At 37.3% G+C, this 46,819-nt stretch carries 45 protein-coding genes and 12 tRNA genes (1 of these 57 running past the window's edge); 52 read left to right on the top strand and 5 right to left on the bottom strand.

Annotation, left to right across the window (positions count from 1 at the left end; all coding sequences use genetic code 11):
- The first annotated feature begins 53 nt into the window (after nucleotides 1–53).
- The 12 genes from FC73_RS02080 (at nucleotide 54) to FC73_RS02025 (ending at nucleotide 1,144) form a co-directional block, all read left to right on the top strand.
- Nucleotides 54–127: transfer RNA gene (locus FC73_RS02080), tRNA-Met, on the top strand.
- A gap of 9 nt (nucleotides 128–136) precedes the next feature.
- Nucleotides 137–210, top strand: a tRNA-Ile gene (locus FC73_RS02075).
- A 65-nt stretch (nucleotides 211–275) separates the two neighbouring features.
- A tRNA-Ser gene (locus FC73_RS02070) sits at nucleotides 276–365 on the top strand.
- 9 nt (nucleotides 366–374) lie between these two features.
- A tRNA-Met gene (locus FC73_RS02065) sits at nucleotides 375–448 on the top strand.
- A 4-nt stretch (nucleotides 449–452) separates the two neighbouring features.
- A tRNA-Asp gene (locus FC73_RS02060) sits at nucleotides 453–527 on the top strand.
- A gap of 7 nt (nucleotides 528–534) precedes the next feature.
- A tRNA-Phe gene (locus FC73_RS02055) sits at nucleotides 535–607 on the top strand.
- A 20-nt stretch (nucleotides 608–627) separates the two neighbouring features.
- Nucleotides 628–698, top strand: a tRNA-Gly gene (locus FC73_RS02050).
- A 17-nt stretch (nucleotides 699–715) separates the two neighbouring features.
- Nucleotides 716–790, top strand: a tRNA-Ile gene (locus FC73_RS02045).
- Nucleotides 791–793: 3 nt separating this feature from the next.
- Nucleotides 794–881 (top strand) — tRNA-Ser (locus tag FC73_RS02040).
- Nucleotides 882–888: 7 nt separating this feature from the next.
- Nucleotides 889–961 (top strand) — tRNA-Glu (locus FC73_RS02035).
- Between the two features lie 30 nt (nucleotides 962–991).
- Nucleotides 992–1,065, top strand: a tRNA-Met gene (locus FC73_RS02030).
- 4 nt (nucleotides 1,066–1,069) lie between these two features.
- A tRNA-Asp gene (locus FC73_RS02025) sits at nucleotides 1,070–1,144 on the top strand.
- Nucleotides 1,145–1,194: 50 nt separating this feature from the next.
- Here the strand turns inward: FC73_RS02025 and FC73_RS02020 are convergent.
- Nucleotides 1,195–1,695 carry a hypothetical protein gene (locus tag FC73_RS02020; RefSeq protein WP_010021166.1) on the bottom strand — a complete coding sequence of 167 codons (501 nt, stop codon included), beginning with the start codon at nucleotides 1,693–1,695 and terminating at the stop codon, nucleotides 1,195–1,197.
- A 103-nt stretch (nucleotides 1,696–1,798) separates the two neighbouring features.
- Here FC73_RS02020 and FC73_RS02015 point away from each other — a divergent pair, with 103 nt between their 5' ends.
- The 5 genes from FC73_RS02015 to FC73_RS01995 all read left to right on the top strand — a co-directional run bounded on the left by FC73_RS02015 (nucleotide 1,799) and on the right by FC73_RS01995 (nucleotide 7,089).
- Complete coding sequence (locus tag FC73_RS02015; RefSeq protein WP_010021168.1) at nucleotides 1,799–2,539, top strand: MBL fold metallo-hydrolase; 741 nt, start codon at nucleotides 1,799–1,801, stop codon at nucleotides 2,537–2,539.
- A 22-nt stretch (nucleotides 2,540–2,561) separates the two neighbouring features.
- Nucleotides 2,562–3,266 carry an adaptor protein MecA gene (locus FC73_RS02010; RefSeq protein WP_010021170.1) on the top strand — a complete coding sequence of 235 codons (705 nt, stop codon included), beginning with the start codon at nucleotides 2,562–2,564 and terminating at the stop codon, nucleotides 3,264–3,266.
- Nucleotides 3,267–3,322: 56 nt separating this feature from the next.
- Entirely contained in the window at nucleotides 3,323–4,384 is a 1,062-nt protein-coding gene (locus tag FC73_RS02005) for a competence protein CoiA (RefSeq protein WP_158529758.1), read from the top strand.
- Nucleotides 4,385–4,399: 15 nt separating this feature from the next.
- Nucleotides 4,400–6,202 carry an oligoendopeptidase F gene (gene pepF, locus FC73_RS02000; protein WP_010021172.1) on the top strand — a complete coding sequence of 601 codons (1,803 nt, stop codon included), beginning with the start codon at nucleotides 4,400–4,402 and terminating at the stop codon, nucleotides 6,200–6,202.
- Nucleotides 6,203–6,279: 77 nt separating this feature from the next.
- On the top strand, nucleotides 6,280–7,089 hold the full coding sequence (locus tag FC73_RS01995) for an aldo/keto reductase (RefSeq protein ID WP_010021175.1): 810 nt from the start codon (nucleotides 6,280–6,282) through the stop codon (nucleotides 7,087–7,089).
- 49 nt (nucleotides 7,090–7,138) lie between these two features.
- On the opposite strand, the gene FC73_RS01990 is transcribed toward FC73_RS01995, so the two are convergent.
- Entirely contained in the window at nucleotides 7,139–7,723 is a 585-nt protein-coding gene (locus FC73_RS01990; RefSeq protein WP_010021178.1) for a DsbA family protein, read from the bottom strand.
- 176 nt (nucleotides 7,724–7,899) lie between these two features.
- Between FC73_RS01990 and FC73_RS01985 the strand changes: the two genes are divergently transcribed.
- From FC73_RS01985 to FC73_RS01965, 5 genes are all read left to right on the top strand, one after another.
- A complete protein-coding gene (locus FC73_RS01985) occupies nucleotides 7,900–8,520 on the top strand; it encodes a GTP pyrophosphokinase (protein ID WP_010021179.1) in 621 nt (206 codons plus the stop codon).
- A gap of 11 nt (nucleotides 8,521–8,531) precedes the next feature.
- Nucleotides 8,532–9,344 carry an NAD kinase gene (locus FC73_RS01980; RefSeq protein ID WP_010021180.1) on the top strand — a complete coding sequence of 271 codons (813 nt, stop codon included), beginning with the start codon at nucleotides 8,532–8,534 and terminating at the stop codon, nucleotides 9,342–9,344.
- Complete coding sequence (locus tag FC73_RS01975; RefSeq protein ID WP_010021181.1) at nucleotides 9,337–10,218, top strand: RluA family pseudouridine synthase; 882 nt, start codon at nucleotides 9,337–9,339, stop codon at nucleotides 10,216–10,218. The genes FC73_RS01980 and FC73_RS01975 overlap by 8 nt, the downstream gene beginning before the upstream one ends.
- A gap of 385 nt (nucleotides 10,219–10,603) precedes the next feature.
- Nucleotides 10,604–13,240, top strand: coding sequence for an SH3 domain-containing protein (locus FC73_RS01970; protein WP_010021182.1), 2,637 nt, complete (start codon nucleotides 10,604–10,606; stop codon nucleotides 13,238–13,240).
- Nucleotides 13,241–13,309: 69 nt separating this feature from the next.
- Nucleotides 13,310–14,146, top strand: a complete 837-nt coding sequence (locus FC73_RS01965) for a MucBP domain-containing protein (protein ID WP_010021184.1) — start codon at nucleotides 13,310–13,312, stop codon at nucleotides 14,144–14,146.
- 95 nt (nucleotides 14,147–14,241) lie between these two features.
- Here FC73_RS01965 and FC73_RS01960 read toward each other — a convergent pair whose 3' ends face one another.
- Complete coding sequence (locus FC73_RS01960; RefSeq protein ID WP_010021185.1) at nucleotides 14,242–14,823, bottom strand: copper homeostasis protein CutC; 582 nt, start codon at nucleotides 14,821–14,823, stop codon at nucleotides 14,242–14,244.
- A 129-nt stretch (nucleotides 14,824–14,952) separates the two neighbouring features.
- Here FC73_RS01960 and FC73_RS01955 point away from each other — a divergent pair, with 129 nt between their 5' ends.
- Both FC73_RS01955 and FC73_RS01950 read left to right on the top strand, forming a co-directional pair.
- Entirely contained in the window at nucleotides 14,953–15,465 is a 513-nt protein-coding gene (locus FC73_RS01955) for a tRNA (cytidine(34)-2'-O)-methyltransferase (protein WP_010021187.1), read from the top strand.
- A gap of 18 nt (nucleotides 15,466–15,483) precedes the next feature.
- Nucleotides 15,484–17,874: an FtsK/SpoIIIE family DNA translocase gene (locus FC73_RS01950; RefSeq protein WP_010021188.1), complete on the top strand. Its 2,391-nt coding sequence runs from the start codon at nucleotides 15,484–15,486 to the stop codon at nucleotides 17,872–17,874.
- Between the two features lie 49 nt (nucleotides 17,875–17,923).
- Here the strand turns inward: FC73_RS01950 and FC73_RS06890 are convergent, their stop codons facing one another.
- Nucleotides 17,924–18,058: a DUF4044 domain-containing protein gene (locus FC73_RS06890; protein WP_375708522.1), complete on the bottom strand. Its 135-nt coding sequence runs from the start codon at nucleotides 18,056–18,058 to the stop codon at nucleotides 17,924–17,926.
- A gap of 91 nt (nucleotides 18,059–18,149) precedes the next feature.
- On the opposite strand from FC73_RS06890, the gene FC73_RS07155 reads away from it, so the two are divergent.
- From FC73_RS07155 to FC73_RS01810, 28 genes are all read left to right on the top strand, one after another.
- Nucleotides 18,150–18,545, top strand: a complete 396-nt coding sequence (locus FC73_RS07155; protein WP_029327082.1) for a DUF3397 family protein — start codon at nucleotides 18,150–18,152, stop codon at nucleotides 18,543–18,545.
- Nucleotides 18,546–18,677: 132 nt separating this feature from the next.
- On the top strand, nucleotides 18,678–19,103 hold the full coding sequence (gene mraZ, locus FC73_RS01940; RefSeq protein WP_029327083.1) for a division/cell wall cluster transcriptional repressor MraZ: 426 nt from the start codon (nucleotides 18,678–18,680) through the stop codon (nucleotides 19,101–19,103).
- Between the two features lie 17 nt (nucleotides 19,104–19,120).
- On the top strand, nucleotides 19,121–20,065 hold the full coding sequence (gene rsmH / locus FC73_RS01935) for a 16S rRNA (cytosine(1402)-N(4))-methyltransferase RsmH (RefSeq protein ID WP_010021194.1): 945 nt from the start codon (nucleotides 19,121–19,123) through the stop codon (nucleotides 20,063–20,065).
- Between the two features lie 12 nt (nucleotides 20,066–20,077).
- Complete coding sequence (gene ftsL / locus FC73_RS01930) at nucleotides 20,078–20,461, top strand: cell division protein FtsL (RefSeq protein ID WP_010021196.1); 384 nt, start codon at nucleotides 20,078–20,080, stop codon at nucleotides 20,459–20,461.
- On the top strand, nucleotides 20,458–22,599 hold the full coding sequence (locus FC73_RS01925; protein WP_010021198.1) for a penicillin-binding transpeptidase domain-containing protein: 2,142 nt from the start codon (nucleotides 20,458–20,460) through the stop codon (nucleotides 22,597–22,599). The genes ftsL and FC73_RS01925 overlap by 4 nt, the downstream gene beginning before the upstream one ends.
- 20 nt (nucleotides 22,600–22,619) lie before the next feature.
- Nucleotides 22,620–23,576: a phospho-N-acetylmuramoyl-pentapeptide-transferase gene (gene mraY, locus FC73_RS01920; RefSeq protein WP_010021199.1), complete on the top strand. Its 957-nt coding sequence runs from the start codon at nucleotides 22,620–22,622 to the stop codon at nucleotides 23,574–23,576.
- A 19-nt stretch (nucleotides 23,577–23,595) separates the two neighbouring features.
- Nucleotides 23,596–24,972, top strand: a complete 1,377-nt coding sequence (gene murD, locus FC73_RS01915; RefSeq protein WP_010021200.1) for a UDP-N-acetylmuramoyl-L-alanine--D-glutamate ligase — start codon at nucleotides 23,596–23,598, stop codon at nucleotides 24,970–24,972.
- Nucleotides 24,972–26,084 carry an undecaprenyldiphospho-muramoylpentapeptide beta-N-acetylglucosaminyltransferase gene (gene murG / locus FC73_RS01910; protein ID WP_010021201.1) on the top strand — a complete coding sequence of 371 codons (1,113 nt, stop codon included), beginning with the start codon at nucleotides 24,972–24,974 and terminating at the stop codon, nucleotides 26,082–26,084. The genes murD and murG overlap by 1 nt, the downstream gene beginning before the upstream one ends.
- 12 nt (nucleotides 26,085–26,096) lie before the next feature.
- The gene (locus FC73_RS01905) at nucleotides 26,097–26,912 is read left to right on the top strand and encodes a cell division protein FtsQ/DivIB (protein ID WP_010021203.1); all 816 of its coding nucleotides are present in this window, start codon (nucleotides 26,097–26,099) and stop codon (nucleotides 26,910–26,912) included.
- A 99-nt stretch (nucleotides 26,913–27,011) separates the two neighbouring features.
- A complete protein-coding gene (gene ftsA / locus FC73_RS01900; RefSeq protein ID WP_010021205.1) occupies nucleotides 27,012–28,367 on the top strand; it encodes a cell division protein FtsA in 1,356 nt (451 codons plus the stop codon).
- A gap of 20 nt (nucleotides 28,368–28,387) precedes the next feature.
- Complete coding sequence (ftsZ, locus tag FC73_RS01895) at nucleotides 28,388–29,674, top strand: cell division protein FtsZ (RefSeq protein WP_010021206.1); 1,287 nt, start codon at nucleotides 28,388–28,390, stop codon at nucleotides 29,672–29,674.
- Between the two features lie 20 nt (nucleotides 29,675–29,694).
- A complete protein-coding gene (locus FC73_RS01890) occupies nucleotides 29,695–30,102 on the top strand; it encodes a cell division protein SepF (RefSeq protein WP_010021207.1) in 408 nt (135 codons plus the stop codon).
- An 11-nt stretch (nucleotides 30,103–30,113) separates the two neighbouring features.
- Nucleotides 30,114–30,389 carry a YggT family protein gene (locus FC73_RS01885; protein WP_010021208.1) on the top strand — a complete coding sequence of 92 codons (276 nt, stop codon included), beginning with the start codon at nucleotides 30,114–30,116 and terminating at the stop codon, nucleotides 30,387–30,389.
- Between the two features lies 1 nt (nucleotide 30,390).
- Nucleotides 30,391–31,182, top strand: coding sequence for a YlmH family RNA-binding protein (locus FC73_RS01880; RefSeq protein ID WP_010021209.1), 792 nt, complete (start codon nucleotides 30,391–30,393; stop codon nucleotides 31,180–31,182).
- A gap of 11 nt (nucleotides 31,183–31,193) precedes the next feature.
- Nucleotides 31,194–31,883, top strand: coding sequence for a DivIVA domain-containing protein (locus FC73_RS01875; protein WP_010021211.1), 690 nt, complete (start codon nucleotides 31,194–31,196; stop codon nucleotides 31,881–31,883).
- 207 nt (nucleotides 31,884–32,090) lie between these two features.
- On the top strand, nucleotides 32,091–34,892 hold the full coding sequence (gene ileS / locus FC73_RS01870) for an isoleucine--tRNA ligase (protein WP_010021213.1): 2,802 nt from the start codon (nucleotides 32,091–32,093) through the stop codon (nucleotides 34,890–34,892).
- 51 nt (nucleotides 34,893–34,943) lie between these two features.
- Complete coding sequence (locus FC73_RS01865) at nucleotides 34,944–35,147, top strand: cold-shock protein (RefSeq protein ID WP_010021215.1); 204 nt, start codon at nucleotides 34,944–34,946, stop codon at nucleotides 35,145–35,147.
- Between the two features lie 54 nt (nucleotides 35,148–35,201).
- Nucleotides 35,202–35,747 (top strand): NUDIX hydrolase, encoded by a 546-nt coding sequence (locus FC73_RS01860; protein ID WP_010021216.1) that lies wholly within the window; start codon nucleotides 35,202–35,204, stop codon nucleotides 35,745–35,747.
- Between the two features lie 9 nt (nucleotides 35,748–35,756).
- Complete coding sequence (locus FC73_RS01855) at nucleotides 35,757–36,122, top strand: hypothetical protein (protein ID WP_010021217.1); 366 nt, start codon at nucleotides 35,757–35,759, stop codon at nucleotides 36,120–36,122.
- Nucleotides 36,123–36,142: 20 nt separating this feature from the next.
- Nucleotides 36,143–36,844: a 5'-methylthioadenosine/adenosylhomocysteine nucleosidase gene (locus tag FC73_RS01850; protein ID WP_010021219.1), complete on the top strand. Its 702-nt coding sequence runs from the start codon at nucleotides 36,143–36,145 to the stop codon at nucleotides 36,842–36,844.
- A gap of 13 nt (nucleotides 36,845–36,857) precedes the next feature.
- A complete protein-coding gene (locus FC73_RS01845) occupies nucleotides 36,858–38,018 on the top strand; it encodes a cysteine desulfurase family protein (RefSeq protein ID WP_010021221.1) in 1,161 nt (386 codons plus the stop codon).
- On the top strand, nucleotides 38,018–38,362 hold the full coding sequence (locus tag FC73_RS01840) for a hypothetical protein (RefSeq protein ID WP_010021222.1): 345 nt from the start codon (nucleotides 38,018–38,020) through the stop codon (nucleotides 38,360–38,362). The genes FC73_RS01845 and FC73_RS01840 overlap by 1 nt, the downstream gene beginning before the upstream one ends.
- A 109-nt stretch (nucleotides 38,363–38,471) precedes the next feature.
- Nucleotides 38,472–39,593 carry a tRNA 2-thiouridine(34) synthase MnmA gene (mnmA, locus tag FC73_RS01835; protein WP_010021223.1) on the top strand — a complete coding sequence of 374 codons (1,122 nt, stop codon included), beginning with the start codon at nucleotides 38,472–38,474 and terminating at the stop codon, nucleotides 39,591–39,593.
- Nucleotides 39,594–39,689: 96 nt separating this feature from the next.
- Nucleotides 39,690–40,349 carry a histidine phosphatase family protein gene (locus tag FC73_RS01830; protein WP_029327086.1) on the top strand — a complete coding sequence of 220 codons (660 nt, stop codon included), beginning with the start codon at nucleotides 39,690–39,692 and terminating at the stop codon, nucleotides 40,347–40,349.
- A 13-nt stretch (nucleotides 40,350–40,362) separates the two neighbouring features.
- Nucleotides 40,363–41,091 carry a tetratricopeptide repeat protein gene (locus FC73_RS01825; protein ID WP_010021225.1) on the top strand — a complete coding sequence of 243 codons (729 nt, stop codon included), beginning with the start codon at nucleotides 40,363–40,365 and terminating at the stop codon, nucleotides 41,089–41,091.
- Nucleotides 41,092–41,113: 22 nt separating this feature from the next.
- Nucleotides 41,114–43,555 carry an SF1B family DNA helicase RecD2 gene (gene recD2, locus FC73_RS01820; protein ID WP_040472253.1) on the top strand — a complete coding sequence of 814 codons (2,442 nt, stop codon included), beginning with the start codon at nucleotides 41,114–41,116 and terminating at the stop codon, nucleotides 43,553–43,555.
- Nucleotides 43,556–43,610: 55 nt separating this feature from the next.
- A complete protein-coding gene (locus FC73_RS01815; RefSeq protein ID WP_010021228.1) occupies nucleotides 43,611–44,570 on the top strand; it encodes a ribose-phosphate diphosphokinase in 960 nt (319 codons plus the stop codon).
- Nucleotides 44,571–44,591: 21 nt separating this feature from the next.
- Nucleotides 44,592–45,587: an aldo/keto reductase gene (locus tag FC73_RS01810; RefSeq protein WP_010021230.1), complete on the top strand. Its 996-nt coding sequence runs from the start codon at nucleotides 44,592–44,594 to the stop codon at nucleotides 45,585–45,587.
- Between the two features lie 93 nt (nucleotides 45,588–45,680).
- Here FC73_RS01810 and rnjA read toward each other — a convergent pair whose 3' ends face one another.
- Nucleotides 45,681–46,819: the 3' portion of a ribonuclease J1 gene (gene rnjA / locus FC73_RS01805; protein WP_010021231.1), read on the bottom strand. The gene runs 541 nt beyond the window's last position; only the last 1,139 of its 1,680 coding nucleotides appear in the window; the start codon falls outside the window, past its right edge — the gene reads right to left on this strand; its stop codon occupies nucleotides 45,681–45,683.

Raw genomic sequence — 46,819 nt, 5'->3', positions numbered from 1 at the left:
GGTCGCAGGTTCGAATCCTGTCTTCCCGATTAGATACTTTACGTATCTTAAATCGCGGTGTAGCTCAGCTGGCTAGAGCGTCCGGTTCATACCCGGGAGGTCGGGGGTTCGATCCCCTCTGCCGCGATTAGGTCTTGGACCTTTAGCTCAGTTGGTTAGAGCAGACGGCTCATAACCGTCCGGTCGTAGGTTCGAGTCCTACAAGGTCCATCCAAATGCTATTTGGTGGGCGTTGAGCTTTATAAACCTATGTGTTATAATTATCATATCGTTTTGGAGGATTACCCAAGTCTGGCTGAAGGGAACGGTCTTGAAAACCGTCAGGCGAGTCAAATCGCGCGAGAGTTCGAATCTCTCATCCTCCTTTATATTATCGCGGGATAGAGCAGTCTGGTAGCTCGTCGGGCTCATAACCCGGAGGTCGTTGGTTCAAATCCAGCTCCCGCAATTTTGGTTCGTTGGTCTAGTTGGTTCAGGACGCCTGCCTGTCACGCAGGAGATCACGAGTTCGAGTCTCGTACGAACCGCTTAAACGGCTCGGTAGCTCAGTTGGTAGAGCAACGGATTGAAGCTCCGTGTGTCGGCAGTTCGATTCTGTCCCGCGCCACTTAATTGAATATTATTTCTGCGGGTGTAGTTTAGTGGTAAAACCGTAGCCTTCCAAGCTACTGTCGCGAGTCCGATTCTCGTCACCCGCTTTTATTATGTTTCATTTGGGTCTATAGCTCAGTCGGTTTAGAGCGCACGCCTGATAAGCGTGAGGTCGATGGTTCGAGTCCACCTAGACCCATTTGGAGAAGTACTCAAGTGGCTGAAGAGGCGCCCCTGCTAAGGGTGTAGGTCGCGTAAGCGGCGCGAGAGTTCGAATCTCTCCTTCTCCGTTTTTATGACCCGTTGGTCAAGTGGTTTAAGACACTGCCCTTTCACGGCAGTAACATGGGTTCGAATCCCGTACGGGTCATCTTCATTATTCAATATATTATATAATTATCGCGGGATAGAGCAGTCTGGTAGCTCGTCGGGCTCATAACCCGGAGGTCGTTGGTTCAAATCCAGCTCCCGCAATTTTGGTTCGTTGGTCTAGTTGGTTCAGGACGCCTGCCTGTCACGCAGGAGATCACGAGTTCGAGTCTCGTACGAACCGTATCATATAAAAAAAGAGATGAATTAATTCATCTCTTTTTTTATATTTATTTAGTTATTGGTTGGGGCAACTCGTTGATAGCTTGCAGTTCGGTAGTTAATGTTTGGATCATTTTTGAACTTAGAAACTACGCTATCAGGATGATTAGCCCAATCGTTATAAGCATAAGCTCCTCTCCACAGAGTAAGAATGATTCGTTTAGTGTGATCCTTCGAATCAGACATGTAGTATGCTGAGAACATCCCTGTTGGTAAGTCTGGACTGCTCATGAACGTGTTCATATTTGCATCGAGTACTTTACGTTGGTCGTCTGAAGGTGAAAGTTCAACATAATTAATGAAGTAACTCCAATCATCTTCTCCAACGTGTGAAAGGACGTCATATGTGATGGGGCTCTTAAAAATAGATTCTTTTCCACTATAATCTAGTAGTTGAAGACCTGAATCGTTGTTATTGGTAGAGAATAGTGCCAAGTCCCTTTCTGGGTACTTTTTCATGATGTTAACTAACACATTCTTCGTGCCAAATGTTACAGAAATTTGTCTTATCATATTATTAACTTCCTTTTGATGTAAATTACTTCATAATTAGTTTAGAATAAATCCTAACGAGTTAAAAGGAAAATGTCTTAATTTTTGAAAAAGGGTGATTAAAATGAAACTTACGGTTTTAGGCGATTATGGTGGATATCCATACAATAACATTGGTACGAGTGGTTATCTTTTAACAAGTGATGATTTTAACTTATTAATTGATTGTGGTAGTGGAGTTATGCTGTCACTAGAGCAAGTTATTGATCCCTTGAAATTAAATGCAGTGATTCTGTCCCATTATCATGCTGATCATATTGCTGATGTAGGGGTCTTACAATATTATTGGCAACTTCATGATCAACGGTATAATACTGACGTTTTGCCAATTTATGGAAATACAGCTGATCAAATTCATTATAATCAATTAGATTGGCCTAATTCTACCGAGAAGGAACCATTTAGTGCTGATAGTGAAATTGAAGTGGGACCATTTACAATGACGTTTTTAAAAACCATTCATCCGGTTCCTGCTTTTGCAATAAGGATCAAGGAACGTTCTACTGGAAAGATTTTAAGTTATACGGCTGATACCCGTTATTTTGATGGTCTGATTGATTTCGTTAAAGACTCTGATATGTTAATATCAGATACGAATTTCTTTGAGGATGTTGACGGAGAACTATGGCACATGACGTCTAAACAATCTGGGAGATTAGCTCGCTTATCTAATAGTAAGAATTTATTAATAAGTCATCTTCCACAACATGGCAGCCATTTGGAACTTCTAAAGCAATCCCAAAAAGCAGCAGGGAAAGACATTCATGTCGAATTACCTGAGATTAGAAGGACAATTAGTATTTAGATAGAGGAGGTAGATTTGTTTTATGAAATTTCATCGTATTAACAAAGATACAATCCGTGTATTAATTAATAAAGAAGATTTGAAGAAACATGGGATCGGAATGCTTGATTTGCTCGGCAATCGAGAGAAATGTGAACAATTTTTCTACAGTATCCTAGACGAAGCGGACGTTGAAAAAGATTTCACTGATACTGATACGGTGCTCTTTCAGATTCTACCCAGTCAAGATGGTTTGGAATTATTTATTAGCCAAGACAAAAATATTTCAAATCGTGTTGGTGATAACGGTGGTATGATGCCACCGTTAAATGAAATTGAACAGGATCCCCAACCAGTTACCGTTAATGATGTCCGTGATAAATATGATATTTTTGATAAAAAGCTTGGTAAGCGGACCATCCCAATTAAATTTAATTCATTTGATGACCTGATTGGTCTGGCCAATAAATGGAAGGAAGTAACGCCACGTCATGCAGTGGAGCTTAAGACTGATTTGTATCAGTATCAAAACTCATATCTCGTTCTGTTCCGCTATCATTTAAACGGTCAATATGATAGTGAAGGGAATACTAACTTCAAAGATCTTAATCATATGATTAACGATGAGATGGGAATTGTTTATGAGTATGGCCAAATCGCATCAGTTACGGAAAATGAATTGAAAAAGCATGGGAAGCAAATTACAACTGGAAATGCACTTGAAACCATTGCATATTATTTTAATTAAAAAGATTCGCCAATGGCGGATCTTTTTTCGTATATTGCTAAGGGTTCATTATGTTAATGGCATACGAAAATGGAAGGTTAGTTAAAGCAAGTGATGCATTAAAAACCCATCACTATCGTTGTTGTGAGTGCGGTGAATTACTGGTACTTAGAAAGGGCATCAATAAGATCCCACATTTTGCACATCAATCAAATTCAAAGTGTAATTCAAATGAAGGTGAATCATACGTTCATAATTTGGGGAAATTTCGTATTCTTCATTCACTACCAAATGGTACTAGGGTAGAAGTTTATTTACCTATGATTAAGCAACGTGCAGATGTCCTTTATCATCACTTAGCAGTTGAGTACCAATGTAGCCCAATTACGCTGAAACGACTGACTGAGCGTGTTTCTGGATACCTTTCAATTGGTATTACTTCATTCTGGATCTTAGGAATGAAATATTATCGAAAACGACTTGCTAGTCCAAATGTCCTTAAATTTCTCAGATATCATAAAAATACTGGTTTTTATCTTATTTATCTTGATCCACTGACATCACGGTATTTGCTTCGTTATTGTATATGTCAGAGCGATGGAAAATATCAGTATCAGGATCGAACGTTTACGAAATGGGCTACAATGATAGCTTTTTTTAAAAGTAATCGTCAAAAAGAGCAATTACATCCTAATTTAATTAAGGTTTGTCAGAGAATCGAGTACCAGGTCCGACATCTGGATCCCAATATGATGAAGTTACAAGAATATTGTTATTATCATCATAGTTCAATCACTGGTTGTCCTCTTATTTGTCATCACTATCGTGATCTACCACCAGTCTTTGGTAAGCAATGGTTAAAGTGGGTCGTGATGATTATATGCGAATTAAAAAAGTGGGTTGGTAAGAGGATTCGTCAATTTGTGAGCGAAGTTTATCAAAAACTTGATTTTACGGATCATTTTGTTTTTCTCGTAAACGTTAAAGAATTGCGTGTGTCCTATATTAACGGCTTTTTAAATGATTTAATTGATCGAAAATTATTGGTAATTGAACATGGAATTATTAAACAAGTAAGCGATTTTACGTGGTATCGGGATGTCTATGCTAAGATTAATGTAATTAGGGAATGTTCATGAAATGGAGATTATAAAATGTCAGAGATACAAAATTTACCCAAGCGAAACGAAGTCCCACGGGAATTAACTTGGGATTTAACCACGATTTATAAAAATCATTCAGAGTTCGAAAAGTCTTATGATGAAGTCAAAAAACAGGTCCATGATGTTAGTCGCCTAAAGGGTCGATTAGGACAGAATGCTGAACAACTATTGAGTGTAATTACGAAGGTTCTAAATTTAAATCGAAAATATGAAAAATTATACGTTTATGCTCAATCGGCAAGTGATGTTGACACAACTAATAATGATTTACAAAGTGACATGGATCGAGTGGAGAAGTTAGGAAGTGACGTTGGTCAGGCTCAGTCGTGGTTGGAGCCAGAGATCATTGCACTTGGGTCTGATAAAATTCGGCAGTTTACCCAAGATAATCCAGCACTAAAAGAATATGGGCGCTTTTTTGATGAAATTTTGGTAAATAAAGATCACGTCTTACCTGAAGATCAAGAAAAGTTGCTTGCAGGAGCAGCGACCATTTTTGAATCTCCTGAAAAGACCTTTGGGATTTTAGACAGTTCCGATCTTAAATTTCCAGAAGTTGATGATGGGTCTGGCAAAAAAGTGCGTCTTTCAAATGGTATTTATAGTTTACTTTTAGAATCACAAAATCCTACAGTGCGAAAAAATACTTTTAAAGCCTTTTACTCAACTTTTGATCAATTTCAAAACACACTCGCTTCAACACTATCTTCGGAGGTTGCCGTTCATAATTTTGAAGCCCAAACTCGGAAGTACAATTCTGCTAGAGAAATGGCAATGAGTGAGAATGAAATCCCTGAAGTGGTTTATCGGACTTTAATTCAAAGTGTTCACGAACATTTACCGTTGTTGCATCGTTATGTAGCTCTTCGTAAGAAGATTCTAAATGTTCCTGAACTTCATATGTATGATATGTATGTTCCGTTGAGTGGGAAACCAAGTCTTAAGTACACTTTTGATCAAGCCAAAGAAGAAGCGCTAAAAGCTTTAAGTGTTTACGGTCCCGATTATCTTCAGCACGTTAAAGAAGAATTTAATAATCGTTGGATCGATGTAGTGGAAAACAAGGGCAAACGGACTGGGGCCTATTCTTCAGGGATGTATGATACTAATCCCTTTGTTTTACTTAACTGGCAGGATAATCTTGATAATCTCTATACGTTAGTTCATGAGACTGGTCATAGTATGCATAGCTATTATTCTTCCCATAATCAACCATATCAATACGGAGATTATTCAATTTTTGTGGCCGAAATTGCTTCCACAACCAATGAAAATATTTTGACAGATTATTTACTTAAGAATAATTCTGATCCAGAAGTTATCAAGTATATTCTTAATTCCTATCTGGATGGGGTGAAGGGAACCATTTTCCGTCAAACCCAATTTGCTGAGTTTGAAGAGTTCATTCACGCTTCTGAACAATCTGGGAAATCGCTAACGGCTGATTTTATGAATAAATATTATCTAAAACTGAATCAAAAATATTATGGTGATGACGTGGTTTCTGATCCTGAAATTCGACTCGAATGGTCTCGAATTCCTCATTTTTACTATGATTTCTACGTTTACCAGTATGCAACAGGATTTGCCGCTGCTTCGGCTTTGGCGGATCGTATTACCAGCGGTGATCCTGAAAAAGTTGCAGCATATCTGAATTATTTGAAATCGGGAAGTAGTAAAGATCCCATTTCAATAATGAAAGCAGCTGGGGTTGATATGACAAAACCAGATTATTTAAATCAAGCCTTCGATAAGTTTGAGCGACGATTAAATGAATTAGAAAAAATGTTATAGATTTATAGGCATCATGTTTGAAATATTATGTGAGAAGAATATGCTGGACTTGTAATTAATTGAGGAGGGGTGTTTACATGACAGCTAGAGACGAAACATTTACATTAAATAATGGAATTAAGATTCCACAAATTTTCTTCGGAACTTATGAAATTCCAGCTCGTGATACAGAAAAAAGTGTTGATCAAGCATTAAAGGATGGTTATCCTGGGATCGATACTGCACGTGATTATGGGAATGAACGTGAAGTAGGAAACGCAATCAAGAATAGTGATATTGATCGTGATGACATATTCCTTACAACTAAGATTGAAAGCCCAGAATCATATGACGAAGCAACGAAAATGATTGATGAAGCCCTAGAGAAATTACAAACTGACTACATTGATTTAATGTTGTATCATTGGCCTTCAGGTGATTTAACTGAAACCTACCGTGCTATGGAAGATGCCGTTAAAGCAGGTAAATTAAAGAGCATTGGTTTATCTAATTTCTATGGTGATGATTTGGATAAAATCTTGAAGAACGCAACAATTGCTCCAGTTGTTGATCAAGTGGAGACAAATGTCTTCCGTCAACAAAAAGATTTCTTGCCGGTCGCTAAAAAAGACAATTTACGTCTAGAAGCATGGTCACCATTTGCAAGAGGTCGTAATGGTTTTTTCACTAATGAAACTTTAAAGAAGATCGCCCAAGACCATAATAAGACCGTGGGACAAGTTGGTTTACGTTTCTTAATTCAAAACGGAATTATTGTATTGCCACGTTCAACTAAGCCCGATCGAATTAAGAGTAATTTGGATATCTTTAATTTTGAATTATCTCCTGATGAAATGGCAGAAATTGGCAAGCTCGATACTGAGAAGAGTCAATTCGGCTGGTTATAAAGTATAAAAAAATTCTCACACTTTTTGAAGTGTGAGAATTTTTTTTATTCTAAAGAACTCTTAGATTACTTGTTTGCTTGATTTTATCATCAAGTTCTTGTGATTCTTTTTGAATAATATGACTACAAATTTCAAATAATTCATGATAATCAACCTTGTCAATTAACAGGCCGTTGTCTGCAGAATCACAATCAAATATCACTAAATTACCATGATTAGAAATATTCATTTCTGAAATCATTTTTTGATCAGATTTGAAGGTGCTCTCAGTCAACTTTGATCTGCGATCTTCCTTAAACATATCCATGTCTAACTTAACCTGTTTAGCAATGCTATATACTAAACTATCACAATAGGTCATGTTTTTCTCTAGAATATCCCGTTGTAACGCAAACAAAAACTTTCGGCCTTTCTTTGCTCCTTGAAATAAGGCTGCTTTGTAATCAAGAATCAATTTGTATGGAAGAAGTTGTGAGTGAGCTTCCTTATTGCCAGATATAACGCTGAGATTCATGATTGGGATGATTCGGTATGATGTCTTACAGGGTAATTGTTTTGATAAACGAGCAATGGTTCGTTCAGACTCAGCACAGTCACTACAAGTTGGGTCTACAAATAAATATAGTTCAATCATAACTTTTTCCTTTCCTAGTTTGTTATTCTTCTCTTCTATAACGACGCACTTACTAGAGTATCATTTTTTCATAAAAATTCAATAAATTTGTTTTAATATTCTTATTATACTGGGATAATAATTATGTGTGTTATTATATTTCTGGAACAATTCTAGAGACTGGAGATTGTTGTTTTATGGTAGAAAACTGGGACGATTTTTTGTTTCCATATCAAGAAGCGTCAAACGAATTAAAATTAAAGTTGCGTGGCATACGATCACAGTACTTAGAACGCGGTGAGCGATCACCAATTGAATTTGTTACTAGTCGAATTAAGCCAGTTGACAGTATCAAAGAAAAAATGCAACGTCGCCATATTGACGAATTACGGTTATCAGAAGACATGGAAGATATTTGTGGGCTACGAATTATGTGTGAATTTCTTGATGATATCTATACCGTAGTTGATATTCTCCGGAAAAGAAATGATATTAACATTCTTGAAGAACGTGATTATGTTCATAACGAAAAGGCAAGTGGATATCGTTCGTATCACATTGTTTTTAGTTATCCGTTGCAATTAGTTGATGGTCAAAGAGAGATTCTTGCTGAGATCCAAATTAGAACGTTAGCAATGAATTTCTGGGCCACCATTGAACATTCTTTGAACTATAAGCATCCTGATGTCTTCCCACCGGAAGTTCATGAAAGATTGCAAAGTGCGTCAGAAACGGCTTACAAGCTAGATGAAGAAATGTCAGAAATTAAGCAAGAATTAGATCGGGATCTTAAAAAGCAAAAGGATAAACATGAATAGGGGAACAAGCAATGAAGATTGCAATTTATAGTAATGATGGTGAGACCTCGAGTCGAATTGCATCAGAATTATCAAAAGAAATTGAGAAAGCAAAGGATTTAGAAATTGATGAGCTGAATCCTGAGATTGTCATTTCAGTTGGTGGAGATGGAACACTGTTATCTGCTTTTCATCATTATGACGATTTGACGGATAAAATTAGATTTGTTGGAATTCATACTGGTCATTTAGGTTTTTACACTGATTGGCGGGATACTGAGGTTACGCAATTGGTAGAAAGCCTGAAACGGGATAATGGACAAAGTGTTAGTTATCCGTTGCTAGACATTGAAGTTGATTATGCAGATGGCGGGTTGCCAGATTACATGATTGCCTTAAATGAGGCCACGTTTAAGAAACTTTTTGGAACGATGGTTGCTAAAGTATACATTAAAGGTGAACTTTTTGAGAATTTCCGCGGGGATGGTTTATGTATTTCAACTCCTACTGGCTCAACCGCGTATAACAAATCGGTCGGGGGATCCATTATTTCGCCAAAATTTAATTCAATTCAGGTGGCAGAGATGGCATCGATTAATAATCGGGTCTTTCGGACAATTGGTTCTCCGATTATTATTCCGCCAACTGAATCCATCACAATTGTTCCTGAGGTTTCACTTCATAACGTTTTGACTTACGATCAACTGTTAATTAAGGATCGGCCCATCAAATCAATTAAGTTCAAAATTTCCAAACGTCGAATTTACTTTGCCAAATATCGTCACACTCATTTTTGGCAACGAGTCAGCAATTCATTTATCGGGGATACCTTAAACGATGATTAGTTTTGCGTGGATTTATGATGAAACTCACCCAATGAAAGTTAGAACCTTTGTGATGAAGAACGGAGTTACACGTTCCTTACTTAAGGACATTCGTTATCATGGTGGTCACTTAATGGTAAATGGTCACGATGTGTATACGAGTTTTGAATTATCACATGGAGATCGTGTTCGAATTATTTTGCCACCTGAAAGGCAAAATGATTTTTTACAAGTTTCGAATTTACCCATTAAAATTTTGTTTGAAAATGATAACTTTTTAATTGTCGATAAACCTGCGGGATTGGCGTCAGTTCCATCGCACATTTATCCCAAGGATACAATCTTAAATCGGGTTCTTGGGTACTATCTTCGAAATGATTATCCAAGTAAGAAGGTTCATGTTGTCAATCGTCTAGATCGGGATACTAGTGGTCCTGTTATGTTTGCCAAAAATCATCTTGCACATTCAGTTCTTGATAAACAACTTCAGGATCGAAAGATTGAAAAAAACTACGTTGCGGTCATTTCGGGCGAACTCAACATTAAGCATGGTGAAATTGTTCTTCCGATTGTGAGGAAGCCGGGTTCATTTATTGAGCGTGAGGTCCGTGATGATGGTAAATATTGCCGAACAGAATTCTGGACGTTAAAGGTTAATAACGGGATGTCATTGGTTAAGATTCGACTGCATACGGGTCGAACTCATCAAATACGGGTTCATTTTGCTAAGATTGGATATCCGTTAGTTGGTGATTGGCTTTATAATCCTAATGCTCATAGTGGTGAATATCAAAAGTTACATTGCTACCAAACAATTTTTTTTGATCCATTTGAAAAGAAAAAAATTAAAGTGAGATCTAAAATTCCAATAGAATTTAAGAATTTGTTGAATTGAAAACAGTCTACTTATTAGTAGGTTGTTTTTTTTATTATTTGATAATATACGATTTTAGGAGCTAGTTTTTTAGTTAGCTTATTACTATAATTTATTGTAATGTGAAGCTGTAACCAAAATGCAATAAAACGTTTTTGATGGTAAACATGTTAGTTAATAAATTAAGGTAAATGCTGATCTCTAGGGGAATTTCAACCTTAAAATTCCATGTTATAATGAATTTAAGCTTGGTAAAAAATAATAATTTAAGTAAAAATAATTGGACATTTATGCGATTTCACATTAGAATAATTATTAATAATATTATTTATTTTTTTATTAATTTTTGATCATTAGATGTTATACTTAAATATGATGTTGTGATTTTGAAAGGGAGAGACAATTAATGAATAAGTACGTTAAGAAGCATAACCAGATGGCAATTAGTACTGGCGAAACTAAGCGTCGCAACAAATTGGTTAAGACTAAAAAAGGTTGGATGAAGGTAGCAATGGGTTCAATTTTTGCTAGTGCTGCCTTGTTAACTTTTAACTTGAATAGTCCTGTAAATGCTGATAAAGCAAATACAGCGACAATTTCACAAAGTGTTCAAGCTTCTCAAGCACAATCAGGAAATGGGGTTTCAACTACTCAAACTTCAGGTTCTAATCAGGTTCAGAACCAACCAGAAGCTTCTAAGTCATCAGAAAACACTAGTAAAACAGTGGAACAATCCCAAGTTGAACCAGCAAGTGGTGAAACAAATCAAGAAGTAAACAAGACTTCAGAAAATGTACATACACCAACAGTACAAAAGAATGATTCTGATCAATCAAATACTGGAAGTGAAACTACTTCTGATTCAGTCAAGAACAATGACACAAAGGATACTACTGATAAAGCATCGTCTAATAACAGTCAGACAGTTGCTCAAGCTAGTCAACAACCAGTTAATGCGGATCAGGCAACACAAACCAAGTCAACCGATACTAATTCTACTGAAGCTAAGGCTACTGATTCACAACAAGTGGCAACTAAGGGTTCACAAGATCAAAAAGAAGCCAATGCAAAGCAGCAAGCGGAGCAAGATTCAAAGAATAATGCTGATCAACCACAAGTGAGTCAAGCTACTAAAGCTGATAGCACTAAAGATTCTCAATCAGCTGCTGACAATCAACAGGCAACCAAGGATTCGAAGTTAACTGATAATACTAACAACAAGAATCAAGTTGCTGATAAGAACGATAATCAACAACAAAATGCTGATCAAAATCAAAACGTTAACTTGAAGGCTGACGTTGCCACTCCTGATAATAAGATTGGTCCCGGGTATTATGATTCAAGCGTGGATAACAATGTAAATAAGAATGTTCAGCGTCCATCACAATACACTAACTTCAATGTTTCAAATAACACCAATCTAGTTAGTTATACTCAAGACTTTATTAATAAAGTTACTCCTGGTGCAATCGCTGGATGGAAGAAGTATGGTGTTCTACCATCAGTTTCAATTGCACAAGCAATTATTGAAAGTGGATGGGGTAGATCAGGATTAGCCGTTAAAGGAAATAACTTGTTTGGGATTAAGGGTTCCTATGATGGTCAATCAATCTACTTTCCAACTCAGGAATACATTAATGGCCAATGGGTTACGGTTCAAGCTGCCTTTAGATTATATCCAAGTTGGTCTGCAAGTATTGAAGATCATGGAGCCTTTTTAAGAGACAATCCAAGATACAACAATTTGCTTGGCGTAAGAGATTATGAAAGTGTCGCTTACGACTTACAATATGATGGATACGCTACGGATCCTAGCTATGCTCAAACTTTGATTAATTGTGTTCGTAATTATGGCTTAGACAGTATTGATAAAGTGGCCTTTCAAGATGAAGGAAATCCACTACCAGCACCAGATGTTAAGTCCACGTCAGGAACTTACACTTTCAATCAAACTACTAATATTCGAACTTCACCAAGTTTGAGTGCTCCAGTTGTAGGACAATATAAAGCTGGTGAAAGTGTTATTTACAATGGGACTGTTGATGCTGATGGTTACACTTGGTTAAGATACAAGTCATATTCTGGTGACGATTTGTATGTAGCTAAAGTAAGTGATGCGCCAGCTTCAAATCCAGAGTCAAACGTTAAATCAGAAAATGGTACTTATACTTTTGGTCAAACTACTAACATTAGAACTGCTCCAAGTACCAGTTCACAAGTTGTTGGTCAATATGATGCTGGTGAAAAAGTCGTTTATGATGGAACTATCAAAGCAGATGGCTACACTTGGTTAAGATACCGAGCAAGCTCAGGAGCTTATCGCTATGTTGCTAAGATTGGTAATACTTCCGCTCCAAAGGAAGATACAAATGTTAATTCAGCATCTGGTCGGTATACCTTTGGTCAAACTACTAACATCAGAACTGCTCCAAGTACCAGTTCACAGGTTGTAGGCCAATACGATGCTGGTGAGAGTGTCACTTATGATGGGACTGTTGATGCTGACGGTTACACTTGGTTAAGATACCGAGCAAGCTCAGGTTCATATCGTTACGTTGCTAAGATTGGTAATGATAGTTCTTCTACTTCTACACCAAATAGTCAACCAAATGTTACTGAAGCTTCTGGAACATACACCTTTGGTCAAACTACTAACGTGCGAACTTCACCAAATACCAATTCGCAAGTTGTAGGTCAATATGACGCTGGCGAACGTGTGGTTTATGATGGCAAAGTAATCGCTAATGGTTATACATGGTTAAGATACCGTGGTGGCTCAGGTGCATATCGCTACGTTGCTGAATTAGGTAATGGATCTGGTGCTTCTACCAGTCACTCAGACGTTACTTCTGCTTCCGGAAGATATACATTTAGAAATACTACTAACATCCGAACTTCACCAAATACCAATTCGCAAGTTGTAGGTCAATACGATGCTGGTGAAAGTGTAGTTTATGATGGCAAGGTAATCGCTAATGGTTACACATGGTTAAGATATCGAGCAGCTTCAGGTGCATATCGCTACGTTGCTGCAACTAATTAACGGATTCCATTTATCGCAATTTGTGGATCTTTTTAAACATTTTCAAATAAATGAAATGGAGTATGGATTATGAGTATAAAGAAAGTAGCCTCAATCATTTTAGTTAGTTTTGCAGTATTAACGGTAGGCTTTTTCGTACCGAATGTGGTATATGTCAACGCACAGACTACTCAATTTGCGCAAGGTAATAGTGGAAGGGGAGAAATAGTTGTTCATTATGTTGATAAAAATGGACAAGTTATTCGTCCCGCTACCACAGCCATGGGTGATACTGGAAGTACGTATATTGCTTCTATTCCTAATATTCCTGGTTATAAGTATGCTAGTATCCAAAATGGACAAAATAACAGTAACGGTCCTCAAATGACCTTTGGTGGAAGTGACAGCTCGACCGATATAATGGAAATGACCATTATTTATTCATCAACTGGTAATCAAGCTGCTGGTAACAGTCAAGCTAATCATGCTAACTCAAGCAGCAGTACCAGCAATAACGGTAATGGTGGAACGGCCACTAGTCCAAGTAAAAATAATAATGGCAGTGCTAGTAGTAGTTCCAATGCTAGTAAAATGAATTCTGATGCAGGTAAGCAAGGTACAACGAAAGATCAAAATGGAAAAGCTAAAGATCAATCTGACACCTCCAACAATGCTAAAGAATCCAAAAAAACCAAAGCAGATCAGAAAGCTCAAAAAGAAAAAAATGCCAAAGATCAAAAATACAAGTCTGATAAAAAAAATCATAAAGATCAGAATGGTAAAAAAGATCAAAATAAGCATGATAAAAAGAAAAGCAAGAGTGGAATCACGCCTTGGGTAATTGGCGGAATTATTGTAGTAGTGATTGCCGGAGTTGGTGGATTCGTTTGGCGTCGGTTAAGAGGCCCTCGTCACTTCGAACATTAATATTAAGTAATCCATAGTTGTTTAGAACAGCAAAGTAAAAATCCCTTCAAATTAGATTTACAATTCCAATTTGAGGGGATTTTTTGACACTAAAATTATTTTTTATTAATTATAATTGTTGGCTTGATGGAACTTTGAAGCTTCTCAAGTTCATCTTTTGTTTCAGTAAATGGGATTAACTGGAGATTTTGATAGTTTTTCATTTTTTCGTTGAGGTGATCTAGTCTTGTGGATGCTACCACTCCAGCAAAATTATTATTATCGATCCAGTTAAGTGCATCAGTCCAGTCTTTTTCAATGATGTGATCAAACGCAGGGGAGAAGTATAATTGCATGCCTCCAGCAGCTGCCATAAGGGTTTCCATTGCTTCTAAATCAATCTTATGTTTGTCATCTAATGCCCCAATAATAACTCCATCGACACCTAGTTCTTGACACTGAAAAAGGTCGTCTTCCATGATTTTAATTTCAGAATCATTAAAAGTATTGGTGTCATTATTTGAAGAAATTAAGACATCCAGGCTTCGTTTCTTTTCATGAGCATATTTACAAGCCTCGGCAATGAAACCCCGACTAGGTGTCATCATTTCTTGTTCAATTGCAATTTTCACCTTGGCATTTTCAAGTTCAACTGGAACCTCACGAAACTTTGAGACCATTGGTTCAATAATTGTCATATAAACTACCTCCTCAAATAATTATAACTATTATGGGTAGGAATTGACATCAATTTTGACCTTAAATGAAATTGGGCGCGTGATATAATTAAGAAATGGAATTATTGAACGAATTTATGGAGGATATTAATGACTAATCATATTGCGTTATTTGAACCATTAATGCCCGCAAATACGGGTAATATTGCTAGAACATGTGCTGGTACTGATACGGTTTTAGATTTAATTAAACCGCTTGGATTTTCGGTAGATGATAAACATTTAAAACGAGCTGGATTGGATTATTGGGATAAAGTTAAAATTAATTATCATGAGAATCTTCCGGAGTTTCTAAAAACCATTCCTGATAAGCAAAAGTTATTTTTGGTGTCAAAGTTTGGGGAAAAGGTATATACCGAACGTGATTATCGTGATCCCAATGACGACTATTATTTCTTATTTGGTAAAGAAACAACCGGTCTACCAGAGAATTTTGAACGTCAATACGCCGAACAGGCAATCAGAATTCCACAGGATGATTCACATATTCGGGCGTTGAATTTATCGAACACTTGTGCGATCGTAATATATGAGGCCTTAAGACAACAAGGTTTTGCTGGTCTTGAAATGACCCATACTTATGAACATGATAAATTAAAATAATGTGAAGGGGTGCCTTAATTGGCTCAACGAAAAACAAAGCGTAAAACTACAAAACGGAAAACAACGCGAAAGCGTCGTTCAAGGAAAGGCAAAAATTCTTTTTGGATCAAATTCAAGGGTTTTTGTGGTAAAAGGAAGCTAAACATTATTGGTTTAATTTTCCTACTAATTGCCGGACTTGGATTTTTCAGTTTGGGGATGGCCGGGACATTATTTGCTAACGTATTTCGATTAGTCGTTGGAAATGCTTATCAAGTTTTAGCAATTTTTCTTGGTCTTTTTGGTGGATTACTGTTTCTTGGAATTAAAATTCCTAAAATTGATTTTCACTACATTGTCGGATTCTTAGTTGCCTTTGTGGGGTTGACTTTGAACCTATCAATCTTGTTTTTTAATTCATTAAATACCCACGTAGGATTTGTCCAAACAACGTTTAACACATTGTTTTCTGATATTACGAGTAATGTTTCTACTAGTAATGTTGGTGGTGGAATGGTGGGAGCGTCGTTACTTTCACTTTTTAGTACCCTCATTTCATTACTAGGAACTTCAATCTTAGCTTACGCGCTAATGGTAATTGGAGTTGTTATCTTTTTTAAATTGCCAGTTATTCAATGGGCTAAGGATGGGTTGAGTTGGACAGGAAAATGGATCACTTCGATGGTGGCATCGGTGCGTCGTGCTCATATAAATAATAATGAAAGACGAAAACAGAAAAAGAGTCAGGAACAACCATCACACGTTGTTAAAAAAGCTTCCGTTAATTCTTCAGTTCCAAAAAGACCAGAATCTAGTAGAACCCAAGAACAACCGCAAGCACTTCATGATTCATTGTATAATTCAATTAAAAGCCAAGATACAAATAAAAGTGATGAAAAAGCACCGCATATCACGGTTGCCAGTCGAAAACCAAAACCAATTCAGTCGGATAGTAGACCGGAAGCAGATTCCCCTAAATTTGACAGTAACTCAACAAATGATCGTTATCAGCTTCCCTCGACCAAATTATTAACGAAGGTTCCAGAACAGGATCAGACCGAAGAATATAATGCCATTGATAAGAATACTCAAATTTTGCAGAAAACTTTGAAGAGCTTTGGTGTTGACGCTGAGGTAAAGAACGTAAGTCTAGGTCCTTCAGTAACTGAGTATGAACTTCATCCTGCTATTGGGGTAAAAGTATCTAAAATTGTCAATTTAAGTGATGATATTGCGCTTGCGTTGGCTGCTAAGGATATTAGAATTGAAGCTCCAATTCCAGGGAAATCACTAATTGGTATTGAAGTTCCTAACAAATCAATTTCAACGGTTTCATTTAGAGATGTCTTTGAAAACCAAACTGGTGATACAAAGAGTATTTTGAATGTGCCATTAGGAAAGAATGTTAATGGGGACGTAGTTTCTTGTGATATTACTAAAATGCCTCATTTACTGATTGCCGGATCAACTGGAAGTGGAAAATCAGTTGCGATTAATTCAATCCTTACGAGTATTTTGTTAAAAGCGACTCCAGACCAAGTGAAATTTATGTTGATTGACCCTAAGAAAGTTGAATTAGGGGTTTATAATGGTATTCCACATTTGTTGAGTCCAGTTGTTTCTGATCCTAAGAAGGCTGCTCGTGCGCTTCATAAGGTGGTTGACGAGATGGAGCATCGTTATGAGATGTTTGCTCAAACTGGTCAGCGAAAGATTAGTGGCTATAATAAGTACATTCGTGAAAAGAACGCCAGTGAAGGAACTTCACTTCCGACACTTCCGTACATCGTGGTTGTGGTTGATGAATTAGCTGATTTAATGATGACCGTTTCAAATGAAGTTGAAAGTGCCATTATTAGATTAGCTCAGATGGGCCGTGCTGCTGGTGTACATATGATTCTAGCTACTCAACGGCCATCGGTAGATGTTATTACTGGATTAATTAAGGCTAACGTACCATCAAGAATTGCCTTTGCTGTTTCGAGTGGAGTTGATTCACGAACAATTTTGGATACCAATGGTGCTGAAAAATTGCTTGGTCGAGGTGATATGCTCTATCTTCCGATCGATCAAAACATTCCTGCACGTGTTCAGGGGTCCTTCATTTCTGATAGTGATGTTGAAAACGTGGTTGATTTTGTAAAGAAGCAGGCCCGACCGGAATACGATGATTCGATGATGGTAACCGATGCGGAGATTAAAGAAGAGGAAAAGAATGATGACGAGGATGATTTGTTTGATGATGCGCTTGCTTTTGTTATTAAAGAACAAAAAGCTAGTACTTCAATGATTCAGCGTCAGTTTCGGATTGGATATAATCGTGCCGCACGAATTATTGATGACATGGAGCAGCGTGGTTATATTGGTCCCCAGCATGGAAGTAAGCCACGGGATGTTTACAAAAAATCATCTGATGATGCAGAGCAATAAAAAAGACACTCTGATTTAACTCAGAATGTCTTAAAGCAAGGTTATTAAATTATGCGCCACCAAAGAAAGCAGCTGCTGATCCAGCAACCACTGATAAAATGGTTGCAATTATCATTAACCAAACAAAAATCATAAGGATTTTTTGAAACGTTGATTTATCTTTCCATTTATTCAAGGCATCCACCACTTTCAGTATTTATACTGTGATAATTCTAACTTTGAACTAAAAATATTGCAAATTACTTATTATGTCTAAACTTAAGGGTTGAGGGAAAATGAAAATGGTTAATTATATTTCAAACATGCATTCATTAATGCAAGCTTTGATTAAACCAGCATTATTTTTTATAATAATCGGTCTAATTATTATTATTTCGAAACGTGTGACTAAGAATCGAATTTTTCAACGCTTAAACTTTTTAGATTCCTTTCCAATTATTGGGATCTGGATTGTACATGTCATTACAATGACTAACCACGGTTTTTCTTTTTTGCCCGTCTTTGTTTTAATTTGGATGATAATGGGAATTATTTTTCTTATTTATCGAGTTGTGAGTGAGGGACAATTAAGACCAAAGTTATTTTTAATTAACTTTTGGCGAGCAAGTGATATTTATTGGATAATTATTTTTATATTATCTTTGATTATAAAAATTATCACAATACATTGATTTAAACGCATTTCAAGAATTGTTTTCTTGAAATGCGTTTATTTTTTTGTGGATTTTTGTGGAGGCGAAGTGGTAGGAAGTGGGTTATTGTGGTAAACTAAAATTATATTTAGGAAGAGAGGAATGAGAGCCATGTTCATGGGTGAATATCGACATCATATCGATACCAAGGGACGGCTTATTATTCCTGCTAAATTCCGAGATTTATTAGGTGATAAGTTTGTTATTACTCGGGGACTCGATGGCTGTCTTTTCGGATACACCGAAGAAGAATGGCAGAAAGTTCAAGAAAAAATCAATAAACTTCCATTTAACAAAAAAGATGCTAGAATGTTTGCCCGTTTTTTCTTTTCTGCTGCTACCGAATGTGACATTGACAAGCAAGGACGAGTTAACATTCCAACGTCACTTCGTAAGTATGCAGGTCTTACTAAGAACTGTGTCTTAGCGGGGGTATCAACTAGATTTGAAATTTGGGATGCTTCTAAGTGGGATCAATACACGGACGAGGCTTCTAGTGAGTTCAGCGATATTGCTGAGAACTTACTTAATGATTAGGCTGGGGTGAATTAATGATGGCTAAATTTGAACATCAAACTGTTTTATTAAACGAAGCTGTTCGTGGTCTAAACGTTAAACCCAATGGGATTTATGTTGATTGTACTCTAGGAGGTGGAGGACATAGTGCAAAGATCCTTTCTGAGTTAAGGAATGGTCATTTGTATGCCTTTGATCAAGATCAAGTTGCTATCGACTATAATCAGCACCATTTAGCAAAGTTTTTGAAGGATAATGAGTTAACTTTCATTCATGATAATTTTAGAAACTTTAAGTCTGATCTAGAGCAATACGGTGTTACAAACGTTTCTGGGGTCGTTTATGATTTAGGGGTATCTTCACCTCAATTAGATGACGCCGAACGTGGATTCAGTTATCAAAAGGATGCTCGCCTTGATATGCGGATGGACCAACGAAATAACTTGGATGCCTGGGAAGTTATTAACCATTGGTCATATGAAAAGTTAGTAAAAATTTTTTATCGATATGGTGAAGAAAAATTTTCAAAACAAATTGCCAGAAGCATTGAGCGTATTAGAGCTGATCATCCAATTGATACTACGACTCAGCTAGCAGAAATTATCAAAAACGCTATTCCGGCCGCTGCCAGAAGGCACGGTGGGAATCCCGCTAAACGAGTTTTTCAAGCTGTTCGGATCGCTGTTAACGATGAATTAGGAGCTTTAGAAGATTCGTTGGAGCAAGCTTTAGACATGTTAGAAGTTCACGGAAGAATTAGCGTGATTACTTTTCAATCATTAGAAGATCGATTGGTAAAGGGAATCTTTAAAGAAAAGACCACCATTCAAGATTTGCCCCATGATTTACCTGTAATACCTGAAGCAATGCAACCAAAATTTAAAATGGTCCAAAGAAAACCAATTTTACCCAGTGCAGATGAGCTTAATCAAAATCACCGATCGCACAGTGCCAAACTCAGAATTATTGAGAAAATTAAATAGGAGGTGGGAACTTTGGCACAAAATGGTCTAGCAAGAAAAGAATATTCAAATGGGAATGCGTATGAAACGTATCGCAGAAATCAGATCAATTCTCACCAACCCACTGCTCCACAAAAAGAACATAGGTTCACCCCGAAACTTGAAGTTACTGTTTTAGTAGTTGGATGTGCAGTAGTTTTTTTAATGGCAATTGCGTTAGTTTGGACAAGAGTATCGCTTTCAGGGGCACAACAAACGTTGCAAGATACAGCAACGAGATCAACAAGAATACGTAATACAAATACAGGACTTAAACAACAGATTGATGAATTACAAAGTAGTTCACGCTTGGATAAAGTTGCTAAGGGATCTGGATTGAAACTTTCGAATGATCAAATAAGGAACATCACAAAATGAATAAAAAACAAGAGCAGATGAAAAATCGGAAAAATGCGATTGCTAACCGAAAAAGATTTGGGATGTATTTTCGGATTTTAGTAATTGTAGTTTTCCTGTTGATTTTCGGCTTTTTTTTTAAAAAAGCAATTTTCAAAAGCGCAAATAACGTTAATTTGGCACAGCAGACGAAAAATTTGTATGCTCAAACTAATGTGCTGAAATCTAAGCGAGGCACAATTTACGATAATAATAATCAAGCACTAGCTGAAGACACTAGTACCTACTCGATTTATGCCATCTTGAATAAATCACAGAAGACTAAGGACAATAAACCGGATTACGTGACTAACCCCCAAAAGACGGCTAAAGTTCTTTCTGAAAACTTGCCAATCAGTTACAAAGAAGCCCTTAAGACACTTCAGCCCAAAAAAAAGGCCTTTCAAGTGGAATTTGGAAATCCTGGGAAAAATATTTCTTTAGTTGATAAACAAAAGATTGTGGCTCAGCATTTACCAGGGATCAAGTTTGTTCAACAACAAAGCCGTCTGTATCCCAACGGAGTTTTTGCTTCGCACATCGTGGGACTAGCTTCACAAGTAACTAATAATAAGACGAAAGAAACCAACCTCGTAGGACAAATGGGGCTAGAAAAGTCATTTAATAAAACTTTAAGTGGCCAAAATGGTTATAAAGAAGTTCGCCATGATAATTACGGGTATGAAGTTCCCGGGGACAATCAAAAAGAAAAACCGGCAATCAATGGTAATAACGTCCATACGACCATTGACTCACGACTTGAATATCTTCTGGAAAATCAGATGACGGAAGTTCAATCACAAGTTCATCCTAAAAGTATGAATGCTATGCTGATTGATGCTAAGACTGGGAAGGTGCTAGCTGCGGCTCAACGTCCTACTTTTAATGCCACAACTGGTAAGGGACTTGGTGGAATTTGGCGAAATACGTTAACTCAAGATGCTTTTGAGCCTGGTTCAACAATGAAAGTCTTTACTTTAGCGGCCTCAATTGATAGTGGTAATTTTCATGGCAACGAGCGTTACTTGTCCGGAAAATATAACATTGATGGTAAAACTGTTCCTGATTGGTTGCCAACTGGATGGGGCCGAATCACTTATAATAAGGGGTTTGCCTTATCTAGTAATGTTGCCATGGCACACTTAGAGGAACAGATGGGTCCGAAAACATGGAAAGAATACATTAATCGTTTTCAGTTCCTTAAGAATACTAACTCAGTTTTCGGTGATGATGATTCAGGTAGTATGCAGTTTAAATTACCAATTGAACAGGCTAATACAGCCTTTGGCCAGGGAATTCAGGTTACGGCGTTACAAATGGTACAAGCTCTAACTGCAGTTGCTAATAACGGGAAAATGATTAAGCCACGATTTGTTGATAATATAACCAATGATCATCATAAAGTGGTGAAGTCTTATAAAGAGGAAACCCTTGGTCATCCTATTAAAGCTTCAACTTCTCAGGAAGTTAGAAAACACATGGAAGATGTTGTTTATAAGCCGTATGGAATTGGACATGATTATCAAATCCCTGGCTATCGAGTAGCAGCAAAGACCGGTACGGCCCAAGTAAGTAATGGAACGGGTGGATATGAAAACGGTGATGATAGCTATCTTTACTCAGTGGCTGGAATGGTTCCATCATCTAATCCAAGATACATTATGTATGTCAGCATGAAGCAACCAACCTTAAATGGTAGTAAGACAGCTTCTCAATTAATGGCACAGATCTTTAATCCCGTTATGAAACGAGCATTAACACAAAATAATGAAAATAATACTCAAGTTCCAGACGTTGTTAATCAGAAAACGGACCAAGCTAAGGATCAGCTTAATAAGAGTCATATGACACCAATCGTGATCGGTGATGGTGATACAATTACAAAACAAAGCCCAGCGCCAATTGGCGCTGGAGCTGGCAATAATCATATCATTTTACTTACTAGTGGTGTTTTAAGGATGCCAGACATTAAAGGATGGAGTCAAAAAGATGTTCAGACCCTTAGTGATTTGTTGGACATTAAGTTAAGTACTACTGGTAAGGGCAATGTAGTAAACCAAAGCATTAATCGTGGTCAACGAATTACCCCCAAGACCACGTTAGTAATTAAATTAAAATAATTTTGAGAGGATGAAAAGTGATGGATTGGTTAATTCCACTAGTTGGAGGATTTATTATTACACTGGGACTAACTCCAGTATTAGTAAGCTATTTTAGATCAAAGCATGAAGGTCAGATGATCAGGGAGGAAGGCCCTAGCTGGCACGAAAGCAAAAGTGGCACTCCTACAATGGGAGGGTTAGGCTTTATCATTGCGATTGTGATTACATGCTTAGTTTATGGTTTAGTAGTTAACCAATTAAAGTCAACTTTGCTCATCTTGTTATTTGTTCTTGTCTTTTACGGTTTGATTGGGATGTGGGATGATTCCATCAAGTTGTTTAAACGTCAAAATGAAGGATTTAAAGCATGGCAAAAATTTCTGCTTCAGATCGTTGGTGCTTTGGTCTTTGCATGGGTCTACTATGCAGATGGATTTCCAATGTCCATTCGTTTCTTCAATCTTGGTGAAATTCCATTAGGCTATTTTTACGTCCTATTCATTATCTTTTGGTTGGCTGGATTCTCAAATGCAGTTAATCTAACCGACGGATTGGATGGATTAGTGAGTGGATTAGCGATCATTGCATTTGGAGCATATGCCGTGGTGGCATATTTTCAGCATCAATTTGAGGTTGAAATCTTTTGTACGTCAGTGGCAGGAGCTTTATTAGCCTTTCTGATCTTTAATCATAAACCCGCTAAGATCTTCATGGGAGACATGGGGTCATTAGCGCTAGGTGGAGCATTAGCCGCCGTATCAATTTTGCTTCATCATGAACTTTCCTTGTTATGGATTGGACTAGTGTTTGTTATTGAAACGGCTAGTGTTATTTTACAAGTAACATCTTTTAAACTAACTGGTAAAAGGATCTTTAAGATGACTCCCATTCATCATTCATTTGAGATGATGGGATGGAGTGAATGGAAAATTGATATTGTCTTTTGGTTAGTTGGGCTCTTTACGGCCATAACGGGTGTTATTACAATGATTTAGTTTTTAGGGAGTTTTAATTATGAAAAAAGTTGACGATTATAAAAATAAAAACGTATTGGTTTTTGGCGCTGGAATGAGTGGAACCAATGCAGCCGAACTACTAGTTAAATTGGGTGCCAAGGTTACGTTAACGGATGCCAAACCAGCAGATCAGATCAAAGCATACAATGATTTACAAAATGATGGTGTCAAGGTGGTAGCTGGTAAGTCTCCTGTTTCTTTGCTTGATGGCATGGATTTGATGGTTAAAAATCCCGGAATCCCGTACGATAATGAACTAGTAAAAGCCGCTCAATCTCGAAATATTCCGATTATTGTGGAGCTGGAGCTAGCTGCTGAGGTTTCAGAGGCGCCATTAGTAGGGGTTACTGGAAGCAATGGAAAAACAACTACAACGACTATGATTACTAAGATGTTGCAGGCTGGTAAACAGCATGGAACTGCTTTAGATGGTGGTAACATTGGAATTCCGGCAACTAAGGTAGCTCAAGAAGTTACTAAGGAAGATGTCTTGGTATTAGAAATTTCAAGTTTTATGTTATTAGGTACCCCCAAACTCCATCCTCATATTGCCGTTATTACTAATATTTTTTCCAATCATTTGGATTATCACAAGACACGGGAAAATTATGTGAATGCTAAAATGCAAATTACTAAGAATCAGACCAAAAATGATTATCTGGTAATTAACTTTGATAGTGAAGAATGGAGAGAGTTAAGTAAGCGCAGTAAAGCACAAATTATTCCATTTTCACTAACTGATCATTATCAGAATGGAGCCTATGTATCTGATGGAGACATTTATTTTAAAGATGAATTTATTATGCACGAAAAAGACATTCGGGTCCCAGGCGAACAGAATGTTCAAAATGCTTTAGCTGCCATTGCAGTTGCTAAATTATATGAGGTTCCTACCGAGGCAATTGTGTCGGTATTAAAAAATTTTGGTGGAGTTCGTCACCGAGTTCAGTACGTATTAACGGCTGACAATCGTGAATTTTATAATGATTCGAAGGCAACCGATATTGAAGCAACTCAGATGGCTTTGAGGGGCTTTGATGAACCCATCGTTTTATTAGCAGGCGGGCTTGATCGTGGATATACTTTCGATAAATTGGTACCAGATTTTAAGGATAGTTTGGCAGGAATTGTTTTGTTTGGTCAAACTGCTGACTTATTAGAAGAGGCAGCAAAAAAAGCTGGGGTACCACAGATTAAGAAAGTTAAAAATCTTGATGAGGCTGTTCCTGAGGCCTTTAAGATGAGTAAACCAGGCGATATCGTATTATTGTCACCAGCTAATGCTAGTTGGGATCAGTTTGCAACGTATCGTGATCGCGGCGATGAATTCATTAAAGATGTTGAAAAGTTAACCGGTAAAAAGGAGACCAACTAATGAGAATGATTGTATCGGGAGGTGGAACGGGAGGACATATTTACCCCGCACTTGCCTTAATTGACGCATTAAAAGCTAAAGAGCCTAATTCAGAAGTTTTGTATGTTGGATCTGATCGTGGGCTTGAGGGTAAAATTGTTCCAGAGAAGGGACTTAAATTTGATGCGTTAAACATCCAGGGCTTTAAACGGAAGTTATTTAGTTTATATAATTTCAAAACCATCTGGCTCTTTTTAAAAAGTGTTCATGAAGCAAAGAAAATCATTAAAGATTTTAAACCGGATGTCGTTGTTGGAACAGGTGGCTATGTTTGTGGTGCCGTGGTTTATGCCGCAGCCAAAATGGGGATTCCGACCGTTATTCATGAGCAAAATAGTGTGGTTGGACTAACTAATCGTTTCTTAAGTCGTTATGTGGATCAGATTGCCATTGCCTTTGACGATGCCCGAAAACAATTTCCTGAAAATAAAGTTGTTTTTACTGGGAATCCTCGTGCCCAACAGGTTGCAAATATACAAAGTGATTTTAAATGGAGCAGCATTGGCTTAAAAGATGACGTTCCAACCGTTTTAATATTTGGTGGGAGCCAGGGTGCCTTGAAAATTAATTCTTCAACCGTAGAAGCAATTCCTGAATTTGACCGACGCAAGTATCAAGTTGTGTTTGTAACTGGTCAAAAGCGTTATCAAAGTGTAAAAGATGAGTTGAAGAACGTTAAAGTCAACAGTAATATTGCAGTTTTACCGTATATTTCTAATATGCCGGAAGTTTTGCCAAAAGTTGACCTAATTGTAGGAAGAGCGGGAGCTACTAGTATTGCTGAAATTACCGCAATTGGAATTCCCGCAATCCTGATTCCCAGTCCATATGTTACAGCCGATCATCAGACTAAGAATGCCATGAGTTTGGTGAAAAATAATGCCGCAATGATTTTGACGGAAAAAGATCTTAACGGACAGTCATTAGTAACTAAAGTGGACTCTTTGATGCATAATTCTGAATTGAGAAAACAAATGGCTGCTAATTCTTATAATATGGGAGTTCGAAATGCAGCAGATCAACTTTTAGCAGTTTGCCAAACTGCAATTAAAAAACATCATAAAAAAGCTTAACGGGTGATCGTGATGAAAACTAACGGCAATGATTCCAATTCGTCTGGTCGGTTGGAAAGATACCAAGAGAGAAAACAAAGAAAAAATAGTAGATATCGGGTTGGCCATCAAATTCCCGGGATTCGAAGACAGCAACGTCGGCAGTTAATTAAAGGCTTTTTACCAATCCTATTAGCTTTTAGCATAATTGCCCTAATCTCACTGTATTTTGTATTGCCGTACAGTCGAATATCAGAGATTAAAGTTCAAACTGATAGGCAATTGGCGGATGCTAATATTAATAAGCAAATTCCATTTCAAGCTGGAGATTCGTTGTTCATGGTTAAAAGGAATCAGTCCAAAGCCCAGCAGTACGTCTTGAATCATAATGCTGAAGTTAAAAAGATTGATTTCGTTTTTACGCATCATAATCAATTAAATGTAAAAGTGATGGGTTATTCTGACCCTGAGTATGCTTTAAGGAATGGTAAATATTATCCAGTTTACCCGTCTGGCAATATTTCTAATCAAGCTGTTAAGATTAAAAATTTAGATGATGTTTGTGTTCTTTCTGGTTTTAACCAAAAAGAAGAAATTAAAAATGTTTTAAAACAATATAAAAACATTAAGCCACCCATTCGAAATCAAATTAAGGAATTACAAAGTGCAACTACCAAAAGTAATCCTGAAAGAATTAAGATTGTGATGAAAGATGGAAATGAAGTTTATGTTAAAACTAGCACAATGGCAGAAAAGATGGCTTACTATCCGTCAATTGCTAAGACCCTAAAACAAAAGAGTGTTATCAACATGGAAGTAGGAGCATATTCGTATCCACTGGGGAAATGAGAGTTCTTTATTAACATTCACTATGTGTGTTAAAATTAAGTGAGATTATGGTTTATTGGACAATCGTTTTCGATAAACTTTATATGGAGGTTCCAGATTATGAACGATTCAAATATGTACATTGGTTTAGATATTGGAACCACTTCGATTAAAGTGATTGTAGCTGAAAAAGCCAACAATCAAATGAACGTAATCGGGGTTGGTAATGAGAGATCAACTGGAGTGAGCCGGGGAGTTATTGTTGATATTGACAAGGCTTCAAACGCAATTGGACGCGCAATTAGACAGGCTGAAGAAAAAGCCAGTGTTAAGATTAGTAACGTAATTGTTGGCATTCCTGCTGACCAAATAAAAATTGATAAGTGTTCTGGAATGATTGAACTTCCTGATCAATCAGAAGAAATCACTAATGATGACGTTGTTGACGTTGCTGAATCTGCGATTGATACTAATCTACCTCCTGAACGTGAAGTGATTGATTTAACTCCTGATGAGTTCATGGTTGATGGCTTTGACGGGATTCAAGATCCAAGAGGAATGGTTGGAAATCGCCTTAAGATGAATGGTCGTATGATTAGCGGACCTAAAACAATCATTCACAATATCAAGAAGGCTGTCACAAATGCTGGACTAAACATCGAGGCACTTGTCGTTGATCCTCAAGCTGAAGGAAAATATATTTTAAGTGAATCAGAGCAAGAGTTTGGTACAATACTGATTGATTTAGGTGGTGGCCAATCAACAGTTGCGGTTATTCATGACTTTGAACTCAAGTATGCAAATGTGGATCTTGAGGGTGGACAATACATAACTAAAGATATTTCCTCAGTGTTAAATACATCTGCTTCTAATGCTGAAAAGCTAAAGCGTGGCTATGGATATGCTGATGTCGATCAAGCTAGTGAAGATAATGAATTCCCAGTTGATGTGGTTGGTCAAGGACAACCAGTTAACGTAAGTGAAAAGTTATTGGCTGAGATTATCGAAGCACGAATTGACCAAATCTTTAGTAGATTAAAAACTGACCTTGACGGAATTGATGCTCTGAGTCTGCCTGGTGGGATTGTTCTAACTGGTGGAGTAGCATCAATGCCTGGAATTGCTGAGTTAGCTGCTAATACTTTTGGAGTGAATGTCAGGGTTTATATTCCTGATCAAATTGGTTTAAGACATCCTTCTTTGTCATTAGCGCTATCTTTAGTTAATTATGGAGGTAATTTGAGTCAAATCGAGCGGTTAGTACGTTCTGCATTTGACCATGGTGAGTTCACTCATAGTGACAACGGAAATGCCAGAGAAGTTGAACCTGAGTCTGAACCGAAAGTATCTGGATCCATTCCCTTTAAGCAAAAAAGACAGAACAAAACGGCAAAAAAGAAACGTGAAAAGAAACCAAAGAGTGATAAGAATTTAGGCGAAAGATTTAGTGGTATCGTACATCACTTTTTCGAGTAACGCGGGGGTATCGATAAAATATGGACTATTCAATGGATGCAAATAAAAATAATGGTGCAACAATTAAAGTCATCGGAGTTGGTGGCGGTGGTGGAAATGCCGTCAACCGAATGATTGAAGAAGGTGTCAAGGGAGTAGAATTTATTGCTGCCAACACCGATTTACAGGCTTTAGGAAGTTCTAAAGCAGAGACTAAAATTAATTTAGGACCTAAACTTACTAAGGGACTTGGTGCTGGTTCAAATCCAGAAGTAGGATCAAAAGCGGCCGAAGAAAGTGAAGAGGCTCTTACTGATGCACTAAATGATGCTGATATGGTATTTGTAACTTCTGGAATGGGTGGTGGAACCGGAACTGGTGCCGCTCCTATCGTTGCTAAAATTGCAAAAGACGCAGGTGCATTAACGGTTGGCGTAGTTACTCGTCCCTTCGTTTTCGAAGGACCAAAACGGGATCACAATGCCACTGAAGGAATTGAAGCTTTAAAGCAGAACGTTGACACTTTGGTAGTGGTATCCAATAATCGTTTGTTGGATATGGTTGATAAAAAGACACCAATGATGGAAGCATTTAAAGATGCTGACGATGTTCTACGCCAAGGTGTCCAAGGAATCACCGATTTGATCACCAGTCCCGGAGTTGTTAATTTGGATTTTGCTGATGTTACAAGTGTTATGCAAAATCAGGGTTCCGCTCTTATGGGAGTTGGTGCAGCAACAGGCGAAAATCGGACTGAAGAAGCAACGAAAAAGGCCATTAATTCTCCATTATTAGAAGTTTCAATTGATGGTGCTCAACAGGTTTTACTTAATGTTACAGCTGGTCCAGAGCTATCGCTTGCGGAAGCTCAGGATGCGGCTAATATTGTATCTGATGCAACGTCTAATGATGTTAACATCTTCTTTGGGACCTCAATTGATGAAAACATGGGTGACGAGGTTAAGGTTTCAGTGGTTGCTACCGGAATTCAAACTGGTGATCCAGATCGTTCTGCTAGTCCAGCTTTAGCTCGCAAGAATCGTTCAAGTACATTTGCCAGTCCTAAGACTGATAGTTCACAAAAAGATAATTCTGATTCCAGCAATGATGACCCACTTCATAACTGGGATATTAGTGATAACCAGAATGATGTAAGAGACAATGATTCATCTTCAAATGATGATAAATTTTCAAACGTTGAAAAACAGGACTTTGAACCATTTGATGCTGGAAACAATTCAGATTCAAATAATAATGATGATAGTGGAAACGACAATGATGATGTCCCTCCATTCTTCAGATATCGGAACCGAAATAATAAGCAGTAGTTTTCGGAGAGGAGTTAGTAATGTCAAATAAGATTAAAAAGTTTTTGGGGCTTGATGATGACGATGAAGCCTATGAAAATGATGAAACAAGTCAGAATACTGTTCCGTCAGTAAAGAGCAATCCACGAAAGGTTGTTTCAATGAGTCAAAGTGATATTTCTAATAGTAAAATTGCCATTTTAGAGCCACGCATTTATGCCGATGCAAAAAGCATTGCCAGTAAGTTAATTGGTGGCAATGCTGTCATCGTCAAAATGGACGGCGTTAGTAATGAATCTGTTAAAAGAATTGTTGATTTCTTAAATGGGACTGTTTACGCAATCGACGGAAAAATAAAACGAATTGACGATAAAATTTTTCTTTGTGCACCTAATAATTTTGATATTGATGGGGCAATGGACGAAAAGTTTAATAGTCGGTTAGGATGATTTAATTGGTTATGGTGATTGATTGGATTGTTAGAATTATTAATTACGCAATTCAAATATACATGTTAGCGATTGTGATTGATGCACTACTAACTTGGTTTCCGGGGGCATCCCAATCTAGATTTGGCCAGTTCTTGGGGCGAATCGTTAATCCGTTTTTAGAATACTTTAATTTTGCTCATATCGGAATGCTGGGATTTGGTCCTATTTTGGCATTGATTGTGCTTCAACTTTTACAGTTCGGTGTGACTTATATTGGAAATATTATAATAAGTTTGGTTGGGTAGCATGAGTATTAAAAAGGATATTGAACAACATTTTAGAAAGTCTGAGATTCCCTTCCTTCAAACTGCTAGTGATTGGATTGAGAGTGCTAATTCTGAATATCGACCAATCCTTACTAGTTTTTTAAATTCACGGGAATGTTATTTATTACAAACTTTAGTGAACCGCTATCCTCATTTGCAATTATCAACTTTTGGTGGCTATAAAGATGCTGAAATGAAACGTGGCATTATTTATCCAGACTACTTTCATCCGGAGGTTAAAGACTACCGATTAGCCTTAGTTGAAATTGAATACCCAGAAAAGTTTGCTTCAATTCACCATAACCAGGTTCTTGGCAGTTTAATGGGAAGCGGAATTGAACGGAAAGTTCTTGGTGACATCCTGACTGATGGAGACCGTTTTCAATTTATTTGTGAACAAGAAATGGTTGGCTATCTGACTCAGGAAGTTGATCGCATTGGACGTGTGAAAGTTAATTTAAAAGAAGTTAATTTAAGTGAAATGATACAGGGAGAAAATGATTGGGTTACTAGTTTTGTTACTCTTCCATCATTTCGGTTAGATGTAGTTATTTCAATTGGTTTTCGGATTTCTCGTAGTGTAGCTAAGTCACTAGTCGAACACGAAAAAGTGCGGCTAAACTGGTTTGAATTTACTAAACCAAACTATGAAATTAAAGTTTCTGATATGATTTCTGTTCGCGGATACGGTAGAATAAGAGTAGTTGGATATAATGGTCATTCTAAAAAGGGAAAGTTAAAAGCTGAGTTAAATATAATAAAAAATAAATGAGGAGGGATATTATGACACTTACTGCCCAAGATATTCATGATAAAAAGTTTTCACTAAAAATGAGAGGATATAGCATTGATGAAGTCAATGACTTTTTAGACCAACTCACTAAAGATTACCAAATTCTGCAAGATGAGAATGAGGAACTGAAAAAATCATTAAAGAAAACCAAAAAAGACCTCACTTACTATGATGACCTTAAGAATTCCTTGAATCAATCAATTTTAGTTGCTCAAGAAGCAGCTGATAAAGTTAAGAAGGATGCCGAAAGCGAAGCTGATGAGATTAAACAAAACGCACAAAAGCAAGCTGATTCAATCTTATCTGACACTACTGACAAGTCTAATCAAATTATGGGTGCGACTACCAAACAAGCTCAAAGTCTCTCAATTGCAACCGATGATTTTCGGAATAGCATTAAGACTTTCCGTCAAAAGATGATTGGAATGCTACAAAGTCAGTTAGATTTTGCTAAGAATGAAGACTGGAATAAATTACTTGATTCTAGTAATTTTGATAATTATGATGAGATTCAGCAGGCCGTTAAGAACCTTGACAAGCAAGCTTTGGTGAGTGTAAACTCATCTAGTAATGATGATTCAGCAAAAGATCAAGATGATCAATTGATTGTTGAATCGGTATCGGGACCATATACTGATCCTACAGTTGAGATTTATCCCAATGACAAGCTACATAAATAACGGTAGATTGAAGACAGAAAGTTATTAATGACCTTTTCAGCGAATTAGGGTTGGGTGTGAGCCTAATAAAGTAGTTATTAGTAAAAGATCACTTCATTGATAATCTATGCAATGAGAAAATTAACCATGGTTAATTTTGAATTTGGGTGGTACCACGAAGACTTCGTCCCTATTAGACGAGGTCTTTTTTATTTTGAGGAGGATACTATGAGAATTAAGGATACGCTGAATTTAGGTAAGACTAAGTTCAAGATGAGAGGTAATCTTCCCGTAAAGGAAGTTGAACGAGAAAAAGTTTGGGAAGACAATCAGCTTTACCAGCAACGTCAAAAATTAAATGAGGGCAAACCATCATTTGTATTACATGATGGACCACCATATGCCAATGGTGATATTCACATGGGTCATGCTATGAATAAGATTACCAAGGATATGATTGTTCGTTTTAAATCAATGAATGGATATCGAGCTCCTTATGTACCTGGATGGGATACTCATGGACTACCCATTGAACAGCAACTTAAAAAGAAGGGATATAATCGAAAGAAAATGTCTACGAATGAATTTCGTAAACTTTGTCATGATTATGCTCTCAAACAAGTTGACAGACAACGTGATGAATTTAAACGATTAGGTGTGTCTGCTGATTGGGATAATCCATATTTAACGTTGATGCCAGAATATGAAGCTGCTGAAGTGCGTGTTTTTGGTAAAATGGCAGATCGTGGATTGATCTATAAGGGACTTAAACCTGTAATTTGGTCGTGGTCATCAGAATCAGCACTTGCCGAAGCAGAAGTAGAATACCATGATGTGACCTCTCCATCCGCTTTCTTTGCTGAGAAGGTGATTGATGGGAATGGTGTCCTTGATAATGATACGTATATGGTAGTTTGGACTACGACCCCATGGACCATTCCTGGTTCAGAAGGGATTACGGTTGAACCTGATTTTGACTATTCAATTATTCAACACGATGATGATCCCAAAAAATATGTGATTGGAACCGACTTACTGGATCAAGATGCTGAAATGTTTGGATGGAAAAATGTCCGCACTTTACAAACCGTAAAGGGTAAAGATCTTGATAACATTAAGGCCCAACATCCGTTTGATAGTAGTCGTCAACTAGTAGTAATGAATGGTGATTTTGTTACTAATGATGCCGGAACAGGTTTGGTTCATACTGCTCCTGGATTTGGAGAAGATGATTATAATATTGGGATGCAATACGGATTAGACGTCTTTGCACCCGTTGATTCCAAGGGGTACCTAACTAAAGAAGCTGGTCCTGATTTTGAAGGTGTCTTTTACGAAGATGCTAATCAAATCGCATTAGATAAGTTAAAAGAACAGGGTCAGCTTATCCATTACATGCCATATAAACATAGTTATCCTTTTGATTGGAGAACTAAGAAGCCAGTTATCTATCGTGCAACCCCACAGTGGTTTGCTTCGGTTGATAAGATCAGAAAAGAAATTTTGGATGCCATTGATACCGTTGGTTTTAATCCTAGCTGGGGTCAAAAACGCCTTTATAACATGATTCGTGATCGCGGAGATTGGGTCATTTCAAGACAACGAGTTTGGGGAGTCCCACTGCCAATCTTCTATGGTGAGGATGGTGAGCCAATTATCACCGATGAGACCATTGAACATATTGCTGACTTGTTTGGCCAATATGGTTCAGATATTTGGTTTGAAAGAGATGCAAAGGATCTTCTCCCAGAAGGCTTTACCAGTAAGCATTCTCCAAATGGTAAATTTACCAAGGAAACTGATATTATGGATGTTTGGTTTGATTCTGGTACTTCTCATCAAGGTGTCTTAGCAGAACGTCCTAATTTAACCTATCCGTCAGATTTAGTAGTCGAAGGATCAGATCAGTATCGTGGATGGTTTAATTCTAGTTTGATTACGAGTGTTGCATATGCTGATATTGCTCCTTACAAGCATGTTCTATCACAGGGGTTCACGCTTGATAAAAAGGGTCATAAAATGAGCAAGTCACTTGGAAACACGATTGCCCCAAGCGATGTTATTAAACAAATGGGTGCTGATATCGTGCGCTTGTGGGTTACAAGTGTTGATACCTCTGCCGATGTTAGAGTGTCAATGGGGAACTTTAAGGTAGTTTCTGACAGCTATAAGAAAATTAGAAATACGATTCGATACATGCTGGCTAACACTAGTGATTTTGATCCTGAATCTGATGCAATTAAATATGAAGATATGAATTCTGTCGATCAATACATGTTAATTCGTTTGAATCAACTGATTCAAAACGTTAAAGATGATTACGATCAGTATGACTTTATGAGTATTAATAAAGAATTACTATCGTTTATTACCAGTGATTTGTCTGCTTTTTATTTAGATTTTGCTAAGGATATTTTGTACATTGATCCTAAAAATGGTCAGCGTCGTCGCTCAATGCAGACGGTGTTATACACTATCTTAGTGGCTTTAACCAAGTTAATGACTCCCATTATTCCTCATACGACCGAAGAAATTTGGAGTTTCTTGGATGAACCTGAAGAATTTGTTCAATTAGCTGAAATGCCAGAAGTTAAGCACTTTAATGGAGAAGATACGGTTCGTAGTCAATGGGACCAATTTATGAAATTAAGGAAAAACGTTCTGAAAGCCATGGAATTAGCTCGAGATGATAAGGTTATTGGTAAGCCTTCTGAGGCTAAACTGACATTATACGTTGATGATGCGACCAAAAAAATGTTTAATGATTTAAATGTTGATATTGGACAAATTTTAATGGTTTCTCAATTAGACATTAAATCAATTGATGATGTTGATGATCAAGCTAATCGTTTTGATGATAATTTAGCCATTAAGGTAGAACATGCCAATGGTGAGACTTGTGTTCGTTGTCGTCTTATTAAACAAGACGTTGGTTCTGATCCAGATTATCCTGAGTTTTGTGGTCGTTGTGCTAAAATTGTAAGGGAAGAGTATCCTGAAACTGCTACAGAAGGATTTGAAGAAAAATAATGAAATCGGGACTTGTTCCCGATTTTTTATTAACAAAGAGGTGATTACGTAATGAAAGGCACAATTAAAAGTTACGAAAGAGATAAGGGTTTTGGTTACATTCAGGTTCCCAATTCTGATGATGTTTTTATGCATATCACGGGAATTATTTCTGGTAATCCTAAGCAAATTAAAGCTGGAGATTCCGTTGACTTTGTAAAAGCAATGGGACAACACGGTTTTCAGGCGGCAAAGGTGGTTTTGCATCAGGACTAAAGCCGTTGCATTGAATTCACATTATCGTTAAACTATTTTTGGAAGGTGAATATCATGGATTTTGAAGAAAAAGTAATCAGTAGTAAACCAGTTTATAAGGGGCCAATTGCACAAGTTGAAGAACAACAAGTTAAACTTCCTAACGGAAAATTAGCTTCACGTGAGATTATTCATCACTGCAAGTCGGTAGCAATGCTTGCAATCACCTCAGGTAATAAAATGATTATGGAAAAACAGTGGCGGGCACCAGCTAAACGTGTCATGTTGGAAATTCCCGCTGGCAAGTTAGATGATCGTGATGATGATTCACCGATTCATGCTGTCAAAAGAGAGCTAAATGAAGAAGTTAGATTTAATGCGAAGGATATTAAACAGCTTTATTCATTTTATCCGTCAGTTGGGATCTCTGACGAATACATGTATCTGTACTTAGTCCAGGGATTAACTCCCGTTAAAAATAAATTACCAAGAGATCCAGGTGAATTTTTAGAAATTGATGAATATAGCTTGGATGAAGCAAAACAAATGCTAAAAGATGGCCAAATTATTGATGCTAAGACAATTATGGCAATTCAATACTGGGAATTGATGCAGAAGTAGGCGACCAATATGTTTAATGATAAAAAAGACGATCAATCTAATATGACAAGATCGCAATATCAGCGAATGTATGGTGATGCTGATAGAAGACACAATGTTGAATATGATCATAATTCTGAAAACCAGGAGACACGGTATAATCGATCCAAAAAGCGAAACTGGTTTAGTCGATTATTTCACCGTTCCAAAAATGATCAACCAACGGAAACAAATTTTAATCAATATGATAATGCCCAACCCGATTCATATGAGCGCGAAAGACAGGATGCTTCTGAATATAAGCGAAAACGACTTGGTAGAAGATTAAATGTCGTCATTTTAATATTGTTAGTACTAATCATAATTGTACTGGCAATTATGCGATTTGTTGGGTAGCTTGAGGGGAAGAATAAATAATGAAAACATTTGGAATTATTTGTGCCATGGATGAGGAAATTAAGTCTTTGAAGTCGGCATTAAAAGATGAAAAAGAAAAAGATATTAATGGAATTAAATTTTACGATGGAACGATTGACGGTCAACACGTCATTTTAGTTAAATCTGGAATTGGGAAAGTTGAGGCTGGCATTACGGCTGCAATTTTGTTAGAGAACTTTAACGTTGACGTATTGATTCATTCTGGGTCGGCCGCTGGAATTGGAAATGGTCTTAGTGTTGGTGATCTAGTAATTTCAACCCAGACCGCTTATCATGACGTTGATGCAACGGCTGCCGGTTATGAATACGGGCAACTACCTGGCCAGCCTGCTCGATTCGATGCTTCAAATGTTTGGATCAATAAGATTTCAGACGCATCAAAAGACACTGGGATTAATCCTAAGCGAGGATTAATCGTTACTGGGGACCAATTTATTGCTGGTCAAAAAATGATTGATGATATTTTAAAGAATTTCCCGGATGCTTTATCCGCTGAAATGGAAGGGGCAGCTGTTGGTCAAGTTGCTCATCAATTTAAGATTCCTTACGTGGTGATTAGAGCGATGTCAGACGTTGGTGATGAAGATGCTAACCAAAGTTTTGACGAATTTGTTGTCGATGCCGGGAAACGTTCGGCCCAGATGTTACTAAATTTATTTAAGAATACAGAAGAAGCATAGAGGGATGATTTAAATGGGTGAGATCTATTTGGATAACGCCGCAACCACGCCAGTATCAAGCGAAGTACTAAATGACATGTACGATAAGTTTAAGAATAACTTTGGAAACGCATCAACTTTGTATCAACTTGGCAGACAATCCAAGGAGATTTTGGAAGATAGTCGGCATGTGATTGCTAAAAGTATCAATGCCAATGACAATGAAATTGTTTTTACTAGTGGTGGAACAGAAAGCGATAATACTGCGGTAATTAGAACGGCTGAGGCACGTCAAAGTCTTGGTAAACACATCATTACGACTTCTATTGAACATGAAGCCATTTTAAAGCCCATGAAATATTTGGAAGATCATGGATTTAGGGTGACTTATCTGCCAGTGGATGAACATGGTAATATCTCGATGGATGACTTAAAGGATGCCCTTGATGATGATACGATCTTAGTTTCTATCATGACCGGTAATAATGAAGTCGGTAGTAAAAATCCAATTCATGAAATTGGTGAATTGCTTAAAGACCATCAAGCTTGGTTTCATACTGATGCCGTTCAAGCCTATGGATTGTTGGATATTGACGTTAAGAAGGATCATATTGACCTCCTTTCAACTTCAGCTCATAAGCTGAATGGACCAAAAATGATTGGGTTTTTGTATCGTCGAAATGGAATTAATTTTACCAGTTACATTATGGGCGGTGATCAAGAAGATAAGCGTCGTGCTGGAACGGAAAACATTCCCCAAATTTCTGGTTTTGCTACGGCAATCAAAAACCTTCCAAGTGAGAAGAAAAAACAACGAAGAGAAACCTTTAGACGATTTAAGCGTGAGATAGTCGATGGTCTTACTAATAATGGAATTGACATTGATGTTAATGGATCAATGAGTGACAATACTCTTCCCCATGTTCTCAATATTTGGATCAAGGGAATTTCGACTTATGTAATGCAAACTAACTTAGACTTAGCTGGAATTGCAGTTTCCGGTGGATCGGCATGCACGGCTGGGAGTTTAGAGCCGTCACATGTTTTGACAGCAATGTTTGGTAAGGAAAGTCCCAGAATCTCAGAGTCAATTCGAATTAGCTTTGGGGCCTATACGACTGATGAAGATATTCAAAAATTAGTTACTGAAATCACGGCAATTGTAAAGCGCTTGAAGAAGGGAAATAAAAAGTAATGGCATTTTCAAAGTCACTTCAGCTAAAGGGTGGAGATACTAAATATGAATTAAGTCCTGAAATCAAAAAGTATACTCTTCTGGATCTTGGATTTAGTAACACTAAGAGTGGTAACTTTGCCTATAAAAAATCAATTGATCCAGAATCACCCTTTAGTAAAAACGCAATGAAATTAAAAATCACCATTAATTCCGATATGACCGAATTTAAGATGGCGATTGTTGATGGTAATGAAATGAATGACGTTGATATTTTTTCAAATGATAAACATTTAGAAGAACGGGATCAATTCAATTTTATTATGCAAAATATGATATTAAGGAAGGTTTTTCGAAGGGTTTAAGAAGAGCCGAAGGTTGCATGAACCTTATTTAATAGAGTAAGATAGTAAATACTGGAATTGCGACCTTCAAATCGTAGATTTTCAGAATCTAAAGAATGATGGTGATGTTATGCAAGATAACAGTAAAACACGTGTTGTTGTTGGAATGAGTGGTGGAGTTGATTCTTCAGTCGCTGCCTACTTACTCAAACAACAAGGATACGATGTTATTGGCGTCTTTATGAAGAACTGGGATGATACCGATGCTGACGGTGTCTGTACCGCTACTGAAGACTACAAAGATGTTGCTCATGTTGCTAACGAAATCGGCATCCCATATTATTCTGTCAACTTTGAACATGAGTATTGGGATCGTGTCTTTAAGTATTTCCTTGCGGAATACAAACGAGGACGAACTCCTAATCCTGATGTAATTTGTAATACTGAGATTAAGTACAAAGCTTTTCTCGAGTATGCCATGGATTTAGGTGCCGATTATATTGCAATGGGGCATTACGCTCAATTGAAACGTGATAAAGATGGTCATAATCATCTTTTACGTTCCACTGATCTTAATAAGGATCAGACGTATTTTCTAAGTCAGCTTTCAGCAGACCAATTGGATCGAGTAATGTTTCCGGTTGGTGGGATGACTAAACCAGATGTCCGAAGAATTGCTAAAAAAGCAAACCTTTGGGTAGCAGACAAAAAGGACTCAATGGGAGTTTGTTTCATTGGTCCTAATAATTTTAATAATTTTCTTAGTCATTATTTGCCAGCTAAGCCCGGAAAAATGATGACCTTTGATGGCGAAGTTAAGGGCCAGCATAATGGCTTGATGTATTATACAATTGGTCAAAGAAAGGGCCTAGGTATCGGTGGAGATGGCTACGATAATCTTCCATGGTTTGTGGTTGGAAAAGATCTTTCCAAAAACATTTTGTACGTTGGAAAGGGTTATCATAACGAACACTTATATGCAGATTATCTAACGGCTTCTGGACTATCTTGGATTGATTCCAATACGCGCGGAAATGATTTTCACTGTACCGCCAAGTTTAGGTACCGTCAAAAAGACACTGGTGTTACCGTTCACGTTGAAGATAACGATCACGTTAAGGTGGTTTTTGATGAACCGGTTCGTTCGATTACTCCTGGACAGGCCGTAGTTTTCTACGATGGTCAAGAGTGTCTAGGTACCGCTACGATTGATGCAGCATTTAAAAATGATCATCAGTTACAGTACGTATAATCAAATAAAAAGTTCGACTCATTAGGGGTCGGACTTTTTTTGATAATTTAATTCTAAACTGGCATAATAGGGCTAGATTAATGTGTGAGAGGGTTTATCATGAAACTTTATTTTGTAAGGCATGGAAAAACAGAATGGAATCTAGAAAGCCGTTATCAAGGTGCCGGCGGAGATTCCCCGTTGTTAGACGATAGCTACCACGAAATGGATCAGGCTGGAAAGTATCTGTCCGGGATTCATTTTGCGCATATTTACGCGAGTCCGATTAAGCGAGCTCGTACGACTGCATTTCGAATTCAAGATTGGTTAAAGTATCCGTCTTCCATTTCACTGGATAGTCGGCTTGAGGAATTTCATTTAGGTAAGATGGAAGGAATGAAATTTACTGACGTGCAAAGGAAATTTCCAGCAGAATTCGATGCTTTTCGGAATCATCCTGAAAAATATCATCCTGAGACCATTGGTGGCGAAACTTTCCCAGCCTTAATCAAAAGAATGCGTAGCAAAATCGATGAAATTGCCCGAAATTACGACCATGACGATAATATTTTAATTGTAAGTCATGGGGCAGCCCTTAACACGTTAATTAATTCACTATTAGGGATTCCCTTAAAGGATCTCAGAAAACGTGGTGGATTAGCTAATACTAGTACCACCATTATCGAGACTAATGATAGCGGTAAAACTTATCATTTAATTGATTGGAATGATACTAGTTATTTAGATAGAAAGATTGAAAAGTCAGATTTAGTATAATAGGAGTCAGAATATGACAGATAACGAACGTAAGCAACAACCAACCGAAGATCCACGACAAAAACAAGCTGAAGCGACCCTTCATAAGTTGGTTAAGGATATTGATGATCATCCGAAAGATTATCGAACCTACTACGATTTAAGTGTTTTTTTGGTTGAATTGAAGAGTTATACGCAGGCCGAAGAATTGTTGATGAAAGCCTTAGGATTGTTCGGTGATTCAAGTAAAAAAGCAAAAAGTACATTGTTATATGGATTAGGTAACGTATATTATTCTGCGGGTGAATTTGAAAAAGCAATTCATCAGTTTCAACAAGTTGATGATCCAGGGCTTAAAAAAGATGCTTACGTGATGCTTGCACAGAGTTACATGGGTAAAAAAGACTATAAACGTGCATTAGTGTTCTTATTAACGGCCCAAGAATTAGCGAAACAGGACCCTGAAATTAATAAAATGATGGGTGAATGTTTAATGGCCCTTGGTGACTTTGATCAAGCAGCTGATTTTTATGACCGGGTTTTAAAAAATGATCCTCATGATGGCAAGGCTAATTTTGATCGTGGTCTGATTGCAATGGTTCTTGGTGAACCATTTGAGGATTACTTTAAAAAGGCGGAAAAGTACGATAAGAAAAACTTTGATGCCAAGCAAAGTCAGATTAAAGACATTGAGAAAGTAGTGCAATTAAATAAACAAAAAAAGGATCATCCAGATGACCCCAAACGTAATGATCCGAAATAGGAGAAGATAATTGTCTGAATCAATGGATTTGTTTCAAACTAATGAAAAATTGAATAATTCAGCTCAAGATGAACATCTCTATGTCAAAGGACAAGTTCAGACAACTTTTTTTGAGAGTTCTGATAGTTTTTATAAGGTTTTATTGGTAAAGGTTAATGAAACTAACTTAGACTGGCACGAAGATGAAATTGTTATAACTGGGAACTTTGCGGATATTAGTGATGATGTTACTTACCGTTTTGTTGGAAAATTAGTTGATCATCCTAAATATGGGAAGCAGTTTCAAGCAGAAAATTACGAACGTGTGGGCCAAAACTCCAAAAAAGGCTTAATTAATTACTTATCTGGAAGTGAATTTACTGGAATTGGCCCCAAGACGGCTGAAAAGGTTGTTAACCAACTTGGAACTAGTTTAATTGAAAAGATTTTGGAAAATCCAGCCGTGTTAAATTCAGTTGGATTAACAAAGAAGCAAAAAGATGTGATTAGTCAAACTGTCCATGAAAATAATGGGGTTGAACAGACAATTGTTGGATTAAATAGTTATGGATTTGGTAGTAATTTGGCGTCTGCAATTTTTAAGAAGTACAAGGAACAGGCTTTAGAAGTTATTAAAACGAATCCTTATCAACTAGTTGAAGATATTTCTGGAATTAGTTTTAAAAGGGCTGATCGGATTGCTAACAAAGTGGGGGTAGATTACAATGCCAAGGGTCGTCTCCGTGCTGGTTTACTGACGGCCTTAGACTCACTTTCAATTAAAAGTGGGAACACTTACTCTGATACTAGAGAATTGATGCAAGAGAGTACCCGTATTTTGGAAACAGATCGAACCCAGCAAATTGATAATAAAAAGCTTGGAGAAGAGCTGTATGATTTAGCTAAAGATCAAAAGATTGTTGTTGACGAAGATAAAATCTATCTAAAAAATCTGTATGATGATGAGTTACGAATTGCTGAGAATATGAAGAGAATTGAGCAAAGTGGACAGGATAAACAACAATCTCATGATTTTTCAAAAATAATTCAAAAAGTCGAAAAAGAAGTTGGAATTGAGTACGATGAATCGCAAAAGAAAGCTATTAATGAGGCCATGATTAATCCGGCTTTCTTACTCACTGGTGGTCCAGGAACCGGGAAAACTACCATTATTAATGGAATTGTAAGAACGTTTGCGAAAGCTAATGACTTGTCCTTAGATATTAATGACTATAAGGAACAGGCTTACCCGGTCTTACTTGCTGCTCCGACTGGGCGTGCGGCTAAAAAAATGAGTGACTCCACTAAGATTCCAGCTAGTACCATCCATCGATTGTTAGGTTTAACTGGTCATGGTGATGAAGAAGCCGCTAATGATTTAGAGGGTGGTTTATTAATTGTTGATGAGATGTCAATGGTTGATACGGACTTATTTAAGATTTTAAGCCAAGCCATTCCTAATGGGATGAAGGTTATTTTCGTCGGTGATAAAGATCAACTGCCATCAGTTGGACCAGGACAAGTTTTTTATGATTTGCTTCGATCGCATACTATTCCAAGTGTTGAGCTTAATCAGATTCATAGACAGAATGATGGTTCGACGATTGTGGAATTGGCCCATGACATTAAAAATGGAGCGATGCCACAAACACTTTTAGTAAACCAACGGGATCGCAGCTTTATTAATTGTAATACGCAACAAGTTGAATCAGTAATTAAACAAGTGGTTAATAAAGCAAAGGTTAAGGGATTCAGTTCGACGGATGTCCAAGTTCTTGCACCAATGTATCGGGGATCAGCTGGAATCGATCGTCTCAACGTGGAGATTCAGAATATTATGAATCCACCAACTTCAGAAGCACAAAAGGAAGTTGATTATCGAGGAACTAAGTATCGAATTGGCGATAAGGTCCTTCAATTGGTTAACGTACCTGAAAACAACATTTTTAACGGTGATATTGGTAAGGTCGTTGGAATTGAAATTAATAAAGAAAATAAGCATTATCTTGATAAATTGACGATCGCATTTGATCAAAATGAAGTTACTTATACGAGAAATGATTGGAACCAGCTTACGCTTGCTTACTGTACTTCAATTCATAAAGCACAGGGAAGTGAATTTAAAATGGTGATTCTTCCGATTGTTCCACAGTACCGAAGAATGCTTAAAAGAAACTTGTTGTATACTGCAGTTACTCGGGCATCTAAAATGTTGATTATGTTGGGTGATCCAAATTCGTTTGAGGAATGCATTGAGAATGAGTCCGTTAATCGAAAAACGACATTGAAGCAGCGTTTACAATATGTAATTAATGAAGAATATCAGCCTAAAGTAATTGGTGCAAGAAAAGAAACGCCAACAAATTCCAAGGACAGTAATCCGGCTGATTTTATTTTGTCGGAGGAGAAGATTTTGGGTAATGATATTGATCCAATGATTGGAATGCAGGGAATTACCCCTCAAAATTTTAATAATGATAAATAGTGAGATTTCGATTATAATGTACTTAGTAATTAGTTGGTTATGAGGGGAAAATTCGATGGTGAAAACTAAAAAAGAAGATAGATCAGCAAAGATCTTTGCGTTAAATTCAAATCGTCCACTAGCAGAAAAGATTTCTGAAGCTAGTGGGATGGATATTGGTAAAGCCACCATCAATCACTTTAGTGATGGTGAAATTCAAATTACGATTAATGAAAGCATTCGTGGTGATGATGTATATATTGTTCAATCACTTTCTGATCCGGTTAATGATAATTTAATGGAACTAATGATTATGATTGATGCCGTTCGAAGAACCAGTCCGAATACAATTAATGTGGTGATTCCGTACTATGGTTATTCAAGATCGGATCGTAAAGCACGTTCGAGGGAACCAATCACTGCTAAGCTAATTGCTACTTTTCTTGAATCTAGCGCTGTTGATCGGGTCGTTACCCTTGATTTACATGCTGCTCAAATCCAGGGATTCTTTGATATTCCTGTTGACCATTTAAGGTCACTTGAATTGATGGGAAATTACTTAAAAGAGCACGATGTAAGTGATGATGCTGTTGTTGTTTCACCAGATTACAATAGTGTTGCTAAAGCACGGGGAATGGCTGGATACTTGAATCTTCCAATTGCCATCGTTGATAATCGAGATCCTGAGGACTACAGTAAAGTACCTAGCACGATCATTGGTGATGTGAAGGGTAAGAACGCAATTGTAGTTGATGACATGATTGTGACAGGTGATAAGATGAAGATTACCGCTAAAGCAATTATGAACGCTGGGGCTAAAGCAGTCTATGTGGTTGCAACTCATCCAGTTCTTACTGAAGACGCCAAAAAGAATCTTTCGGATCCAGCCATTAAGCAAGTAATTGTTTCTGACTCAATTGTTGTTCCGCAAGACAAGAAAATTGATAAAATGGTGATCGTTTCAGTTGGCAAGCTGATTGGTAATGCCTTAAAATTAATTGAGAACGAACAATCAACAAGTAAATTGTTTGATTAATAAAAATTTGGAGGGATTCTAATGGTATTTAAAGCAAATGATAATCGTTACGATAATATGAAAGTAAGACGTGCAGGAACTACTGGATTACAATTACCTGCATTATCATTCGGAATGTGGCATAGTTTTGGCGATGACGCTAATTTCGAAGATAGTGAAAAAGTAATGCTTCATGCCTTTAACAAGGGGATCTTTAGTTTTGATTTAGCTAATAATTATGGTCCTGGTTCTGGTGCAGCTGAAAGGATGTTTGGTCAAGTTTATCGTCGTGACTTAAAGCCATATCGTGATGAATTAATCATTACAACTAAGGCCGGTTTTCATATGTGGCCTGGAGTTTACGGAAATTATTCTTCCAAGAAAACTTTAGTTACTGCCTTAGATCAAAGTCTCCAAAGAATGGGTCTTGATTACGTAGACATTTATTACACTCATCGATTTGATCCTAATACCAGACTTGAAGAAACTGCCGAAGCCCTTGACGGTTTAGTTCGAGCAGGAAAGGCATTGTATATTGGAATTTCAAATTACGATGGTCACCAAACTGCTGAGATGATTAAATTATTTAAAGAGTTAAAGACACCATTTGTAGTTAACCAAAGTTCTTATAACATGCTTAATAGGGAACCAGAAGACGACGGAACCCTTAAAACTTTAGCTGATAACCATGATGGATTTATTGCTTACGGTCCTTTAGCAGAGGGATTATTAACTAGTAAATATCTGAAGGGAATTCCTGAAGACATTAAACTCCACAAGACAAACAAGTTTATTTTAGCTAACGGTGATGAAAGTGCTGTTAACAAATTAAACAAGTTAAATGGTATTGCTAAGAACCGTGACCAGACACTTGCTCAGATGTCACTTGCATGGTTATTACACGATCCAACTGTAGCCAGTGTTGTTACTGGTGCTTCAAAGGTTGATCACTTAGATGATAACTTGAAGGCTTTAGATAATCTTGATTTTACCCAAGATGAATTAGATGAAATTGATAAAATTGTTAAATACAAGTAAATAAAAAACATGACGATTTCGTCATGTTTTTTTGTGCTTCTACAAGAATAGATTAAAAAAGGTGAATCCTAAGTGGATTCACCTTTTTGTGGTTTAATCATTCATAATTAACATTGGTAAAATTAGTGGACTTCTTTGAGTCTTTTCATACAAAAAGTTGGATAAATCATTGACAATGGCTTTACTAATCGATTTTTCGTCGGCATTTTTATTTTTCATAGCGCGTCGAATAGTTCGAAAGACTAACTTACGGCCTTCATCTAATAATTCACCAGACTCACGCATGTAGACAAACCCACGAGAAAGGAGATCAGGACCAGATTGAATTTCTTGGTTCTTTAAGTTGATGGTTGCGACAACCACAACAAGTCCTTCTTCAGAAAGAAGTTGACGATCTCGGAGAACTTTATCGCCGATGTTACCAATACCGTTTCCGTCAATGTAAACGTCTCCAGCATTAAAGTAGCCAGCTATATGGGCAGTATCTTTAGTAAGGGCTAACACCTCACCATTTTTCAAAATGAAACAATGATCAGCAGGAACCCCACATTCTTGTGCCAGCTTGGTATGAATCTTTAACATTCGGTATTCACCATGAATGGGGACAAAAAACTTGGGCTTCATCAATCGAAGCATCAATTTTTCTTCTTCTTGACCACCATGTCCAGAAGTATGAATATTATTGATCTTACCATGAATGACAGTGGCGCCGTCTTCTTCAAGCTCATTAATAACTCGGTTAACACTCAACGTATTTCCAGGAATTGGATTACTTGAAAAGACAACGGTGTCTCCAGGTTGAATAGAAATTTGGCGGTGAGTTCCGTTGGCAATTCGAGCTAGGGCTGCCATCGGTTCACCCTGTGATCCAGTACATAGGATCATGATTTTATCAGCGGGGAGGTGCTTTAGTTCTTGAGCATCGACAAAGGCACTATCGGGTACATCTAGGTATCCAAGTTTTCTCCCGTTAACAATGGCAGCTTCCATGCTTCGACCGAATACAGCAATTTTACGATCGTGAGCAAGGGCAGTGTCAATGGCAGTCTTGATTCTCGATAGATTAGAAGCAAAGGTAGCGAAGATAATTCGGCCCTTTACTTCATCAAAAATGTGTCTAACTGATTTTCCGACCCATTTTTCTGATTTAGTCCAAACTGGCTTTTCAGCGTTCGTACTGTCAGCCATTAAACAGAGGACACCTTCTTCACCCAACTTTGCCATTGCTTGCA

The sequence above is a fragment of the Fructilactobacillus fructivorans genome, from assembly GCF_001434095.1.
GTDB lineage: Bacteria > Bacillota > Bacilli > Lactobacillales > Lactobacillaceae > Fructilactobacillus > Fructilactobacillus fructivorans.
The sequence above is the reverse complement of the archived record's forward strand: the minus strand, read 5'-3'. Positions and strand labels throughout refer to the sequence as shown.

Bases quoted from the DNA above. Each gene is read 5' to 3' on its own strand.
- FC73_RS02020 (WP_010021166.1), bottom strand. From the start codon at position 1,695: ATGATAAGACAAATTTCTGTAACATTTGGCACGAAGAATGTGTTAGTT.
- FC73_RS02015 (WP_010021168.1), top strand. From the start codon at position 1,799: ATGAAACTTACGGTTTTAGGCGATTATGGTGGATATCCATACAATAAC.
- FC73_RS02010 (WP_010021170.1), top strand. From the start codon at position 2,562: ATGAAATTTCATCGTATTAACAAAGATACAATCCGTGTATTAATTAAT.
- FC73_RS02005 (WP_158529758.1), top strand. From the start codon at position 3,323: ATGGCATACGAAAATGGAAGGTTAGTTAAAGCAAGTGATGCATTAAAA.
- pepF (WP_010021172.1), top strand. From the start codon at position 4,400: ATGTCAGAGATACAAAATTTACCCAAGCGAAACGAAGTCCCACGGGAA.
- FC73_RS01995 (WP_010021175.1), top strand. From the start codon at position 6,280: ATGACAGCTAGAGACGAAACATTTACATTAAATAATGGAATTAAGATT.
- FC73_RS01990 (WP_010021178.1), bottom strand. From the start codon at position 7,723: ATGATTGAACTATATTTATTTGTAGACCCAACTTGTAGTGACTGTGCT.
- FC73_RS01985 (WP_010021179.1), top strand. From the start codon at position 7,900: ATGGTAGAAAACTGGGACGATTTTTTGTTTCCATATCAAGAAGCGTCA.
- FC73_RS01980 (WP_010021180.1), top strand. From the start codon at position 8,532: ATGAAGATTGCAATTTATAGTAATGATGGTGAGACCTCGAGTCGAATT.
- FC73_RS01975 (WP_010021181.1), top strand. From the start codon at position 9,337: ATGATTAGTTTTGCGTGGATTTATGATGAAACTCACCCAATGAAAGTT.
- FC73_RS01970 (WP_010021182.1), top strand. From the start codon at position 10,604: ATGAATAAGTACGTTAAGAAGCATAACCAGATGGCAATTAGTACTGGC.
- FC73_RS01965 (WP_010021184.1), top strand. From the start codon at position 13,310: ATGAGTATAAAGAAAGTAGCCTCAATCATTTTAGTTAGTTTTGCAGTA.
- FC73_RS01960 (WP_010021185.1), bottom strand. From the start codon at position 14,823: ATGACAATTATTGAACCAATGGTCTCAAAGTTTCGTGAGGTTCCAGTT.
- FC73_RS01955 (WP_010021187.1), top strand. From the start codon at position 14,953: ATGACTAATCATATTGCGTTATTTGAACCATTAATGCCCGCAAATACG.
- FC73_RS07155 (WP_029327082.1), top strand. From the start codon at position 18,150: ATGAAAATGGTTAATTATATTTCAAACATGCATTCATTAATGCAAGCT.
- mraZ (WP_029327083.1), top strand. From the start codon at position 18,678: ATGTTCATGGGTGAATATCGACATCATATCGATACCAAGGGACGGCTT.
- rsmH (WP_010021194.1), top strand. From the start codon at position 19,121: ATGGCTAAATTTGAACATCAAACTGTTTTATTAAACGAAGCTGTTCGT.
- FC73_RS01925 (WP_010021198.1), top strand. From the start codon at position 20,458: ATGAATAAAAAACAAGAGCAGATGAAAAATCGGAAAAATGCGATTGCT.
- mraY (WP_010021199.1), top strand. From the start codon at position 22,620: ATGGATTGGTTAATTCCACTAGTTGGAGGATTTATTATTACACTGGGA.
- murD (WP_010021200.1), top strand. From the start codon at position 23,596: ATGAAAAAAGTTGACGATTATAAAAATAAAAACGTATTGGTTTTTGGC.
- murG (WP_010021201.1), top strand. From the start codon at position 24,972: ATGAGAATGATTGTATCGGGAGGTGGAACGGGAGGACATATTTACCCC.
- FC73_RS01905 (WP_010021203.1), top strand. From the start codon at position 26,097: ATGAAAACTAACGGCAATGATTCCAATTCGTCTGGTCGGTTGGAAAGA.
- ftsA (WP_010021205.1), top strand. From the start codon at position 27,012: ATGAACGATTCAAATATGTACATTGGTTTAGATATTGGAACCACTTCG.
- ftsZ (WP_010021206.1), top strand. From the start codon at position 28,388: ATGGACTATTCAATGGATGCAAATAAAAATAATGGTGCAACAATTAAA.
- FC73_RS01890 (WP_010021207.1), top strand. From the start codon at position 29,695: ATGTCAAATAAGATTAAAAAGTTTTTGGGGCTTGATGATGACGATGAA.
- FC73_RS01885 (WP_010021208.1), top strand. From the start codon at position 30,114: ATGGTGATTGATTGGATTGTTAGAATTATTAATTACGCAATTCAAATA.
- FC73_RS01880 (WP_010021209.1), top strand. From the start codon at position 30,391: ATGAGTATTAAAAAGGATATTGAACAACATTTTAGAAAGTCTGAGATT.
- FC73_RS01875 (WP_010021211.1), top strand. From the start codon at position 31,194: ATGACACTTACTGCCCAAGATATTCATGATAAAAAGTTTTCACTAAAA.
- ileS (WP_010021213.1), top strand. From the start codon at position 32,091: ATGAGAATTAAGGATACGCTGAATTTAGGTAAGACTAAGTTCAAGATG.
- FC73_RS01865 (WP_010021215.1), top strand. From the start codon at position 34,944: ATGAAAGGCACAATTAAAAGTTACGAAAGAGATAAGGGTTTTGGTTAC.
- FC73_RS01860 (WP_010021216.1), top strand. From the start codon at position 35,202: ATGGATTTTGAAGAAAAAGTAATCAGTAGTAAACCAGTTTATAAGGGG.
- FC73_RS01855 (WP_010021217.1), top strand. From the start codon at position 35,757: ATGTTTAATGATAAAAAAGACGATCAATCTAATATGACAAGATCGCAA.
- FC73_RS01850 (WP_010021219.1), top strand. From the start codon at position 36,143: ATGAAAACATTTGGAATTATTTGTGCCATGGATGAGGAAATTAAGTCT.
- FC73_RS01845 (WP_010021221.1), top strand. From the start codon at position 36,858: ATGGGTGAGATCTATTTGGATAACGCCGCAACCACGCCAGTATCAAGC.
- FC73_RS01840 (WP_010021222.1), top strand. From the start codon at position 38,018: ATGGCATTTTCAAAGTCACTTCAGCTAAAGGGTGGAGATACTAAATAT.
- mnmA (WP_010021223.1), top strand. From the start codon at position 38,472: ATGCAAGATAACAGTAAAACACGTGTTGTTGTTGGAATGAGTGGTGGA.
- FC73_RS01825 (WP_010021225.1), top strand. From the start codon at position 40,363: ATGACAGATAACGAACGTAAGCAACAACCAACCGAAGATCCACGACAA.
- recD2 (WP_040472253.1), top strand. From the start codon at position 41,114: ATGGATTTGTTTCAAACTAATGAAAAATTGAATAATTCAGCTCAAGAT.
- FC73_RS01815 (WP_010021228.1), top strand. From the start codon at position 43,611: ATGGTGAAAACTAAAAAAGAAGATAGATCAGCAAAGATCTTTGCGTTA.
- FC73_RS01810 (WP_010021230.1), top strand. From the start codon at position 44,592: ATGGTATTTAAAGCAAATGATAATCGTTACGATAATATGAAAGTAAGA.